The sequence below is a fragment of the Exiguobacterium sp. S22-S28 genome, from assembly GCF_043359615.1.
Classification (GTDB): Bacteria; Bacillota; Bacilli; order Exiguobacteriales; family Exiguobacteriaceae; genus Exiguobacterium_A.
The window spans coordinates 57,194-114,864 of record NZ_JBHFFC010000030.1 but is presented as its reverse complement, the minus strand read 5'-3'; the positions used below and the strand labels follow the sequence as shown (position 1 = coordinate 114,864).

The 57,671-nt window shown below is 46.7% G+C and carries 57 protein-coding genes, 1 other RNA gene, 1 pseudogene and 1 riboswitch (2 of these 60 running past the window's edge); of the genes and pseudogenes, 55 read left to right on the top strand and 4 right to left on the bottom strand.

Annotated features, from left to right (window positions below; genetic code table 11):
• The 5 genes from tpiA to ACHA8N_RS13470 all read left to right on the top strand — a co-directional run.
• Positions 1–389 carry the 3' portion of a triose-phosphate isomerase gene (gene tpiA, locus ACHA8N_RS13490; protein ID WP_393966005.1) on the top strand. It extends 364 nt beyond the left edge of the window, so 389 of the gene's 753 nt are visible here — the last part of the coding sequence; its start codon lies beyond the left edge, outside the window; it ends in the stop codon at positions 387–389.
• Positions 390–1,937 (top strand): 2,3-bisphosphoglycerate-independent phosphoglycerate mutase, encoded by a 1,548-nt coding sequence (gene gpmI, locus ACHA8N_RS13485; protein ID WP_147510493.1) that lies wholly within the window; start codon positions 390–392, stop codon positions 1,935–1,937.
• 73 nt (positions 1,938–2,010) lie between these two features.
• Positions 2,011–3,303: a phosphopyruvate hydratase gene (gene eno, locus ACHA8N_RS13480; RefSeq protein WP_026827587.1), complete on the top strand. Its 1,293-nt coding sequence runs from the start codon at positions 2,011–2,013 to the stop codon at positions 3,301–3,303.
• A gap of 323 nt (positions 3,304–3,626) precedes the next feature.
• Positions 3,627–4,529 carry an acyl-ACP desaturase gene (locus ACHA8N_RS13475; protein ID WP_026832176.1) on the top strand — a complete coding sequence of 301 codons (903 nt, stop codon included), beginning with the start codon at positions 3,627–3,629 and terminating at the stop codon, positions 4,527–4,529.
• A gap of 18 nt (positions 4,530–4,547) precedes the next feature.
• Complete coding sequence (locus tag ACHA8N_RS13470; RefSeq protein ID WP_147510494.1) at positions 4,548–4,799, top strand: hypothetical protein; 252 nt, start codon at positions 4,548–4,550, stop codon at positions 4,797–4,799.
• A gap of 498 nt (positions 4,800–5,297) precedes the next feature.
• Here the strand turns inward: ACHA8N_RS13470 and ACHA8N_RS13465 are convergent, their stop codons facing one another.
• Positions 5,298–5,618 carry a hypothetical protein gene (locus ACHA8N_RS13465; protein WP_026832178.1) on the bottom strand — a complete coding sequence of 107 codons (321 nt, stop codon included), beginning with the start codon at positions 5,616–5,618 and terminating at the stop codon, positions 5,298–5,300.
• Between the two features lie 553 nt (positions 5,619–6,171).
• Here ACHA8N_RS13465 and ACHA8N_RS13460 point away from each other — a divergent pair.
• The 22 genes from ACHA8N_RS13460 (at position 6,172) to ACHA8N_RS13355 (ending at position 30,780) form a co-directional block, all read left to right on the top strand.
• Positions 6,172–6,504 (top strand): hypothetical protein, encoded by a 333-nt coding sequence (locus ACHA8N_RS13460; RefSeq protein ID WP_393966004.1) that lies wholly within the window; start codon positions 6,172–6,174, stop codon positions 6,502–6,504.
• A 159-nt stretch (positions 6,505–6,663) separates the two neighbouring features.
• Complete coding sequence (locus tag ACHA8N_RS13455) at positions 6,664–7,644, top strand: LacI family DNA-binding transcriptional regulator (RefSeq protein WP_214766224.1); 981 nt, start codon at positions 6,664–6,666, stop codon at positions 7,642–7,644.
• Positions 7,641–8,519, top strand: a complete 879-nt coding sequence (rbsK, locus tag ACHA8N_RS13450) for a ribokinase (RefSeq protein ID WP_393966003.1) — start codon at positions 7,641–7,643, stop codon at positions 8,517–8,519. The genes ACHA8N_RS13455 and rbsK overlap by 4 nt, the downstream gene beginning before the upstream one ends.
• A complete protein-coding gene (gene rbsD / locus ACHA8N_RS13445) occupies positions 8,516–8,905 on the top strand; it encodes a D-ribose pyranase (protein WP_393966002.1) in 390 nt (129 codons plus the stop codon). The genes rbsK and rbsD overlap by 4 nt, the downstream gene beginning before the upstream one ends.
• 14 nt (positions 8,906–8,919) lie before the next feature.
• Positions 8,920–10,398, top strand: a complete 1,479-nt coding sequence (locus ACHA8N_RS13440) for a sugar ABC transporter ATP-binding protein (RefSeq protein ID WP_393966001.1) — start codon at positions 8,920–8,922, stop codon at positions 10,396–10,398.
• A gap of 1 nt (position 10,399) precedes the next feature.
• Positions 10,400–11,368 (top strand): ribose ABC transporter permease, encoded by a 969-nt coding sequence (gene rbsC, locus ACHA8N_RS13435; protein ID WP_051523880.1) that lies wholly within the window; start codon positions 10,400–10,402, stop codon positions 11,366–11,368.
• 27 nt (positions 11,369–11,395) lie between these two features.
• On the top strand, positions 11,396–12,310 hold the full coding sequence (gene rbsB, locus ACHA8N_RS13430) for a ribose ABC transporter substrate-binding protein RbsB (RefSeq protein ID WP_014971150.1): 915 nt from the start codon (positions 11,396–11,398) through the stop codon (positions 12,308–12,310).
• A gap of 141 nt (positions 12,311–12,451) precedes the next feature.
• The gene (gene secG, locus ACHA8N_RS13425; protein ID WP_012371248.1) at positions 12,452–12,685 is read left to right on the top strand and encodes a preprotein translocase subunit SecG; all 234 of its coding nucleotides are present in this window, start codon (positions 12,452–12,454) and stop codon (positions 12,683–12,685) included.
• Positions 12,686–12,785: 100 nt separating this feature from the next.
• Positions 12,786–13,526, top strand: coding sequence for an alpha/beta hydrolase (locus tag ACHA8N_RS13420; protein WP_026832186.1), 741 nt, complete (start codon positions 12,786–12,788; stop codon positions 13,524–13,526).
• Between the two features lie 14 nt (positions 13,527–13,540).
• Positions 13,541–15,898: a ribonuclease R gene (gene rnr / locus ACHA8N_RS13415; RefSeq protein WP_147510499.1), complete on the top strand. Its 2,358-nt coding sequence runs from the start codon at positions 13,541–13,543 to the stop codon at positions 15,896–15,898.
• Positions 15,899–15,928: 30 nt separating this feature from the next.
• Entirely contained in the window at positions 15,929–16,399 is a 471-nt protein-coding gene (gene smpB / locus ACHA8N_RS13410; RefSeq protein ID WP_014971147.1) for an SsrA-binding protein SmpB, read from the top strand.
• 58 nt (positions 16,400–16,457) lie between these two features.
• Positions 16,458–16,816, top strand: a transfer-messenger RNA (tmRNA) gene (ssrA, locus tag ACHA8N_RS13405).
• 1,409 nt (positions 16,817–18,225) lie between these two features.
• A complete protein-coding gene (locus ACHA8N_RS13400; RefSeq protein ID WP_393966000.1) occupies positions 18,226–18,474 on the top strand; it encodes a hypothetical protein in 249 nt (82 codons plus the stop codon).
• Positions 18,475–18,698: 224 nt separating this feature from the next.
• On the top strand, positions 18,699–18,917 hold the full coding sequence (locus ACHA8N_RS17580; RefSeq protein WP_483867445.1) for a hypothetical protein: 219 nt from the start codon (positions 18,699–18,701) through the stop codon (positions 18,915–18,917).
• Between the two features lie 125 nt (positions 18,918–19,042).
• Positions 19,043–21,328 carry a dynamin family protein gene (locus tag ACHA8N_RS13390; RefSeq protein ID WP_393965999.1) on the top strand — a complete coding sequence of 762 codons (2,286 nt, stop codon included), beginning with the start codon at positions 19,043–19,045 and terminating at the stop codon, positions 21,326–21,328.
• A 12-nt stretch (positions 21,329–21,340) separates the two neighbouring features.
• Complete coding sequence (locus ACHA8N_RS13385) at positions 21,341–23,698, top strand: dynamin family protein (RefSeq protein WP_393965998.1); 2,358 nt, start codon at positions 21,341–21,343, stop codon at positions 23,696–23,698.
• 15 nt (positions 23,699–23,713) lie between these two features.
• The gene (locus tag ACHA8N_RS13380) at positions 23,714–26,092 is read left to right on the top strand and encodes a dynamin family protein (RefSeq protein ID WP_393965997.1); all 2,379 of its coding nucleotides are present in this window, start codon (positions 23,714–23,716) and stop codon (positions 26,090–26,092) included.
• Between the two features lie 12 nt (positions 26,093–26,104).
• A complete protein-coding gene (locus tag ACHA8N_RS13375; RefSeq protein ID WP_393965996.1) occupies positions 26,105–27,274 on the top strand; it encodes a hypothetical protein in 1,170 nt (389 codons plus the stop codon).
• A 15-nt stretch (positions 27,275–27,289) separates the two neighbouring features.
• The gene (locus ACHA8N_RS13370; protein WP_393965995.1) at positions 27,290–29,035 is read left to right on the top strand and encodes a coiled-coil domain-containing protein; all 1,746 of its coding nucleotides are present in this window, start codon (positions 27,290–27,292) and stop codon (positions 29,033–29,035) included.
• A gap of 4 nt (positions 29,036–29,039) precedes the next feature.
• Positions 29,040–29,309, top strand: coding sequence for a hypothetical protein (locus ACHA8N_RS13365; RefSeq protein WP_393965994.1), 270 nt, complete (start codon positions 29,040–29,042; stop codon positions 29,307–29,309).
• A gap of 289 nt (positions 29,310–29,598) precedes the next feature.
• The gene (locus ACHA8N_RS13360; RefSeq protein ID WP_393965993.1) at positions 29,599–30,096 is read left to right on the top strand and encodes an AAA family ATPase; all 498 of its coding nucleotides are present in this window, start codon (positions 29,599–29,601) and stop codon (positions 30,094–30,096) included.
• 174 nt (positions 30,097–30,270) lie between these two features.
• Positions 30,271–30,780, top strand: a complete 510-nt coding sequence (locus tag ACHA8N_RS13355) for a GNAT family N-acetyltransferase (protein ID WP_393965992.1) — start codon at positions 30,271–30,273, stop codon at positions 30,778–30,780.
• 56 nt (positions 30,781–30,836) lie between these two features.
• Here the strand turns inward: ACHA8N_RS13355 and ACHA8N_RS13350 are convergent, their stop codons facing one another.
• Positions 30,837–31,202 (bottom strand): winged helix-turn-helix transcriptional regulator, encoded by a 366-nt coding sequence (locus tag ACHA8N_RS13350; protein WP_026827604.1) that lies wholly within the window; start codon positions 31,200–31,202, stop codon positions 30,837–30,839.
• Between the two features lie 204 nt (positions 31,203–31,406).
• Between ACHA8N_RS13350 and hxlA the strand changes: the two genes are divergently transcribed.
• The 3 genes from hxlA (at position 31,407) to ACHA8N_RS13335 (ending at position 33,521) form a co-directional block, all read left to right on the top strand.
• A complete protein-coding gene (hxlA, locus tag ACHA8N_RS13345) occupies positions 31,407–32,042 on the top strand; it encodes a 3-hexulose-6-phosphate synthase (RefSeq protein WP_026827605.1) in 636 nt (211 codons plus the stop codon).
• Complete coding sequence (hxlB, locus tag ACHA8N_RS13340; RefSeq protein WP_393965991.1) at positions 32,043–32,591, top strand: 6-phospho-3-hexuloisomerase; 549 nt, start codon at positions 32,043–32,045, stop codon at positions 32,589–32,591. It begins immediately after the preceding gene.
• Positions 32,592–32,753: 162 nt separating this feature from the next.
• Positions 32,754–33,521, top strand: coding sequence for a hypothetical protein (locus ACHA8N_RS13335; protein ID WP_393965990.1), 768 nt, complete (start codon positions 32,754–32,756; stop codon positions 33,519–33,521).
• A gap of 75 nt (positions 33,522–33,596) precedes the next feature.
• Here ACHA8N_RS13335 and hisJ read toward each other — a convergent pair whose 3' ends face one another.
• Positions 33,597–34,391 carry a histidinol-phosphatase HisJ gene (gene hisJ / locus ACHA8N_RS13330; protein WP_393965989.1) on the bottom strand — a complete coding sequence of 265 codons (795 nt, stop codon included), beginning with the start codon at positions 34,389–34,391 and terminating at the stop codon, positions 33,597–33,599.
• Positions 34,392–34,523: 132 nt separating this feature from the next.
• On the opposite strand from hisJ, the gene ACHA8N_RS13325 reads away from it, so the two are divergent.
• From ACHA8N_RS13325 to ACHA8N_RS13265, 13 genes and pseudogenes are all read left to right on the top strand, one after another.
• On the top strand, positions 34,524–35,345 hold the full coding sequence (locus tag ACHA8N_RS13325) for an ATP phosphoribosyltransferase regulatory subunit (RefSeq protein ID WP_393965988.1): 822 nt from the start codon (positions 34,524–34,526) through the stop codon (positions 35,343–35,345).
• Positions 35,346–35,954, top strand: a complete 609-nt coding sequence (gene hisG / locus ACHA8N_RS13320; protein ID WP_012371233.1) for an ATP phosphoribosyltransferase — start codon at positions 35,346–35,348, stop codon at positions 35,952–35,954. It abuts the gene before it with no gap.
• On the top strand, positions 35,954–37,171 hold the full coding sequence (hisD, locus tag ACHA8N_RS13315) for a histidinol dehydrogenase (RefSeq protein WP_393965987.1): 1,218 nt from the start codon (positions 35,954–35,956) through the stop codon (positions 37,169–37,171). The genes hisG and hisD overlap by 1 nt, the downstream gene beginning before the upstream one ends.
• Positions 37,171–38,142 carry a pyridoxal phosphate-dependent aminotransferase gene (locus ACHA8N_RS13310; RefSeq protein WP_393965986.1) on the top strand — a complete coding sequence of 324 codons (972 nt, stop codon included), beginning with the start codon at positions 37,171–37,173 and terminating at the stop codon, positions 38,140–38,142. The genes hisD and ACHA8N_RS13310 overlap by 1 nt, the downstream gene beginning before the upstream one ends.
• Positions 38,115–38,696, top strand: a complete 582-nt coding sequence (gene hisB / locus ACHA8N_RS13305; RefSeq protein ID WP_214853042.1) for an imidazoleglycerol-phosphate dehydratase HisB — start codon at positions 38,115–38,117, stop codon at positions 38,694–38,696. The genes ACHA8N_RS13310 and hisB overlap by 28 nt, the downstream gene beginning before the upstream one ends.
• Positions 38,693–39,280: an imidazole glycerol phosphate synthase subunit HisH gene (gene hisH / locus ACHA8N_RS13300; protein WP_028105794.1), complete on the top strand. Its 588-nt coding sequence runs from the start codon at positions 38,693–38,695 to the stop codon at positions 39,278–39,280. The genes hisB and hisH overlap by 4 nt, the downstream gene beginning before the upstream one ends.
• Entirely contained in the window at positions 39,253–39,957 is a 705-nt protein-coding gene (gene hisA / locus ACHA8N_RS13295) for a 1-(5-phosphoribosyl)-5-[(5-phosphoribosylamino)methylideneamino]imidazole-4-carboxamide isomerase (RefSeq protein WP_214722093.1), read from the top strand. The genes hisH and hisA overlap by 28 nt, the downstream gene beginning before the upstream one ends.
• On the top strand, positions 39,951–40,700 hold the full coding sequence (hisF, locus tag ACHA8N_RS13290) for an imidazole glycerol phosphate synthase subunit HisF (RefSeq protein WP_393965985.1): 750 nt from the start codon (positions 39,951–39,953) through the stop codon (positions 40,698–40,700). Before hisA ends, hisF begins: the two co-directional genes overlap by 7 nt.
• Positions 40,697–41,312, top strand: a pseudogene (gene hisIE / locus ACHA8N_RS13285) (bifunctional phosphoribosyl-AMP cyclohydrolase/phosphoribosyl-ATP diphosphatase HisIE). The gene hisF and the pseudogene hisIE overlap by 4 nt, the downstream one beginning before the upstream one ends.
• Before the next feature lie 223 nt (positions 41,313–41,535).
• On the top strand, positions 41,536–42,201 hold the full coding sequence (gene trhA / locus ACHA8N_RS13280) for a PAQR family membrane homeostasis protein TrhA (protein WP_393966128.1): 666 nt from the start codon (positions 41,536–41,538) through the stop codon (positions 42,199–42,201).
• A complete protein-coding gene (locus ACHA8N_RS13275) occupies positions 42,198–42,872 on the top strand; it encodes a TVP38/TMEM64 family protein (RefSeq protein WP_026827615.1) in 675 nt (224 codons plus the stop codon). The genes trhA and ACHA8N_RS13275 overlap by 4 nt, the downstream gene beginning before the upstream one ends.
• Before the next feature lie 84 nt (positions 42,873–42,956).
• Positions 42,957–43,874: a proline dehydrogenase family protein gene (locus ACHA8N_RS13270; RefSeq protein WP_026832202.1), complete on the top strand. Its 918-nt coding sequence runs from the start codon at positions 42,957–42,959 to the stop codon at positions 43,872–43,874.
• 247 nt (positions 43,875–44,121) lie between these two features.
• Entirely contained in the window at positions 44,122–44,943 is an 822-nt protein-coding gene (locus ACHA8N_RS13265; RefSeq protein ID WP_393965984.1) for a DUF2785 domain-containing protein, read from the top strand.
• Between the two features lie 178 nt (positions 44,944–45,121).
• On the opposite strand, the gene ACHA8N_RS13260 is transcribed toward ACHA8N_RS13265, so the two are convergent.
• Positions 45,122–45,754, bottom strand: a complete 633-nt coding sequence (locus ACHA8N_RS13260) for a class I SAM-dependent methyltransferase (RefSeq protein WP_393965983.1) — start codon at positions 45,752–45,754, stop codon at positions 45,122–45,124.
• Positions 45,755–45,938: 184 nt separating this feature from the next.
• Between ACHA8N_RS13260 and ACHA8N_RS13255 the strand changes: the two genes are divergently transcribed.
• From ACHA8N_RS13255 to ACHA8N_RS13200, 12 genes are all read left to right on the top strand, one after another.
• On the top strand, positions 45,939–48,356 hold the full coding sequence (locus tag ACHA8N_RS13255; RefSeq protein WP_393965982.1) for a 3-hydroxyacyl-CoA dehydrogenase/enoyl-CoA hydratase family protein: 2,418 nt from the start codon (positions 45,939–45,941) through the stop codon (positions 48,354–48,356).
• 17 nt (positions 48,357–48,373) lie between these two features.
• Positions 48,374–49,564, top strand: coding sequence for an acetyl-CoA C-acetyltransferase (locus ACHA8N_RS13250; protein ID WP_393965981.1), 1,191 nt, complete (start codon positions 48,374–48,376; stop codon positions 49,562–49,564).
• Positions 49,561–51,345 (top strand): acyl-CoA dehydrogenase family protein, encoded by a 1,785-nt coding sequence (locus ACHA8N_RS13245; RefSeq protein WP_119923357.1) that lies wholly within the window; start codon positions 49,561–49,563, stop codon positions 51,343–51,345. The genes ACHA8N_RS13250 and ACHA8N_RS13245 overlap by 4 nt, the downstream gene beginning before the upstream one ends.
• 77 nt (positions 51,346–51,422) lie before the next feature.
• Positions 51,423–51,878, top strand: coding sequence for a DinB family protein (locus ACHA8N_RS13240; protein WP_393965980.1), 456 nt, complete (start codon positions 51,423–51,425; stop codon positions 51,876–51,878).
• Between the two features lie 36 nt (positions 51,879–51,914).
• Positions 51,915–52,268 (top strand): arsenate reductase family protein, encoded by a 354-nt coding sequence (locus ACHA8N_RS13235; protein ID WP_026832216.1) that lies wholly within the window; start codon positions 51,915–51,917, stop codon positions 52,266–52,268.
• Positions 52,269–52,332: 64 nt separating this feature from the next.
• Positions 52,333–52,716: a glycine cleavage system protein GcvH gene (gene gcvH / locus ACHA8N_RS13230; protein ID WP_012371215.1), complete on the top strand. Its 384-nt coding sequence runs from the start codon at positions 52,333–52,335 to the stop codon at positions 52,714–52,716.
• A gap of 100 nt (positions 52,717–52,816) precedes the next feature.
• The gene (locus ACHA8N_RS13225; RefSeq protein ID WP_119923355.1) at positions 52,817–53,095 is read left to right on the top strand and encodes a thioredoxin family protein; all 279 of its coding nucleotides are present in this window, start codon (positions 52,817–52,819) and stop codon (positions 53,093–53,095) included.
• 546 nt (positions 53,096–53,641) lie between these two features.
• A complete protein-coding gene (locus ACHA8N_RS13220) occupies positions 53,642–54,280 on the top strand; it encodes a class I SAM-dependent methyltransferase (protein WP_393965979.1) in 639 nt (212 codons plus the stop codon).
• 3 nt (positions 54,281–54,283) lie between these two features.
• Complete coding sequence (locus ACHA8N_RS13215) at positions 54,284–54,748, top strand: S-ribosylhomocysteine lyase (protein WP_012371211.1); 465 nt, start codon at positions 54,284–54,286, stop codon at positions 54,746–54,748.
• Entirely contained in the window at positions 54,745–55,668 is a 924-nt protein-coding gene (locus ACHA8N_RS13210) for a PLP-dependent cysteine synthase family protein (RefSeq protein ID WP_026832218.1), read from the top strand. The genes ACHA8N_RS13215 and ACHA8N_RS13210 overlap by 4 nt, the downstream gene beginning before the upstream one ends.
• Positions 55,661–56,827 carry a bifunctional cystathionine gamma-lyase/homocysteine desulfhydrase gene (locus ACHA8N_RS13205; RefSeq protein ID WP_028105805.1) on the top strand — a complete coding sequence of 389 codons (1,167 nt, stop codon included), beginning with the start codon at positions 55,661–55,663 and terminating at the stop codon, positions 56,825–56,827. The genes ACHA8N_RS13210 and ACHA8N_RS13205 overlap by 8 nt, the downstream gene beginning before the upstream one ends.
• Before the next feature lie 59 nt (positions 56,828–56,886).
• Positions 56,887–56,992, top strand: a riboswitch (SAM riboswitch).
• 80 nt (positions 56,993–57,072) lie between these two features.
• Positions 57,073–57,671 carry the 5' portion of a methionine ABC transporter ATP-binding protein gene (locus tag ACHA8N_RS13200; protein WP_026832220.1) on the top strand. Its footprint extends 424 nt past the window's final position, so the window shows 599 of its 1,023 coding nt (coding positions 1–599); it begins with the start codon at positions 57,073–57,075; its stop codon lies beyond the right edge, outside the window.

Sequence of the window (57,671 nt, the reverse complement as noted above, 5' to 3'; positions counted from 1 at the left end):
TGCCAATCGTTTGTGTCGGTGAAACACTCGAAGAACGCGAAGGCGGAAAATTCGAATCAGTGATCCGTGAGCAAACAACAAACAGCTTGAAAGGCTTAACAGTTGATCAAGTCAAAAACCTTGTTGTCGCGTATGAGCCTGTCTGGGCAATCGGAACAGGAAAATCAGCAACAGAACAAGATGCACAAGATTCTTGTAAATTCGTTCGCGATGTCATCGCAGCTGAATTCGGTACGGAAGCTGCAGAAGCAGTCCGCATCCAGTACGGCGGCAGTGTCAAACCGGACAACATCAAAGAATACATGGCTCAACCTGACATCGACGGTGCTTTAGTTGGTGGCGCAAGTCTTGAGACAGGATCGTTCCTCAAACTGTTGGAGGCGATTTAAATGAAAAAACGTCCAGTCGCACTGATCATCCTTGATGGTTTCGGTATGCGTGACGAGGAGTTCGGAAATGCTGTCACGGCAGCAAACAAACCGAACTTCGACCGTTACTGGGGACACTACCCCCATACATTGTTGAATGCGCAAGGAGAATACGTTGGTTTGCCTGAAGGACAAATGGGGAACTCAGAAGTGGGTCATTTGAACATCGGAGCAGGTCGCGTCGTCTATCAATCGCTATCCCGAATCAACAATGCCATTAAGGATCGCTCGTTCTTCTCGCGTCAAGCGATGAACGATGCGGCAGGTCACGTGAAGAAATACGGTTCAGCCCTTCATATCTTCGGTTTGGTCTCTGACGGTGGGATCCACAGTCACATCAACCACTTGTATGCGGTGCTTGAATTCGCGAAACTTCACGAAATCGAAAAAGTCTATCTCCATGCCTTCACGGATGGCCGCGATTGTGATCCACAATCAGGAGCCGGTTTCCTCCGTGATGCACAAGCGAAGATGGACGAGTTAAACGTCGGTCAATTCGCAAGTGTCTCTGGTCGTTATTATGCGATGGACCGCGACAACCGCTGGGAACGCGTCAAGAAAGTCTATGACGTCATCACGTTCGCAGACGGTCCGACAACAAAAGACCCAATCGCGATGGTCGAAGCTTCGTACAAAACAGACGTTACAGATGAGTTCATTGAACCAACGGTAGTCGTGCAGGAAGACGGTACTCCAGTAGCACCGATCCACGATAACGATGCGATCATGTTCTTCAACTATCGTCCGGACCGTGCGATTCAGCTCGCCAAGACGTATAAAGAAAAAACAGGCTTCACCGGTTTTGAATTGCCGGACAACGCACCGAAGAACCTGCTGCTCGTCTCCATGACGAAGTACTCGGATGCGATTGATACGGACATCGTCTTCCCACCGGAAGATATCAAAAACACACTCGGTGAAACGTTATCAAAACAAGGCCTTAAACAATTACGGATTGCGGAAACTGAAAAGTACCCGCACGTCACGTTCTTCTTTAACGGTCAACGTGAAGAGCCGTACGAAGGAGAAGATCGGATTCTGATCCCATCTCCGAAAGTCGCGACATACGACTTGAAACCGGAAATGAGTGTCTATGAAGTAACAGAAGCACTCGTTGACGCAATCAACTCGGACAAACATGACGCGATCATCCTCAACTTCGCAAATCCCGATATGGTCGGTCACTCGGGTATGCTCGAGCCGACGAAGAAGGCAATCGAAGCGGTGGATAAATGTCTCGGTCAAGTCGTTGACTTGATTCTCAGTAAAGGTGGCGCAGCCATCATCACAGCCGACCACGGAAACGCGGACAAAGTCCTCAATGCCGATGGCAGCAAGATGACGGCGCACACGACAGAACCTGTTCCATGTATCGTCACGGTCGAGGACGTCGAACTCCTTGAGCCATTGACTGGCGTACTGGCAGACTTGGCACCAACTGTTCTCGATTTACTCGGAGCAGATCAACCGGCAGAAATGACCGGAAAATCGATTGTAGTAAAGAAATAATCCCGTCAATCGATGGACTTGTCATTGTCTCATTAAAAACTAATCTTTCTCAAACAAAAAGGAGCGAATTTAAATGTCAATGATTACAGAGATTTATGCACGCGAGATTCTTGATTCACGCGGTAACCCAACAGTAGAAGTAGAAGTTTATACAGAAGACGGCGGTTTTGGTCGCGCACTCGTCCCATCAGGCGCATCAACTGGTGAGCACGAAGCAGTTGAGCTTCGCGATGGCGACAAATCACGTTACCTCGGTAAAGGTGTCTTAAAAGCTGTTGACAACGTCAACGAAAAAATCGCACCTGAAATCATCGGCTACGATGTCTTCGACCAAGCAGGAATCGACAAAAAGATGATCGACCTCGACGGTACGAAAAACAAAGGTAACTTCGGCGCTAACGCAATCCTTGGTGTTTCTATGGCTGCTGCACGTGCTGCTGCAGATGAGCTTGGTCTTCCACTTTACACGTACCTCGGTGGATTCAACGCGAAAACACTTCCAACTCCAATGATGAACATCATCAACGGTGGATCACACGCTGACAACAACGTTGACTTCCAAGAGTTCATGATCATGCCTGTTGGAGCTCCAACATTCAAAGAAGCACTTCGTATGGGTGCTGAAATCTTCCACGCGTTGAAATCAGTTCTTAGCGGAATGGGTCTTAACACAGCAGTTGGTGACGAGGGTGGATTCGCTCCAAACTTGAAATCAAACGAAGAAGCAATCACAGTTATCCTTGAAGCAATCGAAAAAGCTGGCTACAAAGCAGGCGAAGATGTTTACCTTGCAATGGACGTCGCTTCTTCTGAGTTCTACGACAAAGCAGCTGGAACATACAACCTCGCTGGCGAAGGCAAAGTCCTCACAACAGCTGAGCTTGTTGAATTCTACGCACAACTCGTTGACAAATACCCAATCATCTCAATCGAAGATGGCTGTGACGAAAACGACTGGGATGGCCACAAACTCCTTACAGATCGTATCGGACACAAAGTCCAACTCGTCGGTGATGACTTGTTCGTAACGAACACAGAGAAACTTGCTGAAGGTATCGAAAAAGGCATCGCGAACTCGATCCTCATCAAAGTTAACCAAATCGGTACGTTGACTGAAACATTCGACGCAATCGAAATGGCGAAAAAAGCTGGTTACACAGCAGTCGTTTCTCACCGTTCTGGTGAAACAGAAGATTCAACAATCGCTGACATCGCTGTTGCGACAAATGCTGGTCAAATCAAAACGGGTTCACTTTCACGTACAGACCGTATCGCGAAATACAACCAACTTCTCCGCATCGAAGACATGCTTTCAGATGTTGCTGTCTACGACGGAATCAAATCATTCTACAACCTCAAGAAGTAATTCCAGGTTGATGATTTAAAGTGTGTTGTACACTCGCTGTACAGCCAACGCCTCCTATTCATACGAATAGGAGGTTTTTTGTATTGATGATGGATTCAGTAATAGAAGACGAGTTCACTCCAAAATGCAAAACGCCGGTTTCGATTGATCACAATTAGCCGACTTAGTTCTCACCGTTAAAAAAATCAAATTTACAGGACCTTTCTTTTACTACCTGGTCATTAAAATGTTATAGTTATAAATAAGTTTAAGCACAATCATTATAGGGCTTAACTACATTTGAACGAGTGAAGGTTCAAAAAACATCTAAAGGAGAAATGATCATGTTAAATTCAGATTTAGATATACGTTTAGAACCACGCATTAAAGAATTGTACCGACTACATAAGGAGCGTTCAGCCAATATTGATTGGAGCTATCACGAATTCATTCCATGGGACAAGGCGATGTCGTTTAAACGGGTGCCTTGGGAGGAGAGTCAAGTCACGCTTCCGGAAGGTGTCATCGTTGCAGTCGAAACGGCATTACTGACAGAAGTGAACTTACCTTGGTATACGTCGCATTTGGATTACACATTCAAAAACTCGATGGAAGTCATCAATGATTTCGTCCGCACGTGGACGGCGGAAGAAGACCAGCACTCGAGCTTACTGGAAACGTATTTACTCGTGACACGAAACGTCAATCCGACACGCTTGCATCAATTAAGAAGACGCGTCGTTGAAAGCGGCTGGTTCCCGGACTTCACGAATCCTTTAGCAACCATGGCCTACACGTCGTTGCAAGAGCTTGCGACACTCGTTTTCTATAACAACGTAGCGAGAGTGGCAGGAGCGCATGACAAAGACTTGGCGACACTGCTCCGCCGTTTGGCAAAAGATGAAGCCCTTCACTATGCGTTCTACCGCGACACGGTGAAAGCGCACCTTGAGCTCGATCCGAACTTTATCGTGTTCTTTGAAGATGTCATCATCAATTTCTCGATGCCGGGTGCGATCATGCCGGACTTTACCGAGCGTATGAAGACCATCGCAGTGGATACGAATTACGGACCCCTCCAATACTTTGACCAGGTATTAGATGTCGTGGTGAAATACTGGGATATTGAGAACTTGCAACCTACGAGCGAAGAGGCCAAACAATCACAAGCGAACATTATGAAATATCACGGGCGTTTGAAACGCATCAAGGACCGTCAATCAGCAAAAACAAAGATTGATGCATAAAGAAGGGAGCACTAAAAAATGACGTGTGAAATATGCGGAAAAGAAACGAATAACCAAGTCAGTTATTTGGAACTGAACACGTGGGAATTCAATTCGTTGAAGACAGAAGAAAAAGACTTTTATCCGATTTGTTACAGCTGTTTTGACAAGCATACGAACGAGTTCATCGATCAGGAAATGGATCTTGAATTAAGAAAAAAACGTTCGCAGATGGTGAATAAAGAAGTCGAGGCAGAAATCGAAGCTATTCTTGAAGTTGAAATTAAGTAAGCAATCTACGGACTAAGTCGACAGTCTTCCGCTTGGCGGGAGGCTGTTTTTTTGCGTTAAGTGTGGCTTGATAAAACTAGCCGTTCGCTCGTTTCGCTCGGTATTAGATCATGTAGTTTTTTAGGAATCACGCTTTTTTTCACGCGCTTTCCTCAGGCGAGACACAAGCCAGTTTGTCTGCCTCATTGAGGCAGACAATCGGGTCTTGTTTGTCTCTGACAGCGCAAGCAGGCTTGCGCTTTTTCCTGTAGGAGTCGCGTGAAACGCGTGATAACAGTTTCATTGGAAAGCAGTAAAACATCCATCGCTCGACTTCTAAGGGAAAAGGAAGCAATGCTTCCGTCAGGAACAGGCGAGACCCGGAGATCTGAAAGAAATCCGCGGCTCGCGTTCCGCCCTAGAAAAGCGAGCGAATGAATGTTTTTTACAGACACAAAAAACGAGACCCGACGTCTTGTCGAATCCCGTAGTATCAAAATGGAATTGTACTCCTTAAAATCAATCCTCGATAAACGTGACGAGGTAATGATGGGCAGAATAGAGCGGAGCACGCGTGACAAAGAACTCGGGTAAGTCGACATCGATATCGAGTTCACGTAAAGTTTGCGGATCGAGACACTCCTGGACGAGACGTTTGATATCGCTGAGTAATTCATCGTGCAAGTTCGCTTCCGCTGCGAAGGAACGTTTGGCTTCATCTTTTAACAATAAAACGACTGGAGGAAGACCGCGTAGTAAGTCGACCTGAAGTGGTTGTTCGTTGCGTTGAAAAAAGTCGTTTAAGCAACTGACGACCTTCATCGAATGTTCTTCTTTCATCGGTCGGACCCCCAACTTTCTTTAAGTAGCTGTTACAGATTTTACGAACGGGAAAGCCCATATCGGGCATAGCCCGCCTTTAGGCATGGAATGAAAGTGAGTTCGGATGTTTTCACATCCGACGTTCGGGTATATCTATCCCACAGACAAGTACAAGTCTCTAAAACGCCTGTGTCCATCGCCCCTTGAAAATCGTATACGGTTCGGTCACGAAAACATGTGACCGGTAAAACGATGCCTGTCGTCACGCAAAAGACGCTAAAACATCAGGTGGACACACCTGCAACGACCTGTGGTGGATGGTAACAGTCCATCAGCCTGAGAACCTATACGGTCTGTCTCAGGAGGGGTGATGGCACACCCTCATCTGAAGGCTTGAGCCAAACAGAAATGGACTGCGCTCGCACAAGCACTTCAGAATCCCACGGTTTTAATCGTGGTAGTGTCAATATCAAGCTATTCCCTAAAGTCAGATAGGATATGCAGATAAACTGGAATCCGTGCATTAAGAGTAGCGCGATCGGGGTAGAGAATGAAAGAAGGGGGGAGTGACATGCTGTTTCGTTATCTATTTCTCGGTATGGACCCCGCGATCGACGAGATTCAACTACGGATCATTTATTTTACGGAATTGATTTTCTTTATCGGTCTGTATCAGATTACGAGTCGCTTTTCACGTCAAAGCATGATTCTCGGAACGGTCCTTGGCATCACAGGTCTAATTGCGCTCCTACCGGGAGCCATCTATATTCTGCGGTATAACCCGGAAGATGCGGTCATCGACATTACGTTCCTGTTGATTTACTTACTAGAGCCGCTCGCAATTTTAGCATTTCTCGTTTCCTTGTTTCGCCGGTTGTATCAAAAACGCCATCCCAATCGCTAAAGAAGTCCGCACAAACGTTGTCGTCACACGTTTGATCGGACTTTTTCGTCTGTCTGAAAAAAATAAATAAAATATATTTTCGTAAAAAGGATTGATGTGTAACCGGTTACACAATATGATACATATTGTAAGCGTTATCAAAAGAAAGAGGTGGCGAACATGTCGACCATCCGGGAAGTAGCGAAAGTGGCCAATGTCTCCGTTGCGACCGTCTCACGTGTCATGAATGAGAAGGGATATGTCAGCGAAAAAGCAAGAACGGCAGTCCTGCAAGCAATTAAGCAGCTCGACTACCGACCGAACCGGGTCGCCCGGTCGTTGTTCCAAAAACGATCTGGTCTGATTGGTTTGATCGTCCCTGACATCACCAATCCTTTTTTCCCGCAACTCGCACGGGCTGTGGAAGATATGGCACATCAGCACGGATTTCAGGTGATTTTGTGTAACACAGACGAACAGTTTCAGAAAGAACAAGAATATATTCAGTCACTCGAAGCGATGCATGTCGACGGGTTGATCATTACGACGAACTATTCGAACAATCCGAACTACGAAAAACTCGAAGTGCCGGTTGTCGCCCTCGACCGTGTCCTGCAAGGAGCAATCCCGACGGTCACATCAAATGGTCATGACGGCGGAAAAAAAGCAGCGCAGTTCTTACTCGATCACGGGGCAACCGAACTCGTCGTCATCAGCGGTCCTTCAAAATTACCGACCATCCGCAAGCGGCGTGACGGATTCGAAGAAATCGCAGGTAAACATTTGGTCGCAAGCATCGAGTCGCCGTTTCATTTCCAAGGTGCACTCGGGGCGGCGAACTACTTATTTGACCATTACGACTGTAACGGGATTTTTGCGGCAAACGATGTCATCGCCGCAGCGACGATTCAAGTCGCAGCTGAGCGGGGAATCGCGATTCCAGACCAGTTACAGATCATCGGCTATGACGGAATTGAACTCGGGCAGATGATTTCACCACCACTTACGACAATTGCCCAGCCGATTTATCAGATGGGCGAACTGGCAGCAAAGTTATTGATTCAACGAATTGAAGGAAAAGAGATTGCGGCCGTCCATCATGAATTGATGGTCGAAGTCATCGAACGAGAAACGACGAAGCGGAAGGGTGAACAGTCATGAAACAAATCAGTGTAGTCGGAAGTATCTCGATGGACTTGGTCGTCGAAAGCGATCGTCGTCCGTCAGCAGGGGAAACGGTCATCGGATCCGCCTTCCATACGGTACCGGGAGGCAAAGGTGCCAACCAAGCAGTCGCGATCGCCCGGCTCGGCGGCAACGTCGAAATGGTCGGCTGTGTCGGCGACGATGCAAACGGCGTCGCGATCCGCCAGAACTTCGAAACGGAGCAGGTCGGAACGACGCATCTACAGACGATCGCGAACGAACGGACGGGGACGGCGCACATTACGCTGGCAGAAGGCGATAATTCAATCGTCGTCGTCCAGTCGGCGAACTTAGCCGTCGTCTATGACGAGGCACAGCTCGACAGTTTGCTCGGTCAGACGGACATGATTTTGTTACAACTCGAAATTCCACTGGAAACGGTCAAACAGGTGGCGCGTTACGGCAAGACACATGGTATTCCTGTCGTCTTGAATCCGGCGCCAGCCATCGTTCTTGACGACGAGTTGCTGGAAGACGTGACGTACCTGACACCAAACGAACATGAATGCAGCTTGATTTTCGGACAACAGCAGTCACTGGAACATTGGTTAAGCCAGTATCCGAATAAATTGATTGTGACAGAAGGCAGTCGCGGGGCCCGTTTCTACGACGGGGATGCGATTGTGACGGTTCCAGCCATCAAGACGGACGTCATCGATACGACAGGTGCCGGTGATACATTCAACGGGGCACTCGCGGTCAGCTTGACGGAAGGAACATCATTGACGGAAGCGATTCGCTTTGCCAACAAGGCAGCCGGCATGTCCGTCCGCGCCCTCGGAGCACAAGGCGGAATGCCGACACGGGAACAGATGGAGGTCGAAGCATGAAACGACACGGGATTTTAAACAGCCACATCAGTAAGGTCTTAACGGATCTTGGTCATACAGACATGATCGTCATCGCCGATTGCGGTCTGCCGATTCCGGCAGGCGTAGAGCGGATCGATTTGGCAATTGAACTCGGGACACCATCGTTCGTGGATGTCGTCCGGATCGTTGCAGACGACATGGCGGTTGAACAGGTAACACTGGCGTCGGAAATCAAAGAGGCCAATCCGGTTGCGCTCGAGGCTGTGACGAAGCTCGACGTACCGCAAGACTATGTGTCGCACGAAGCATTCAAGGAATTGACGAAGCAGGCGAAAGTCATCATCCGGACGGGTGAAGCGACACCGTATGCGAACGTCATCTTACACGCCGGCGTCATTTTTTAAGGGGAGGAAGTACGATGCAAATTGAGATGACAGGTATCACAAAAGCGTTTGGTCCCGTTCCCGTCTTGAAGGGAGTCGACTTCACTCTCGCGACCGGTGAGATTCATGCCTTGATGGGTGAAAACGGAGCCGGAAAATCGACCTTGATGAAGATTCTGACCGGTGTCCATAAAGCCGATGAAGGAACGATTCAAATTGACGGCGTGGAACAACAGTATAAAAATCCGAAACTGGCGGAAGAAGCGGGAATCGCTTTTATCCACCAGGAGCTGAACATCTTACCGGACTTAACGGTCACGGAAAATCTGTTTCTCGGACGGGAACTGAAATCCCGCTTCGGCATTTTGAAGCAAGCAGAGATGAAACGGCTCGCCGAACGTGAACTGGCGGAACTGAACGTCTTCATGGACGTCAATCAGCTCGCCCGGACGTTATCGGTCGGACAACAGCAGATGATTGAAATTGCGAAAGCGTTGATGACGGACGCGAAGGTCATCATCATGGATGAACCGACGGCCGCTTTAACGGAACGTGAAATCCGCGCCTTGTTCAGTGTCGCGACGGCACTGCGGGCGCAGGGGGTCTCGATCGTCTATATCTCGCACCGGATGGAAGAAATCTTTGAACTGTGCGACCGGATCACCGTTTTACGCGATGGTGTCTCGGTCTCGACCCACCGGATTGCTGAGACTTCGTTTGAACAGATTGTCCGCGAAATGGTCGGACGCGAGATGGGCGAACGGTATCCGGAGCGTCAAGTGACACTCGGTCAGACGGTCCTTGAAGTCACCGGAGCAACCGGCAAACGGTTTGAAGATGTCTCGTTCTCGGTCCGGGCCGGGGAAATCGTCGGCTTTTCCGGCTTGATGGGCGCCGGACGAACGGAAGTCATGCGTGGCTTGTTCGGAGTCGACCGGCTGAAAGCAGGGACGATCAGCTTAAACGGCAACGTCATCAAAATCAAATCACCGCACGATGCGATCAAACAGGGACTTGGCTTCTTGACGGAAGACCGGAAAGGTGAAGGCTTGTTCCTCGACTTTTCACTCCGGGAAAACATCTCCTTGCCGACAATCCGGTCGTTATCGAAGTCCGGTGTCATCTCCGATCAATCGGAGCGGCAGTTCGCGGAAGGCTATCTCAAGTCGTTATCTGTCCGGCACAGCTCGATGGATCAACCGGCGAAGTCATTGTCCGGCGGGAACCAGCAAAAGGTCGTCCTCGCGAAATGGCTCGGAACAAAACCGGATGTCCTGATTCTCGACGAACCGACACGCGGTGTCGACGTCGGGGCGAAAAAAGAGATTTATATGATTATGAACGAACTGGCCGCATCGGGTGTCGCAATCATCATGATCAGTTCTGATCTGCCGGAAATCCTCGGCATGAGCGACCGCGTCTATGTAATGCGTGAAGGGCAAATGAGCGGCATGCTCAATCAAGAAGAGGCAACGCAAGAGAGTATCATGATGCTTGCGACAGGAGGACAATGACATGGAATTGATGCAAGGGAAACTGACAGAAAAGAAACCGAGACGACTCGGGATTGGTCAAAAGCTTGGTCCGCTCGCCGGACTGTTCGCGATCATTCTCGTCGTCTCGATCATGGAACCGGACTTTTTAACACTTAATAACTTATTCAACATCTTACGCCAAGTTTCGATCAATGCCTTGATTGCCTTCGGGATGACGTTCGTCATCTTAACAGGTGGAATCGACTTATCGGTCGGTTCGATTCTTGCGTTGTCATCGGCGTTCGTCGCCGGTCTGATGACCGACGGAACGTCCGCGATTCTCGCCGTGCTTGCCGGATTGATCGTCGGGGCAATCATGGGTGCGTTAAACGGAATGGTCATCTCTCTCGGGAAAGTCGCACCGTTCATTGCGACACTTGCGACGATGACGATCTTCCGCGGTCTGACACTCGTCTATACGGACGGGAAGCCGATTACCGGACTCAGCCAAGGTGGCTGGTTCGAATTGTTCGGTCGCGGCTACTTCTGGATCTTCCCGGTCCCGGTCGTGACGATGTTGATTGCCTTTGGCGTGTTGTACTTCATCCTGAAGAAAACGACGTTCGGCCGTTACACGTATGCGATCGGCGGTAACGAAGAAGCAGCAAAACTGATGGGGATTCAAGTCAATAAAGTGAAGATTTTGATCTACTCGCTGTCTGGTTTAATGGCAGCACTGGCTGGAATCATCCTGACGTCGCGTCTCAACTCGGCGCAACCGACAGCCGGAACATCGTATGAGCTCGATGCGATTGCAGCGGTCGTCCTTGGTGGAACGAGCTTAGCCGGTGGACGCGGTTGGATTGTCGGAACGTTGATCGGTGCCTTGATCATCGGAACACTTAACAACGGACTGAACTTACTTGGTGTCTCGTCCTTCTTCCAGCTTGTCGTCAAAGGGCTCGTCATCCTGTTCGCGGTACTCGCGGACCGGAAACAAACTACGTGATTTACCATCCAAAAGGAGGATATTGATATGAAAAAACTACTCGCACTCGTCATGATGGCGTTAATGGTCTTCGCAGCGGCTTGTTCGACGGAACAACCGGGCAGTGACACGGAAAAAGAGAAGAAAACAAAAGACTTCAAGATTGGTCTGTCGATTTCGACACTCAACAACCCGTTCTTCGTCTCGCTCAAAGAAGGCGCAGAAAAAGAAGCAAAAGCACAAGGCGCAACACTGCAAGTCGCGGATGCACAAGATGATGCCGCAAAACAAGCAAGCGACATCGAAGACATGATTCAAAAGAACGTCGATCTTATCTTGATCAACCCAACGGATTCAGCAGCAGTCGGTGCCGCAGTTCAAACAGCAAACGATGCGGACATCCCGGTCATCACAGTGGACCGCAATGCAGAAGCCGGTGACGTCATCGCGCACATCGCGTCGGATAACGTAGCAGGCGGGAAACAAGCGGGTGAGTACATGATCGAACTCGTTGGCGACAAAGCGAAAGTCGTTGAACTCGAAGGAATTCCGGGCGCATCGGCAACACGCGACCGTGGCGAAGGGTTCCACGCGGCAGTCGACAGCAAGCTTGACGTCGTCGCGAAACAATCCGCCAACTTTGACCGGGCAAAAGGTCTGTCGGTCATGGAAAACATCCTTCAAAACAACAAAGACATCAAAGCCGTCTTCGCGCACAACGATGAAATGGCTCTTGGTGCCGTCGAAGCGTTGAAAGCAGCGGGCATGGAAGACGTCAAAGTCATCGGTTTTGACGCAACAGACGATGCCGTCAAAGCAGTCGAAGACGGTAAGATGGCGGGAACAGTCGCTCAGAAACCAGCTGAGATCGGTAAAACGGGAATCGACACAGCAATCAAACACCTCAAAGGTGAGACAGTCGAGAAGAACATTCCAGTCGAACTAGATCTCATCAAACAATAATTTTCCTCACCAGCCGGGCTGATTTTGTCAGCCGGCTGGTGTTTTTTGGAGGTAAGCTGAACTTCGTGAATCTATACCTTGTTCCCGTAGTTGTTTTTCTCTATAATGAAAGAAGCGTATATTACTGAAGGAGGATCATCGATGATCATTCATAACGTGGCTCTTGTCGGCCTCATCGTCGTTTCCGTTCTTCTCATCATCGTCGTTCTCTTGATGTCAGGCCGTACGGCTGGACTCGGAGCATTGACAGGTGGAGCAGAACAATTATTTGGTCGCCAAAAAGCCCGTGGCTTGGATGCGGTCCTAAATCGTGTAGCGTCTATTTTAGGGGCATTATTCTTTATCTTGGCGTTACTCGTCGCTTTTTATAAGTGAGTATTGAAACGACAGCCGTCCGATCGCGCTGTCGTTTTTTCTTATTTCTCGATTTCTAAATTTTCATTTTGGGGTATAGAGTTAGAGGGGGAATCATTTTATGAAAATCACATTACCAAAACCATTCTTTTTTGAAGGCGGCAACCGGGCAGTCCTGTTGTTGCACGGCTTCACCGGCTCAAGCGCCGATGTCCGGATGCTCGGACGTTACCTGCAAAAACATGGTTATACATCACTGGCACCACAATATAAAGGGCACGCTGCCCCACCCGAAGAGCTGACGAAGACCGGGCCAGCCGACTGGTGGCAGGATGTCCTCGACGGTTACGAAGCGTTAAAAGCGAAAGGATACGACGAGATTGCGGTCTGCGGACTGTCGCTCGGCGGTGTCATGTCGCTTCGACTGTCGATGCACCGTCCGGTCAAAGCCGTCATTCCGATGTGTGCGCCGGCTTACATCAAAAGTGAAGACGTCATGTATGCAGGAGTCACGGAGTATGCCAGAGAATTTAAGAAGCGAGAAGGAAAATCGGTCGAGGAAATCGAGCAGGAGATGGCTGTGTTCGAACCGATGCCGACCTTAAAGGATCTGCAAGCCTTGCTGAAAGATACACGCGATTCACTCGAAGATGTCTATGCACCGACACTCGTCATCCAAGCCCGCAATGATCATATGATCAACACGGATTCAGCCAACATCATTCACGATGGTGTCAGTGCCTTACAAAAAGATCTGATCTGGTATGAGAACTCAGGTCATGTCATTACGCTTGACAAAGAAAAAGAAACGCTCCACCAAGACATCCATGAATTTTTGGACGGCTTGAACTGGAGCCATTAACTGGAGGTGTCACGTTGGAATTACGTGAACGCATATTAGAGGTCATCGCCGCGGACGAACGTCCGTTGTCGATTGATCAATTAACGAAAAAACTGGAACTAACGGATACGGCACAGTTCAAGGAACTGATCCGGACGTTAAATGAACTCGAAGAAGAAGCGCTTGTCGCGCGGACCCGTTCAAACAAATACGGAACCCTCGCTCAAATCGGACAAGTCGCCGGAAAAATCTCGGTCCACCAACGTGGATTCGGATTCGTTTCACCGGAAGACGGTTCTGCAGGCGATATCTTCCTGCCGGCACCGGAGCTCGGCAATGTCTACAACGGGGACCGTGTCCTCGTCAAAGTTTTTGCGGAATCAAACGGCGGGGACCGTCGCGAAGGCAAGTTACTCAAGATTCTCTCACGCGGACCGGCTGATTTCGTCGGAACGTTTGTCAGTCCAAAAGGACGGATTGAGTCGATCGCCTACATCGAGCCGGATGATTCGAAGCTGACGTTCTTACCGGTCGTCGCGAACGAAGATACGCTCGGTGCCGTCGACGGACATAAAGTTCTCGCACGGATTACGAAGTATCCGGACGGCCGTTACGCCGGAACCGCAAAAGTCTTACAAATCATCGGCCATAAAAACGACCCTGGTGTCGATATCCTGTCGATTGTCCACAAGCACGGCATCAATGTTGACTTCTCGGACGCAGCGATTGCGGAAGCAAATGATATTCCGGATCAAATCGATGAGAAAGATCTTGTCGGTCGCGTCGACCTACGCAAGGAAGTCACCGTCACGATTGACGGCGCTGACGCAAAAGACTTGGATGACGCCGTCCACGTCAAGAAACTTGCGAACGGGAACTACGAGCTCGGGGTCCACATCGCCGATGTCTCACATTACGTCAAGGAAGATTCACCGCTCGACGAAGAAGCACGCGAACGCGGAACCAGTGTCTATCTCGTTGACCGGGTAATTCCGATGATTCCGCACCGTCTGTCAAACGGGATCTGTTCACTGAACCCGCACGTTGATCGGTTGACGCTCAGCTGCATCATGGAAATCGATCAAAACGGTGCGGTCGTCAATCATGAGATTTTACAGAGTGTCATCAAGACGACGGAACGGATGACGTATACCGATGTCCGGAAAATCATCGAACGCGAAGACGAAGAAGTGGTCGCGAAATACCACGATCTCGTCGCGAACTTCGATCAGATGGCGGAACTGGCTGCGATTCTCCGCGAACGCCGCTCGCGCCGTGGTGCGATCAACTTCGACTTCCCGGAAGCAAAAGTCCTCGTCAACGAAGAAGGCAAGACAAGTGAAATCATCCTGCGCGAACGGTCAGTTGCTGAAAAACTGATCGAAGAGTTCATGCTTGCTGCAAACGAAACGGTGGCGGAGCACGTCCAGCACCAAAAACTGCCGTTCATGTACCGGATTCACGATGAGCCGAAAGCAGAACGTCTCGATACGTTCTTCAAGTTCATCGCCAACTTCGGCATCAATGTCGAGCGCAAAGGCGAGTCGGTCGCACCGAAGACGTTGCAATCGATCCTGAACGCCGTTGAAGGCGAGCCGGAAGAAGCCGTCGTCAGTACGGTCATGTTACGGTCGCTCCAACAAGCGAAATATGACGTCGAACCGATTGGTCACTTTGGTCTGTCGACCGATTTCTATACGCACTTCACGTCACCGATCCGCCGGTATCCGGACTTGATGGTCCACCGTCTCCTGCGCGAGTACATCATCTTTAATGATAAATCGCAAAAGACACAGGACCGTTACTCTGCGATTCTGCCGGAAATCGCCGATCACGCCTCGAAACGGGAACGTCGTGCCGTCGATGCGGAACGCGAAACGAATGCCCTCAAGAAAGCCGAGTATATGGAACAACACATCGGTGAAACGTTTGAAGGGGTCGTCAGCGGCGTGACCAACTTCGGTATGTTCGTCGAGTTACCGAACACGATCGAAGGACTTGTTCATATCCAGGCGATGACGGATGACTTCTACCGCTACGACGAAGCGAACTATCAATTGATGGGCGAACGGACGAAACAACAGTTCCGGATCGGCGACGTCGTTGAGATTAAAGTCACCGGTGTCAACATCGATGAGAAGACGATTGACTTCGCGGTCGTCGGGATGCCGGAACGCCAACCGAAAAAACGCTTTGAGTCGAAGACGATCCGTTCAACGGGCGGTCGTCCGGGACAAAAACGCGACGATAAGAAAGATGACCGTCGCGGGAAGTCGAAGCGTCCGAGTAAGCCGAAGGACCAGTCGAAAGGCAAAGGGTTCGCGCTGAAGGACAAGAAGGATAAACCGCCGTTCCATAAAGCGGTCTCGAATAAAAAACGGAAGCGCAAATAAGCGCTTCTGTTTAGAAATGTGGTGGAAGAGATGCCAAAAGGTACAAGTTCAAAAGTATTAGCTAACAACAAACGGGCGTCGTTTGATTATGCGATTGAAGATACGATCGAAGCGGGTCTCGTCTTGACGGGAACCGAAATCAAATCGGTCCGTAAAGGAAAAATCAGTATCGGCGACGCGTTCGTCCGGTTCGACGGCGGGGAAGCGATTCTCTGGAACTCGAACATCGCGCACTTCGAACAAGGGAACCGGTACAACCACGAACAGCTCCGTCCGCGGAAACTGTTGCTGCACAAAAAACAGATCGCCAACTTAATGGGACTCGTCTCCCGCGACGGCTACACGATCGTGCCGCTGAAGGTCTACATCAAGAACGGCTACGCAAAATGTCTGATCGGACTCGGACGCGGGAAGAAGAAATTCGACAAACGCGATGATCTGAAGAAGAAGGACGCGAAGCGCGATATCGACCGCGCATTACGCGACAAGCAAAAGTATTGAACCCGTAACACTTTTCTGCTATTATAATAGTATTCGGAAAGCCCCAATTTTATATCTTGGGGACGTTACGGATTCGACGGGGGTAGTTCGGTCTTCTGTGGCGTGTCGAGGGGTCGGCCTCGTTAAAACGCATCAGCCATAACTGGCAAAACTAACACACAACTCGCAGCAGCTTAATAGCTACTACGGATCCTAGCAGCCGTCGCCTGGTCGGCTGATTTCTAGGGTCTCACTTTAAACAGGCTACGCTTGGACCCTTCCGTCTGGAGGGAAAGAGAAGAGATGGAATCAGACTGGTCGGACGGACGCCTGTCAATTGGCAGCCTGACGACGAGATCCCAATAAATTGACTACACACGTAGAAGCTTAAGTATACGATGCCTTCGGACGTGGGTTCGACTCCCACCGTCTCCATACCTTGAAATCTTAGGATTTCTAAAGTGTCATAAACGTTGATTTGTCAACGGTTATGGCACTTTTTTTAATGCATTTGACTTGTCCTGAATTGGACTGAAACTTTATGAACCTTTGTTAATCCTTTGTGGAATTGCTCATGAAGTTCGTAAACTTATCTATTATTTCGGACTTCGCTTTTTTTGTAACGTGTGCATAAACATCTAATGTTGTCTTCGCATCGCGGTGTCCCAACCGATATTGTACTTCTTTGATTTAAGGACCTGCTTCAAACAGCAAGGAACAATGTGTATAGCGTAATTCATGTGTTAAGATTATGATTTTTTAGAAAAGTAGCTAGCCACTGGCAGTTTTGTTGGGATCTTGAAGTTCATTTTTCGTCAATTTTAATTGTACGGGGATCTCCGTTTTTAGTAGGTCTTATAGACACATTTTTTCCTCGCTTAACCGCTTTACTAATACGAATTTCGCTGTCTTCAAAATTAATATCTCTCCATCGAAGAGCAAACGTTTCTCCTTTTTATGTTCCTAAAAATGCTAGTAGATAGAATATTGAAATTCGCTTTAAATCATTATCCTTTTCTAAACAATCAAGAAATTTGGTAAGCTATTCGCGCGTATAAAAGTTTTTGACTTCATCGTCTAAATTGATTTTTTTCTTAAGTACAGGCATTTTAATAAGTTCAAAAGGATTTTTCTATTCTTTCGTCTAAAGCGACGTAAGCGTTTGGATATTTTTCCTTGAGCCAATTATAAATCGCTAATTTACCCCCAAGATGCTCTTACGTTTCAGGCTCCGGTACAAAACTTCATTCGATATGGCACTCATGATAATAGTGATGAGTCCACTTTTTTCATCCACCTAATAAAACATTTTTGTGTCAGTTAGGACAATATAATTTCTTCGCTTTTGCTAATGAATAAAGAATGTCATTGCTGACATAAAAGGCAATGACATTCTTGTCATTTTTCTTGATGGATATGAAAATTGTTCCACCTACTCTCTATTTAGATTATTTTATTCTCTATTTTTGCATACATGAGTATAATTATGTTAAATAAGCTTTGAGAAGTAGCAAAAAATGGTATGATTTAATTATATAGAATTGTTAAATATGAGTTTTAAGTGGACCTTAATATCTATGCAATTTCGTAAAAAACGACTTAAGAGATGCTGGTATGAGCAATGAAAAATAATCACAAATTTATCGCATTTTATCAATGTATGATCGTTTTAAAAATGGCGAAATGCTTATAAAAAAGGAAGAAACTATTCGCTTTAATACAAGTGGAAATTTTATTTAGCGCGATATTCGGAGTATAAGAGCGATTTTAGAAATAAAAAATTTAAATGAATATCTTGACTATGATCGTTCGAATAAAGCCTACTTTTTGAATATGCAATCATCGAAGTGGCTAATAATGAAGAGATTTTTGCAATTTTGAAAGTATTAATCGAATCAACGGCATTTCCTAAAATGGAAATGAGTCGCTTAATTGATAAATTGATTTCTTTAGAGAAAAAAGAAGACCGAAGCTTGATACAAAGAATGATGTCAAATGAAAAGAATCTATATGTGCAGATACATCATAATAACGAATTGCTAGAGCTACTATGGCAAATATATTTATCTATCCAAAGTAAAAAATCAATTACATAAACTACAAACGATACTTAGATACGGAAGGAAAAAGGCGTGTATTACGACCAATAGGAATTATGTTTTCGTAATTCTATTTTTACTTAATTGCTTATTCGGCTTTAGTTACAAAGGATTATCCAATTATTTATCGTGTAGATTGTATTGAGGGATTTGAACAAACAGGTTTACAATTCAAAGTTCCTTACGAAGAACAATTTCAAGAAGGCGAGTTTCGAGAGCGGGTGCAATTCATGTATCCCGGTGAACTTATAACAGTCAAGTTCAAATTCACTGGAACCTCATCGCAAGCTGTCATGGACAGACTTCCAACGGTTAGAGTTATTGAAAGGCTTGATGATGGCATCATTTTTGAAGCTGAGATGTTTGGTAAGGAGATTAATATGTGGTTGATGAGCCAAGAAGAGTTTGTTGAGGTGTTGGAGCTAAAGAGTTTTAATTAAAAATTCCAATAGGTTTATATGTGTTGTCGAAACGGATAACTTTTATGGTAAAGATAAACAACTAATTCCGATAATTTGTAATTTATTTTCCGGATACTTATTACAAAATTTTAATGGAGGTAAAGATGGTAACAAAAAATTTAGAAGTAGAGAAAAAAATAAATAAAATTTTAACATTACCACAATTGGATAAGGAATTTTATCAAAACTTTATTCAACGTGCAAAAGATTTACAAACTCAAATGAATGACGAATCGTTTCGCATTACGGTCGTTGGCGAATTCAGTGCAGGAAAATCAACTTTTTTAAATGCGCTGATTGGAAAAGACATTTTACCTCATTCAGTAAATGAAACAACAGCAACAGTAACGTATATAAAAAATATAAAGGCAACAGATCCATTATGTAATAAAGTATTGGTCGAGTTTTCTAAAAACAAAGATCCTATTATTATTGATATGCCGAAGGATTCAAAGGGCCTAACAGAATATGTAACAACGATGGCAAAGGAATTTAATGTCGTACAAGAAGTATCGGCTGTCACAATACATATCGATTTTCCATACACGGATGAGCCAATTGAGTTTATTGATACACCCGGATTAAATGGTGTTGCTGAGGGTCACTATGAGCGAACACGTTATGAAATCCAACGCGCACATACAAGTATATATTTATTACCGACCCGTGGTTTATCTCAGTCTAACGTACAAATGTATGAACTGTTAAAGCAGTATCAGTCTTCTTTTATTTTTATTATTAATGCAATCGACACCTTAAAGGAATCAGAGGGGGAAACGGTACAACAAAAAATCACAGAATTACGTAAGCAATTGGCGAATATTGGGCTCGAAAACAATTCAATGATTTTAGGCGTTTCTTCTTTGCTTGCATTAACGGCAAAGGACAAAGAGATTACACGTCTTTCACAACATGATACGTTAGAGATGACGGATACTAGGAGACAAATGCTATTAGAGAAGTCGAATTTTAAAATGGTAGAAGATGAAATTTGGCAACGTCTAACTAATAGTGAAAAAGAAAAACTAAAGCAACAAAATATTGAGTATAAATTAAAAGCGTTAGTTCAAGACATTACAACTGAATTTGAAGAGCAAGTCGCGATTCATGAGGTAAAGATTGATGAACGACAATTAAAGGAAATTGAGTATCGAATTAATGTAGCTCTTCAATCAAAAGATGAAAATTTGATAAATTTGCATAACTTTACGAGCGCGAAAAAAATAGATATTCGTAGCATGCTTATGAATCGTATCAAATCGGATTTAGGTGAGTTTTATAAAAAGCAAGAGACCAAAATTGCGAATGAAATTACTGGATATACAAAATTACAGAACAATCCAGAAGAAAATTTAAAGAAATTACAAGAAAATCTAAAGCGTGAACTTCAACATACAGAAGGTAGCTTAACTTCCGAATATATTAAGATAATCACAGGATTTTTAAATGAAGTTTACGAGAGTGCTGTTTTACGAATAGAAAGTCATTATCCCAAAATATCAATTTCGAAAAAGAAGGTTGAGTTTACCATTGCGTTGAAAAAAGAAAATTTAGAAAATTTGAGTACGGTGAAAAAGATTGAAAAAACATCGGCGACAATTAAGGACCTACGTTTACAAGAGAGAACGGTCTTAGCAAAGTACACGGAAGAGAATGCAAATTATTCAAAAGAGAAATCGGGTATGCAGTCGTTACGCAAACAAAAGATTTCATTGCAATCGGAGCATCAGCGAGAAATTCAACATTTAGGGAGAAGGCCAGAAATTGAGCACTGGACGGAAAGTTATAAAGTAGAGAAGAGTGGTGTTTTTAGTTGGGTAGGTAGAAAAATTGGCTTAGGTGGTTATGAAACACGTACGAGAACAATCACTGATGATTCAAGAAGAAAAACTTGGGACGAACAAGAGCGACGTGTTAAATCACAATATAGTAATAAAGAAGCAGAAGTGAAACGTATGATTATAGCTGCGGAGCAACGAGTACGTCGTTATGAAGAAAGTTCAGCTGAAGCAGATGCCCGTTTACAGCAACTGAAATTTAAGCTGCAATCACTACAAAGTGAATTAAGTAGCTTAGAGCGCGAGAAAAAAGAAATCTTCGACCGTAATAAGCAATTATATTATTCTAATCAGAAAAAAGAGATCTTATATGCACTAGAGCAGTATCTAACAGGGGATTTAGCAAAGTTTTATCGACAAGAAATTGAAACAATTCTCAATAAAGAATTACCGAAGATGAATAATGCGATTGATGAGCATTATATGCAGACATGTAAGATGTATATTGGGAAGTTACAGCGTCTGAAAGAGCAAGTTGAACAAAAGGCAACACCACAGCAATTAATAGAGGCACAGCAAAACTTACATAAAGTATTGAAGACATTAGCATAGGAGGATTTCAAGATGGATTTACATTTACAGCAGCATCAAAAGAGAAATTATGCATTATTAAAGTTATTAAATCGTTCGATTGAGTATTTTAAAGGTATTGGTGAGGAAGAAAAAGTGGCAAGTTTTAATCAGTTTTCAACTGACCTTCAAAATGGCGATTTTTCTATCGTAATTGTAGGTGAATTTAGCGCCGGGAAATCGACATTTTTGAATGCGGTAATGGGTGATCGTTATTTACCTTCATTTACAAGTGAAACAACGGCAACAATTAACTATTTAAAGCATACATCGAAATCGCCGAACGATCATACGTTGCAAATCGATTATAAAAATCCATCTATGTCAACAAAGTATGGGGAAGCTACGAAGGAATCGATTGCGAAAAATGTTTCAACATTAGGCGGCGAACAAGTTGTGCAAGATATTGAATCAGTTACGCTTTATTTAAATTCACCTCTTTTAGAGCAAGGTATCACACTTGTGGATAGTCCAGGTTTAAATGGAGTAGCAAAAGGTCATGCCGAAGTAACAGAGCGTCAAATTGAACGATCACATGCATGTATTTACATGTTTGCTGCTTCTCAGCCAGGCTCAAAATCGGACTTTGAAGTATTAGCGAAGTTATCAGAGCGCTTTGATAATATTTTCTTGGTTTTAAATCAAATTGATAAAATCAAGCAATCTGAGGAAACTGTTGAATCAGTAATGAATCGTCTGCGAGAAAACTATTTAACATTCTTCCCGAATCATAAAATGCCAGAAATTTATCCGATTGCGGCCTACCCTGCACTTGTTTCACGTACGAAGGAACAATTAGAGTATCCAGATAACTCTATGCAAAAGAACCATGATGTGGAAGCACGAAAACGATTTTTAGAGCTATCCCGTATCGAATTATTTGAGAAGCGTTTATGGAAGTTTGTTACTGACGGTGAGAAGGCAGTTCAGGAGTTACGCGCACCCGCTGAAATGATTCAACACGAATTAGTTAAGCGCAACGCTGTAGTTAATGAAACACTAGAGTCTCTTCAAAATGTAAAAGACGCAGATGAAATTAACGCACGTATTCAAGAAGTTGAAGGAGACCTACAAATAATTCGTGAGAATTTAGAACAGCAAAAAGGTTCAATTCAACTAGAAATTAAAGAGCTTATATCGGACATTGAAAACAGCGCGAAGGCTCAAGTTGAAGTGTTACGTGCAAGTCTAGGTGCTAAAATTAACGGTTTTACCGATTTAGAATCAATCCAAATTCAAATTGAGCATATCAACCGTCAAGTTAATCGTGAATGTGAGCAAATTGTCGAACAGTTAGATGATGAGTTTTCAGGGGCGCTTCGCAAAAAAATGAATAATAAATTTAAAGAAATTGCAGTCGTTGCAAACGAAAAGATTGCACAAACAGCTTCAGAGCTGAACTCAATTCGAACAATTGCATTTGAAACAAACACTGATGTGTTCATTAACATGGAAGCTTACGATAAAAAGACAAAAGAAATTGAACAGGAAATGGAAGAGTTGCGAAAAAAGACAGATGATACGAGTATGAAAAAGCTTGAGGCAATCAAAGTAAAACGTAAAATGGACGCACTTGAAAATCAAATGTTGCAGATTCAACAGGAAGAGCAAATTAAATTAAGTTTCTTAGGCGAACGTCCAAGTGTTGAACGTTATACGACTCAGACGGAACATAAAGAGGGTCGTGGAGGTCTTTTGGGTATTATTGGTAACATTTTTTTAGGTAAAAAAACTGTTTCAGGAACATCTTATGAAGTTGATGATAGTTCACAAAGAAAATATGACGAAGAGCGTGAGAAGCTACGTAACGAAATTAATGAAAATCGTAAAAACCTAGAGCAAGCCAAGAGCCAATTATACAGCCAAGAGGCACTTGATCCAGAAGTGTACGATTTAGAGCAACAGCGTATTCAACAGCAACAATTTTATTTACAGAAACAACGTGAAAAATATATTACTGAATACAGTGAAAAGCTACAACAAGAGCAGCAAAAAGTATTAACAACTATTCGCTATGAATTCGAAGATTACTTAACGTCGATTGGCCGTACAATTTCGAAAATGGTGCGTGCAAACCTTCGAGGCAAAGAAGAGCAAATTGCAAAAATAATGCTTGAGACACTTGAAATCCAGTTTGAAAAACAGTCTCAAGAAAAGCAAGAGAAGTTGAAGGAACTTGTGGAGATTTTACAATCGGGTGAGACAGAGCGCGCAGAAAAACGTAAACAGCTAGAGCAAGAAAAGAAACAATTAAAGGAGTTTGGCAAAGAAGTGGTTGAATTTATTTCTGAAATTGATTCGATTCAAATTGATGTTATCGAGCAAGTATCAAAGCAATCGACTTTAATATAGTCAGGAGAATATATAATGCAAAAAAATGTAGAAAGATATATTGAAATAGGGGAATTTTTACAAGATGGAATCGCATTAGAGCAGCTTGCTACAATGGAGCGCAAATTGCATGATAAGTATTTTTATTTACCGATTGTTGGTCAGTTTTCAACGGGAAAATCTAGTTTAATAAATAATTTAATTGGACGTCGTATTCTACCGACAATGTTAAGTGAAACGACAGCGTTTACGACATTTATTTATTATGGCGAGACAGAGTATGCTGAAATTATTACAGAGCATAAAGCGATTAAGTTTGAACTGGAGCAATTGATGGCGCTAAGTCAACGTAATTTACAATCCCCAACGTCTGTAAGTGAATTATTAAATACTGAAATGTTTAATAACTCAGATATTGTATGTATTAATGTGTATATAAAGCATGAGCTGTTTGAAACAGGAATCGTTTTAATTGATACGCCAGGGTTAAATACGATTATTTCAAATCACGAAAATCGTACAATCGACATAATTCCCAAAGCGCATGCAGTTGTATACATTATCGGGAAAGCATTAACAGCAGCTGATGTGCAATTAATCTCGATGATTGATCAACTTGGTATTGAGATACTATTTGTTCGTACGAAATTAGATGAACTACGTAAGGATGAAAATGATACGCCGAAAAAGATTGTGCAACAAGACCAGATGTTGTTAGAAGAAGCCATTAGTCGCAAAGCTATTTATTTTGGTGTAACAAACGAAACCGATTTACTAATGTTCCCTCAATGGAAGGAACTGATGGATGATTTTGTGAAATATTTAAAGATACAGTTTGTTCGAAGTATTGATGACAAGAAAAGTAAAAGCATAGAACGACAGCTTGAGTTTGTCAAAGTTGAATTTGAGCGTAATTTATCTGAGCGAAAACATCAACTAGAAGCAAGTAAGTTGATTACCGATCAGGATATACAGCGAAAAGTAGCCGATTTGAAAGAAGAAATCGAGTATGTACAAGAACGTATGCAAAAGCAAGAACAAAATTTTAATGCCATGTTTGATGCGACGAAGGCTTCGATTTTATCGGCATATGAAATTCAATTTAAAGAAGCTGTCAGTGAATTTGAAAAATCTATGCGCCAATATTCGACAACAGAAGCATTACAAAATGGTTCAGAACTGCATGCAAATCAGCATATACAAAAGTTGACGCATTCTGTAAAGGAGTATACAAACGAGAAACTAGAAACATTTTTAAAGCATTATGCTGCGGATACGAATGAAGCACTTCAACAAAAAGTCGGTCAGTTTACATTAAGCACAGTGCCGAACATCCAATTGCAGGTAGACGTGCCATCTGTTGACGATATTTTCGCGCAAGGTGAAATGATTCGTGGAAAATTAGAAGGTTCATCTAGTTACGATCAACGTCTACAAGAAATTGAATCGAAGCGGCAACATATGGAGGAACAAGCTGTTACCATCTCAGCGCAGATGCAAATAGCCAATGAAGAAATGCATCAATTAGGTCATTATCAAGCAAAGTATATTGAAAAGCGTGATACATCGTCACAGGAAACGTTAAGTGCGTTTGGTAATATTGTTGATTTAGGAATGATTTTCATTCCAGGTAAGGCGTTTGCAACTGGTGCGGGTAAAGTAGCAGGGGTTATTAGCAATGTTGCGAAAGGCACAAAGTATGTTGATCAAGCTGCCAAAATTGCATCGGGTGTACAAAAGGCAGGAAATGTAATTGCGAAAACGGATAAAATTAAAGATGCGACGAAGTTATTAGAAACAGCGCAAAATTCACAGCAAGCAGCAGGAAAAGAAAGTAAGTTTAATATATTAAATGTACTATCGCTCGAATATTGGTTCGGTCAAGTTGGTAAAGTGATTGACGGTCCACCACAAATTGTAGAGGATGAGCAATATCGAGAAGCATATTTACGTGGAAAATCGAAAGTTGAAGCGAAAATAGAGCATGCGAGACAATTAGAGTTATCTCGTTTACAACAACTGAATTTACTAGAATCACAAGAAGAAAGATTGTGTGAGGAAAGACGTTTACAAGAGAAATATGAGCAACAATTAAAACAGGAAATTTATGAGATGGGGCAAAAGAAAACTCTGCAATTAAAAGAGCATCAAGTGACGGCGTATCGTCAGCAAATTGTGAAGCAGTTTGAGATGCAATTACAGGATTTATTGGTAAGCTATCGTGAAAATATGCAGAAATATTTATCTCGGTTTATTGCGTATTTACCAACGGTGATTTCGTTAAAGCTTCAGCAACAGATCCATTTACAAAAGCAGCAGTTAGAAGAATTGACAGCTTTACGTCTAAAAAACAAAGATGAACAAGTAGATTACGAGCAACAACTATTTAAGTGTATTCATCTATTAAATAGTTAGGAGCATGTTGAAATGGATATGAAAAAGCTACTGCCACATCAGCGCTCATTATTTGTATTAGGAGATGTAGGTTCGGAGCGATATGCATTGTTCCGTTCTTACACTTCAAGTCATGCAAATTTAGAGCGATATTGGCGTCCAGAAGACAGTAAGTTTAAGCAATGTACGTGGGTTTTGTTTTCATCGGATGAGGCGCTTTGTTACGAATGGACAGAGGATGGCTTGAGCGATTTAAATTGCTATAAAGCAGGAGGAACTTATTTTGTTTCGGTAAGTCCAGGGCAAATCCCATTAAATGTGAAACTTGTATTCCCTCCATATTTTACGAGTGAAAACAGCTTTACAAGCTATTTTGAGCAAAGCCCTTATGTGAATAGTGCAAGTTCTTTTATTTGGCTTGAAGGATTTCCATATGGTAAGGCTGATACGGTGAAGCAACTACGCTATTTGCAGGGTGTAGGTATTACGAAAAAGCAAATTTCAGTTGCCATTACACAAATTGAGCGAGAATTTGTCCTAAGTGATATCGGCAATGTGGAAGTAGGTATTCGAAATGCAGAAAACTACTTTTTACATAAAGGTTACCGTATTGTAAAGGACTACGCGCTAATTCCATTACAGCGTTCAATTTTGTTGGAGGCATTAATCCTTGAAAGTAGCTATGTAGAAACAATCATCGCTGATAAACAAGAGGTACTGAAAAATATTCAAGCGAGCCTAATGTTCCTCAAGGATGATCTTCAGTTTGCACTTGAACGAGAGCAATGGGTCGTCAAACTCGAACAATGTTTCGCCTACGCGAATATTAAAAGTAGCAGTATATATACAGCTTGGTTGAAGCAATTGAAGGGATTGTTGGAAGAAATGCTTGTTTATGTTGTGAAGGAAGAATTAGTTATGTCACATAGATTTGATCAAATCCAGCATGAGCAAAATATTGAAAAAGATTTGCAAAGCATTATACAACTTCTATGGAATGAACTTGAGCGAAAATTAAAAACTTTACAACACCAAAAGTTCTTGTCGATTAAATATGTGAATCAAATCGACTATGAATTGCAAACTAGGGAGTTAAAGGTCCAGTTTTATGATTGTATAAATGACACAGTTCAAAGACGTCTCCCGACAGAAATTCACGGCTATATTGAAAATATGATTAAAAAATATTTAGTCACATTATAGAAAGAGGAAAAGTATATGAATTTATTTCCATCATTTGCTGCATTTATAGTCGTAACGGCAATTACATATCCGTTGTATGAAGGAGCCATAGCTATCGCTGTTTCAGTCATTGCAGGTATATTAACCGCTGTATTTGTTGCATTAGGCAAACAACAGCAAATGAAGCAATTAACAAGCGAACAATATAAATTAGTACAAGCTTTAGAAAAGTCAACTGAAATGGCTGTAAAGAGTTTGGAAGGATATCAAGAAAAGCTTGAAAATACAGTATCAGATTTAGCAAAACAAACAACAAGTGAACACCAAAAATTAGTGGGAGTAACAGAACAATCAACTGATACGATTGTAAAAGGACTCCAAACATATCAAAATCAATTAACAAAAACAGTATCAGATTTAGCAAAACAAACAAACGATTCATTAATGGTTGTTTGGAAAAATACACAGCAACAGCTTTTAACAGAAAATAAAGAAATGAAAGAAACGACTACTAAATTAGTAACAGAAATTTCTTTATTGCAACAGCAACAAAAGCAATTAGCGGATGAAACAGGGGCAGGTTTACAGCAGTGGTTAGTGGAGCAAAAACAAGTATCACAAGAAACGTTTTCTGCTGTACAAGATTCGCACAAATCATTATTAGAAAACGCTAATACAGCAAATGATAAAATCGAACAATTATGGCGCATACATCATGAAGAAGAATTACTTATTCGTCAACAAGAGCAACAAGCATTTAATGCGATGCTTGCAGCATTGGAAGCAAAAGAAGTTGCTTATAGTAATCATTTAGATGAGCAACGCGAAATTTTTGAGGCAGCACAAAAACAATTGAAGGATACGCTGAAACAGCAAGCGCAACTATCGCACAATAATTTATTGACTGCTTGGAAAGAAATAGCGGAGCAACAGTTAGCATTGCGCCAACAAGAGCATACGCACATTATGGTTACGCAAAAAACAGTGACAGCGCTGATTGACCAAAATACAGCAGCACTAAGCGAAAAAATTATCGACGGATGGAATGTGACACGTAAATCATTAGAAACGTTACGTAAAGCGGAAAATGAGCATTCAGTTGCCTTATTGCAAACCGTTGAGCAGACGAATGAAAAAATGTTAGACACACTTAATCAACAGCAGCAAACGTTTGATACGGCTCAGTCGTTTTATGGAAATACGTATGAGCAAATTAAAACCTATACAGGCGAGTTAAATAATCATGAGCATGCATTGTCAGTCTATCATCAACAATTGATAGATACACAAGTATCGATTAAAGAAACGATCGCGAAAACATTACACGATACGTTAACGCAGTATACTGATGTCCTGTCTGCTTCAAAAGAGACGATAGCTTCGAGTATTGAAGAATTAAAAGAACAGCGAGCAGTATCGGAAGAAACGTTCGGTGGGTTCTTAGAAGCATTCTTGGAAGGTACGGAAAAACAAGAGCAGGAAATAAAAAATCTTGTTAATCATTTAAAAACGGAAGTGGATAATTTACTGGAAAATTCATCAACTCAATTAGAACGTGCAATTACTCAAATGACACGATCAGGAGAATCCCAAAGTGAATCAGTGAAAAAAATTGTGATTGGGTCAAAAGAAGTACTGGAGCGAAACCAGCAAGTACTTCTATCATTACAAGCTCAAACTGAAGAAACGAAAGCTACTGCAAAGTTATTAGAACGAGCATTTAAAGAAGTAACAGCTTTAAATAAAAACGATATGGATATTTTACAACGTCTAATGAGGTAAGTAGATGAAAATAGATAGCATAGAAATGTATCAAGCGGCTTGTGTTGAATTGTTATTAAATAAAAGAGTAGAAGAATTTTTTGCTGATTCAACTGTGAAAATAATGGTTTTACATGCAAGTTCAGATGAGAAATCTAACAATTTGGAGGATTTCTATTTAATCGAGCATTTAATTATGCTGATTCGTGAAACTATTTCAGTCAGTCAATTGAAAAGGGCTTTAAAGTTAATGATTGTACTTGACGTATTAATGATTAAGTATAGTGGAACGTAACTTAAGCTTCTAAATTGAAGAAATTTATACTTTACTAAAAGCATAATATATACAAGTACACTAATACTAGTTATGGTTTATTCTGATGTCCTAATTTTTAAATGAAAGCAGTCATTAGGTTGAAATTAAATCAAATATAGCAAAATAAAGCTTACTTTTTTATCAAAGGTATAGTTTATTGACAAACCCTCACTTCAGAAACGAAATGAGGGTTTGTTGTCGAAGTTCAATTAAAGAATTTTAAAAACTTAAATTTTATTTTGGAGGTCTGATCAAAATCGAAACGAAATTGATTATTTTACGTGGTAATTCTGGAAGCGGGAAAACAACAATTGCAAAAATACTTCAAAAAAGTTTAGGGGAAGAAACACTGCTGGTTTCACAGGATATTGTGCGTCGCGAGATGTTGATGGTACCAGACTTGCAAGGGAATATGTCAATCGAGTTAATCAAAATAATTACATATTTTGGTAAAAGTACATGCAAAGTGGTTATTTTAGAGGGGATATTGAAAAAACAAGTTTATGAAGAACTACTACTTGATCTCGTTGACTACTTTGATTATCACGTCTATGCCTATTACTTTGATTTACCCTTTACAGAAACGGTCGAGCGACATAAATTACGTTCTTCTGCAAAAGAGTTTGGGGAAGCACGTTTAAATACCTGGTGGATTCCGCATGATCAGTTAGGAATAAACGGAGAAATGATGCTCACCAGCGATATGAGTCAACAAGACATCATAGACTTAATTCTTCATCAAATCAATGAATCACCCTGTTCATAAAAAGGGGAATGTACCGGATTACGCGTATAATACCTAAACGACATCTTTGTTGATTAGAAATGTAGCGCAGAGCAATCCAAGATGTCAAAAAGGGTTACGTGTTACGTTTTAATCAAGTACACTAAAAGAACTAATTTTTTCATATTATGTTTTATGGAAATGGAGCTGACATCTATGATACGACGTGCCACCTTGATGGACGGAAAGGCCTTATCGGATTTGATGCGACGGATTGATCGGGAAACGAAATATATGTTGTATGAACCGGAAGAACGCAGCATGTCGACGGAGCAGGCGGAAGCGTTCATCGAACGGTTCGGTCAGGCGGCGAACTCCGAAATCTTCGTCGTCGATGTCGATGAGCAACTTGTCGGCTATGTACTGGTCGTCGGTGGAAAACCAAGTCGAATCCGTCACCGGGCGAACCTTGTCATCGGTTTGCTCGATGCCTATACGGGTCGCGGGCTTGGTGCGGGATTACTCGAAGCAGTCGATGCCTTTGCCGTTGAAGCGGGACTCGTCCGGCTCGAACTGACGGTCCGGAAAGATAACCTGCGGGCGATTGAGCTTTATCATAAGTTCGGCTTTAACATCGAAGGGACACGGATTGCCTCGCTGTTCATTGACGGCGAGTACGTCGACGAACTGGCGATGTCGAAAATATTTACAGCAGAAGAAGTCTAAAAAAAGATGCTCGGTTGCCTCCTCTCAGATTGAGATGGGACAGACGAGCATCTTTTTTATTGCGATAATTTTTGTTGTTCGAACTCGACTTCGAGGACATTTTTGGCATAATCCTTACCCCAATCGTACATCGCATCCAGAATCGGCATCAGACTGTGGCCGTGTGGCGTCAATGAATATTCGACTTTCGGCGGAACGACCGGATAGACTTCCCGGTGGATGATATGGTGATCTTCGAGCTCCCGTAATTGATTAACGAGCATCCGTTGCGTAATGCCGGGCATCAGACTTTTCAGCTCTCCAAAGCGTTTGGTGCCTTCTTTCCCGAGGTGCCAAAGAATCAGCATCTTCCATTTGCCCCCGATGATCGAGAGGGTCAATTCCTTTTCACAATTAAACTGCCGGTCTTCAAAATGTGGCATCATCCCACCTCCTTTTTTAGTATAGCCCTCTTGTCATCGACAGTATACTTTTCCGCACTATGTATGAAAAACCGCACTATGTAAATTAAAAGTGCGTACTTCCCAAGTTCGTCTATCAGGATTATATTTAGTCATGTTCCTTCACGAACGTCAGAAGGAAGTGCCAGGATCCATAAATAGAGAGAAGAATGGGAGAGATCAATTATGAAATTACAATTAGCAATCGATTTAGTAGATACAGCAGGTGCTATCGCTTTAGTCAAAGAAATTGGCGAAGAAAACTTAGATATCGTTGAGATCGGAACACCGGTCGTCATCAACGAAGGGCTTCGCGCCGTTAAAGAAATGAAAGCGGCTTTCCCGAACTTAACGGTTCTCGCCGACTTAAAAATCATGGATGCTGCCGGCTATGAAGTCAGCCAAGCCGTCGCACACGGTGCCGACATCGTGACAATTCTTGGAGCAGCCGAAGATATGTCAATCCAAGGTGCCGTTGAAGAAGCGAAAAAATCAGGCAAGAAGATTTTGGTGGATATGATCGCTGTCAAAGATATCGCGACACGTGCGAAAGAGCTTGATGAACTCGGTGTTGACTACATCTGTGTCCACACAGGTTACGATCTTCAAGCCGTCGGTCAAAACTCGTTCGAGGATCTCGCGACAATCAAGTCCGTTGTTAAAAACGCCAAAACAGCAGTTGCGGGCGGCATCAAGATGGAGACATTACCGGAAGTCATCGCAGCACGCCCAGACCTCATCATCGTCGGTGGCGGGATTACCGGACAAGACGACAAACAAGGAACAGCGTCAACGATGCGTCGGATGCTGCAAGAGGCGTAAATGACACATATTCAAACGATTTTACAAGAGCTGACGTCGACGGTCGAAGCGATTGATCAAGCCGAGACGACGCAACTCGCCGAAGCCGTTCTGAAGGCAGACCGGATCTTTCTCGCTGGAGCCGGTCGCTCCGGCTTGATGGGCAAAGCGTTTGTCATGCGCCTGATGCACATGAACTTCGATGCGTATGTCGTCGGTGAGACGGTCACCGCGAACTTGCGTGAAGGAGACTTGTTGATCATCGGATCAGGATCCGGTGAGACGAAAACACTTGTCCCGATCGTCGAAAAAGCGAAACAGATCGGTGGAACCGTCGCGGTCGTAACGATTGAGCTGACGTCGACACTGGCGAAGTTAGCAGACTTAACCGTCAAGCTGCCGGGCGTGCCGAAAGAGCGGACAGCCACGGCAGACGAAACGGTTCAGCCGATGGGATCATTGTTTGAACAAACGATGTTGCTGTTCTATGAGGCGTTGATTCTCCATATCATGGCGGCGAAACAACTTGATTCAAAAACGATGTACGGCAAACATGCCAACTTAGAATAGAAGAAATCATAAGACCGGTAGACGTGTTTAATGCGTTTGCCGGTCTTTTTTTTGGTATAATTTTCAAAAAGGTTTTGCCCATTTGTGTGAGTTTATTCGGATAATAGAAAGAATCGACCTGTGATAATGAGAGAAACGAAGGGGTAGAAAGGAGGACGGGGAATGCGTTTTGTAAAGCCGATGACAACCATCGTATTGATCAGCAGTTGCCTGCTGTCGGGATGCATGACTGAGACGGAAGAACCTGCCGTGAAACCGCCTGCTGACGTTAAGACAGTAAAACCAGTTGAAGAAAAAAATGAGGTGGAGGAATTTTTAATCAAAGAGCCATCGAAAGATGCGGATACACCGGGAAAAGCGGCTGTTGAACAAATTCAGCTGACATTTAAAAATGGACAAACGGCTGTCCCGACCGAAGACGATGTCTTGTCGGAAGCAATTCTCGGTCAAAAAGCGGTGGTCAGTCTGCATGCACCGGAAGGACAGAATGATTACATGGTTTTGTTCTATGAAAAGGTTAATCGTTGGACATTAACCGGGATTCTTCCTGTGACGGGGCCGAATACATCCAGGCGTTCGGAATCACGTGGATTGAAGCTTCCGTTTCAAACGTTTAGGTCAGACGAAATGACCTGGAGTGATGCGAAAAACGCACCGACCACATGGACGTTTGCCGGGAAACAGGCAATCATCACGGTCTCAAAGCTGTCGCAGCAAACGATGGACGATAATCAATCAGCGGTCGTGACATTATCAAACGGAATTGAAGCATATATCCATGAGACGAAGCGGGAAGCCAGTTTGTCTTATCAGGACAGCGAACAGACGGTTCTCTTAGCCGGAAACGTCTCGGTGGCTAGTCTTAAAACACTTGCTGAATCACTGCCATCTGTCACCTCACTGTCGTTTCCGTATGCTGAAACAGAATGAAAAAATCGCCCGTTTCACGCAACTCCTGACAGAGTAAGTGAAAACGAGCGATTCTTTTTTTACATATTTAATTTCTCACCACTTCAAATCAAAATCAGCCCCGACATCTTTCGCCAAATGCGCATCCGATCCGTAAACGAGCGGAATGCCTAAAGACTGCGTGAGTTGTAGGAGTTCCGGGTAAGGATAGGAAAGACCGCATAACGGTTTCCGCAGTCCAGCCGTATTGAGATCGAGCGTAAAGTCCGCCTGACGGATTTTCCGGACCGTCTCGTCGAGGTTCGCCGGCGCCTGTTCGAGCGGATAGGCTTGAATGAATTTGGTCGGCAACGTCAGGTGACCGAGGCGTTTTGGCTGATGTGTGCCGAGGTTCGTCATGACGAGTGCCTGGATGCCTTCGTAATAGCGTTCATGAGCCGCCGTGACACTGCCCGTCGCCGTGACGATCTCACCAAAACTTTCCTTGCTGAAGTCGACCATGTAATACCGGTCCTCAATCCAGAGGTAATGCAGCGACAGGATGCCGTCCGTCAGCTCGGGACCATAACGGGCGATGATGTCCCGCGTTCCGTCGACGTCATGTTCCCAGTAATCAAACTCCATTCCGATCCGGATGTCGATATCGTTTTTGTATGTGTCGCGTAACGTCTTCAGTTCTTCAATGTAGCGTTCGGCTGTCGCAAACGACATCCCGGAATCGTTGTCGGGTGCCGGATCGACGAGTCCTTCCGGCAGCGGGGCGTGCTCGGTGAAGCTGATCCGTTCGAGACCTTGTAACAGGGCGCGTTCGATATACGCTTCGAGTGGATCCTGTGTTCCGTGCGGACAGTACGGGCTGTGGACGTGACCGTCCCATTTGATCAATTGCATGACAAAACCTCCAATATGTTTTTTTTCGGTGCGAAAACAGGCAAAAGGATTGACAATCGAACCACAAAAAAGGTATCTTATCGTTAAATAATTTAGCGTGGTACAGTGATAACAAGATAAAGGAGTGGCGACATGCAATCATTTTCTACGATTCGACTCAAAGACGGGGCGACGGACTACGTCGGGCAATCAGCTGAACGCCTGCAACGTGTCATCCGCCAACTCGAGGATGGGCTCGAACAATCTAACTATACCCGATTAATCACCCCTTTAATTGAAGAAGTCGGTGGCCGGGAACAAATTCGGATGGATTTTACGACAAGTGTCGCGCGGGCGCTCAGTGAGCGGGGCCGCGAACAATATAAACGCGTCTTTTACAGTGGTTCGGTCTTCCAGCCGGAAGAAAAGTTCCAAGTCGGTTTTGAAGAACGGGGCGTCATTGCCGAGGTTGAAGCAATCCAACTCGGTGTCCGGTTGATCGAAGAATTGACCGGTAAAGAAGTGACGTTGTCGATCGGCGACGCCGGACTGATTGAACACTTGATTGAAACGCGGGTCGGTGATCACCACCTGCGGGATCAAGTGACCCAGATGTTGCGGTTACGGAACGTCATCGAACTGAAACGGATTGCCCGGGAACTCGATGATGCCTTGCTCGCCAAACTCCCGCTCTTGTTTGGTCGCGAAGGGGCGGAACAGATCTTGCCATATGTCGACGAAACCCGCTTAAATGCCGTCATTGATTTAGCAGACGCCGTCAATGCCGATCTCGACTTCGGACAGATGGGGCTGCAGACATACTATGATGGCGTGACGATTCACGGTTTCATCGAAGGTGTGACCGAGCCGGTATTGGTCGGAGGACGATACGACCGGCTGTACGAACAATTTGGTCAGGAACAACAATCGTTCGGGATCGGATTTTCCGTCGAACGACTCGCGGAGGTGCTCTAAATGCGGATTGGGATTACGAAAGGCCGGCTGTCGAAAACGACGGAACGGTATTTAAAAGAAGCAGGCGTCGAAACGTGGGGGGCGATCGAACGGGAATTGATCGTCAAACGCGGCGAACATGAATTCGTCTTCATGAAAGGATCGGATTTGATTCCGTACGTTGCCCAAGGTGTCCTCGACGTCGCGATCACCGGCAGCGACATCCTGCTCGAATCGGATCAGGAATTGTCGGAACTGGCAGAGCTTCCATTCGGGATTTGCCGGATGTCGGTTTGTGCGAAAGAGCCGTTGCAGTTCGAAGGCGGACGGCGGGTCCGAATTGCGACCAAATATCCGGTCATCGCAAAACGTTACTTCAGTGAACTGGGTGTCGATGTCGATATCGTGCCGCTGAACGGTTCGGTTGAACTGGCACCATTGCTCGGACTTGCCGATGCGATCGTCGATATCGTCGAAACGGGTGAGACACTTCGGGCAAACGGTCTTAATGAATATGAAAAAATCATCGATATCAACGCCCGATTCTTTACAAGCGAGTGGACGTTGAAACGCAAACGCGTTGAAGTGATTCAATTACTCGAACAGCTGACAGAAGGAGTGACTCGGTAATGGCAACGACAAAAAACTTCAGTGTCGACCGTGAGACGGAGCAAGCCGTCCGGTCGATTCTGGAACAAGTGGCAAACGACGGCGATGCAGCCGTCCGTCGCTATACAAGTGAATTTGACCGCGTTGATCTGACAGACTTCCGCTTGGATGAAACCAAAATCCAAGAAGCATTTGATCAAGCCGATCCGAATCTGGTCGACTCGTTAAAACTGATGGCGACTCGACTCGTCGAGTGGCACGAACAAGAATTGCCGTCCGACATCGAACTCGTTGAAGCGGACGTCACCCGTCGCCAACGGTTTGTTCCGGTTGACTCGGTCGGGATTTATGTCCCGGGTGGAGCAGCAAGTTATCCGTCGACCGTCCTGATGAACGCGATTCCGGCTAAAGTCGCCGGTGTCGAGCGAGTCGTCATGGTGACACCGGTCACCGGTCTCAGCACGGAAGTATTGGTCGCGGCGAAAATCGCTGGTGTGACAGAAATCTATACGATCGGCGGCGCCCAAGCCGTCGCTGCCTTGACGTTCGGTACGGAATCGATTCAAGCAGTTGATTTGATCGTCGGACCGGGTAACCGGTTTGTTGCCGAAGCGAAACGTCAAGTCTACGGTATCGTCGGTATCGACTCAGTCGCCGGACCGTCAGAAGTCGTCGTCATCGCTGATGAGACGGCGCATCCGGACCGGATTGCCGCTGATCTCCTCGCACAAGCGGAACACGACCGTGACGCCGTTGCGATTGCCTTTGTCCCGACAGAAGCGATGAAAGCGGACGTCGATGCGGAACTCGAACGCCGGCTGCAACAATTACCGCGCGAGGAGATTGCACGCCGGGCAATGGAAAACGGTGGTGTCTTCGTCGCTTCACTCGATGATGCGATTGAAGAAGCAAACCGTTTGGCCGCCGAACACTTGGAGCTCGCTGTCGCGAACCCGCAAGAGGTCGTCAAGTTGATCCGTCACGCCGGGATGATTTTCCTCGGACACGAAACACCGGAAACACTGGGCGATTATGTCGCCGGGACGAACCACGTCTTACCGACATCGGGGACGGCACGCTTTGCGTCCGGCTTATCGGCACGAACGTTCTTACGTCACCAGACGATGCTCGAAGCGACGCGGGAAGGTGTCGCCCGACTAGCAAATGCCGCGAAAACGGTCGCCCGGGTCGAAGGACTCGAAGCACACGCACAAGCGATAGAAGTGAGGGAGAACTGATGCGATTACACCAAAACGAACGATTTACGGCACACAGCCCGGTTGGCATTGAGACGATCAAACAACTCGTCGAGACGTTTCCGATCAATGAATATCCGGTCGAAGTCATCGACCAAGCGAAAGCATCGTACAGCGCCTATGCCGGTGTCCGTCCGACGCAACTCGTGGCCGGGAACGGCTCCGACGAACTGATTGGTTACCTCTGTGCCCGCTACGCCGGTCCAGAGTCACCGGTCATCGCCTCGCAACCGGATTTCGTCATGTATCAGTTTTATGCCGACCGCGCACGGGCTGACTTCAGTAAAGTCCCGTTGCTCGACGGGATGGCACTTGATATCGATGGACTGCTCGCTGCGCCGGGCAACATCATCTTCCTCAGTCATCCGCACAATCCGTCGGGAATCTTGCGGAAAGAGGCGGATGTCCGCCGATTGCTCGACAGCGGAAAATATGTCGTGATTGATGAAGCTTACATCGACTTTGCCTTTGAGCAATCGATGGTCGCTCTGCTCGACGAGTATCCGAACGCGATCATTCTCCGGACGTTGTCGAAAGCGTTTGGTCTCGCCTCCCTACGACTCGGTTTCCTGATTGCCAGTGAACAGGTCGTCGCGGAAGTCGAATCAATCAAGTCGCCGTATAACGTCTCCGGACTCTCGGCTGCCGTCGGAATCGCCATCATGGCCGAGCCGGAACTGGATCTTGTATTAGAAGAAACGTTCGCGAGCCGGGACACGATTGCCCGTCTGGTCGAACCGCTTGGCAGAACGTATCCGAGTGCTGCGAATTTTGTTTACGTTGAATATGAGGAAGCTGAACGCTTCACCGAACGTTGTGCCAACGCCGGACTGCGGATCCGTTTGTTTGACGGAGCCTTCCGTGTCAGTTGCGGCTCGGCGGAAGCGATGGAAATCTTAGAGAAATGTGTAGAGGAGGAACTGCAATGCGTCGTGGGACAAGTGAACGAGTAAGTTCAGAATCAGAAATCAAGGTGGCGGTCGACCTCAGTGGTGGACCCGTTGAAATCAAGACAGGCGTCGGTTTCTTTGACCACATGTTGACCTTGTTTGCCTTTCAGGCCCAGATTGGTCTTGTGATCGAAGCGAAGGGCGATCTCTGGATCGATGCCCACCATACGGTCGAAGATACGGCGATCGTTCTCGGAGCTGCCTTGACGGAAGCGTTAGGCGACAAAGCCGGCATCGAACGGTACGGCGAATCACGTGTGCCGATGGATGAGACCCTTGCCTCGGTCGTCCTCGACTTCAGCGGTCGTCCGTATACGGTCTTCCTCGCCGAATTCAAAAATCCGAAGCTCGGTGATTTTGATACGGAACTGGCGGAAGAGTTTTTCCAAGGCTTGTCCCGCAGTGCGCGGATGACGATTCATGCCCAAGTCCTCTACGGTTCGAACACGCACCACATGATCGAAGGACTATTTAAGGCACTGGGTCGGGCTGTCCGTCAAGCAGTTGCCGTAACCGGTGACGGTGTCCCGTCGACGAAAGGACTGATTGACCAATGATCGCAATCGTAGATTATGGTGTCGGCAATATCGCCAACATCGAACGGGCGTTAAAAGAGCTCGGAGAAGCCGTCATCGTTACAAGTGACCTCGAGTTACTTGGACAGGCGGAAGCACTCGTCTTACCGGGTGTCGGTGCCTATGCCCCGGCAATGGCCCGGTTAGAAGAGACGGGATTGATTGAGTTCTTACAGGAACAAGCGACGAAAAAACCATTCCTCGGGATTTGTCTCGGGATGCAATTGTTGTTTGAATCAAGTGATGAAGACGGACAGACACAAGGGCTCGGTATTTTACCGGGAACGGTCGAAAAGTTACCAAGTGACGTCCGCTTGCCGCATATGGGCTGGCACCAGTTGACGAACCATGGCGAAGCCGTTTATTTCGTCCATTCGTACGGCGCCGTCTGTGAACCGGACTGGATCGTCGACTCGGTCGAATACGGACGACTCGTCCCGGCCATCGTCCAAAAGGACTTGGTGACAGGGATGCAGTTCCATCCGGAGAAGAGTGGCGAAGTCGGATTGAAATTACTTAAGGAATGGAGAGAGACGACATGCAACTCTACCCAGCAATCGATTTAATGAGCGGACAGGCCGTCCGGCTCAAACAAGGTGATTTTCAGCAGCAGACCTTTTTCGGGGATGCGTTGACAATCGCGAGACGGTTTAAAGAAGACGGTGCGACAGCGATTCACTTGATTGATCTCGATGGCGCCAAAGCCGGTGAACCCCTTCACTTGAGCCTGATCGCAGACATCAAAAAAGAAACCGGTTTGTTCGTTGAAGCCGGCGGCGGCGTCCGGAACATCGAAACGGTCGAAGCCTACGTTGGCGCCGGGATTGATCGGATTTTGATCGGCACCGTTGCGCTCGAAGACGAAGCGTTGCTTGAACAGATGATTGAGCGGGCCGGTGATAAGTTGGCTGTGGCACTTGATGCCAAAGACGGCATCGTCCAGACACGCGGCTGGCTCGAAGCGAGTGACTGGACGCTCGAACGGGCAATCGAACACTTGATTCAAAAAGGCATCAAGACCTTTTTATATACGGACATTTCCCGCGACGGGATGATGCAGGGACCAGATGTTGACGGACTCGACCGCTTAAAACGGGACGGCGTTGAACTGATTGCGTCCGGTGGTGTGACGACGGTCGAAGACGTCGCCCGCTTAAAAGAGATCGGGATGGACGGTGCCGTCATCGGTCGTGCCTTGCTCGACGGTTCGTTGTCGTTGAAAGAGGTGCTTCGCGTATGTTGATGAAACGGATCATTCCTTGCCTCGATGTCAAGGAGGGGCGCGTCGTCAAAGGCGTGAAGTTTCAAAATCTGCGCGACCTCGGCGACCCGGTCGCCGTCGCGAAATACTATTACGAACAAGGTGCCGATGAGCTGGTGTTACTTGATATCTCGGCAACGCAAGAAGGACGCGACACGATGCTCGATATCGTCGAGCGGGTGGCGGAAGTCATCTACATGCCGTTTACGGTCGGCGGCGGCATCAAGACGCTGGAAGACGCGAAACGATTGATTCGCGCCGGTGCCGATAAAGTCTCACTCAATTCATCGGCGTTACAGAACCCGCAACTGATTCAAGACATCAGCCGCTTGTTTGGTGTTCAGGCGACGGTCGTCGCGATCGATGCCAAGCGGGCTGGTGATTCGTGGGGCGTCTTCTCGCACGGCGGCACACAAGCCGTCGGACGGGATGCAATCGAATGGGCGAAGGAAGCGGTATCGCTTGGAGCCGGTGAATTGCTCGTCACATCGATGGATGCAGACGGAACAAAGGACGGCTACGATCTGGAATTGATTCAACGTTTACGCGAAGTCGTCAATGTGCCGTTGATTGCCTCCGGTGGGGTAGGGACACTCGAACACTTGGCGGAAGGGCTTGAAGCGGGAGCCGATGCGGCGCTAGCGGCATCGATTTTCCACGAAGCGACCTATACGATGCCGGAGACAAAAGATTACTTGAAGGCGAGAGGAGTCGACGTCCGATGATTGAATTGAATTTTTCGAAAGGACTCGTCGCAGCCGTAATTTTAGATGAGACGACAAACGATGTCCTAATGGTCGGCTTTATGGATCAGGCGGCTTACGACAAAACGCTTGCAACCGGACTCGTCACGTTTTTCTCGCGGACGAAAAACCGGCTTTGGACGAAGGGCGAGACGAGCGGGCATACGCTTGAACTGCGCCGTATGTGGATCGACTGCGATCAGGACAGTCTGTTGATCACTGTCAAAGCAAACGGACCGACGTGCCATACCGGCAATCGGACATGTTTCTATACAGAAGTGGAGGTGCCGCATGCTACATGAACTTGAACGCACGGTAAAGGAAAAAATCGCGTCACAAGATGAGGCGTCTTATACGAACTACCTGGTCAAAGCCGGGCGGGAAAAAATCGCCAAGAAGTTTGGTGAAGAAGCCTTTGAAGTCGTCCTCGCGGGCGACGACACACTCGCGGAAGAGACAGCAGATTTGCTGTATCATCTGACGGTGTTGCTTGCTGATCGGGGTGTTTCGTTCACCGACGTCGAAGCTGTCTTGAACGAACGTCACGGGACGAAGTCGACGTTCAAGGATCGACCGGATATCGAACAGTGGTAATCCACGGCTCTGCATTCCTCAAACGGGATGCAGAGTTTTTTTGCTGAAAAAAATGGGAAAACAACAAAAGAATTGTCATCAAATCGTCAGAACATTTTGATAGGCGTTTAATAGAAAGCGAGCGTATAATCAAGAGCATAGTCTGTTTGTCCAGAAAGTAGGTGTCATCTTGATCACGAAAAAAGAAATTACGAAAACGATCAAAGAACAATCAAAAGAAACAATCGAAGAGTTGCTTGCGAAAGGCGACTCGTTAAAAGAAGAAGTGGCTAGTGCGATTACGCACGGACTGGGTGTCATCTTCAGTATCGTCGCTTTAGTATTGCTAGTCCTGCAAGCCTCGAAGTCGGGCAGTGCCTGGAACATCACCGCCGTCAGTATTTTTGGCGCGACGATGATTTTACTCTACCTGTTCTCGACGTTGATGCACTCACTCATGCATACGCGTGCCAATAAAGTCTTACAGATCCTCGATCACGCGGGAATCTACTTATTGATTGCCGGGAGTTATACACCATTTGCCTTGATCACGTTGCGCGGACCACTCGGTTGGACGTTGCTCGGCATCGCCTGGGGTGTCGGGATACTCGGGATCATCTGGAAACTGTATTCGACCGGAAAACATGTTTGGATTTCGAACGCCTCGTATTTGATTCTCGGCTGGTGTTGTATATTCGCCATCAAACCGATGTATGAAGCCCTTGGTTTACAAGGATTCCTTCTCCTGCTGGGCGGCGGACTCGCCTATTCACTTGGTGTCATCTTTTACGTCTGGGCACGCTTGCCTTACAATCATGCGATTTGGCATCTGTTTGTCCTCGCCGGCAGTATCTTAATTTTCTTATCGATTTTCTATTACGTGGCGCCGGCATCGGCACCGTTGTCTTGAAAAACTTAAAGTTACGGGACTGGCTCCCGTTTACACTCTACATGCTGATGGGTGTTGGACTGCTCCTGTATTTCCGTTTTTCGGGAATGATGGAGCAGTTTGATATCCAGGCACTATCGGACTGGATTCGCCAGCAGGGTGCTTTCGGCATGTTGCTGTACATATTGGCTTATACGATCCGTCCGCTCGTCTTTTTCCCGGCGAGCTTGTTGACGGTCTTTGGCGGTTATACCTATGGTCCGTGGATCGGGACGATTCTCGATGTCGTCGGTGCCGGAACCGGCAGCCTGCTCAGCTTTTGGATTGCCCGCCTGCTCGGTCGGCGCGGGATTGAAAAAATCATCGGTACCGGTAAATTAACAGCGCTCGATGAACGGATCGCGACGAATGGATTTGTCGTCGTTTTGATCGTCCGTCTGATTCCGCTGTTTCCGTTTGACGCGATCAGTTACGCGTCGGGCTTGTCGAAGATTAAATTCCGGCAGTTTGCACTCGCCAGTTATCTCGGCATCATTCCCGGTGCCTTTGTCTACAACAATATCGGTGCGAGTCTCCGGGATCCGTTTTCCTGGCAGTTTTTCTTTGCCATCTTCTTATATCTCTTATTTTTTACCGTCGGTTTTTTTGCACAACGGATGTTACGGAAAAAACAAAACAATGAGCATATGTAAGCGCTTTATGTCATAATATGAATGCAGAGATGTGAACCGACATGGTAAAACAGCCTAGCATTTATTTAGGGGGAGTAATGAGTGATGGAACGAGTATTACGGGATGGTTTTATCTTTTTATCGCAAAACAAGACATTGAATGGTCTGGCGAAACGGTATGGTCTGAAATTCGGTGCGGGTCGCTTCGTCGCGGGGGATTCACTGGAAGCCTCAAAACGTGCGATCCAGGATTTGAACTCAAAAGGATTGTGCGTCACGATGGATCACCTCGGTGAGTTCATCTCGACGGTCGCTGAAGCGGAAATGATGACGCAGGAATGTATTCGTGCGGTGGAAATGATTGCGGAAGAGAAATTAGACTCGCAACTTTCCCTGAAATTGACGTCGCTCGGTCTCGATATCTCGGATGAATTGATTCGCTCGAACATGGAACGGATTTTGACACGGGCGAAGGAAGTCGGCGTTTTCGTCACAATCGACATGGAGGACGAGCCGCGTTGTGAAAAGACGATTCAACTGTTCGAAGAATTACGTCAATCGTTTGATAACATCGGGACGGTCATTCAGTCGTACTTGTACCGGTCGGAAGACGACATCAAACGTGTCGGACGATTCGAGACGAACTTACGGATTGTCAAAGGGGCATACAAAGAGCCGGCAACGGTCGCCTTCCCGGAAAAAGAAGATGTTGACCATAACTACATCAAGCTCGTCAAACTGCAACTCTCACTCGGTAATTATGCCGCAGTCGCGACGCATGACGATGCGATGATCGAACAGATCATCCGCTATGCCAAAGACAACGGCATCGGCAACGACAAGTTCGAATTCCAGATGCTGTACGGCATCCGTGTCGAGCGTCAGCTTGAACTCGTGAAGCTCGGCTATAAAGTCCGCGTCTACGTCCCGTACGGTCGTGACTGGTACGGCTACTTCATGCGCCGTTTGGCAGAACGTCCGGCGAACGTGGCGTTTGTCCTTAAAGGCATGGTTAAAGGATAATAACGAATAATAGAGAAAGGAAAGATGGAGCTGTCATGGCTTCATCTTTTTTTATCATTTCTTAATAATTGTTCGAAAGATTTTTACGTCCCGTGCTTTCCTCGGGCGAGACGCAAGTCGCGGCTCCTTGACCTATGGGGTCAATGAGCCGGGTCTCGCCTGTCTCGGCAGCGCCAAAACCGCGCTTTTTCCCGTAGGAGTCACGGGAAGCAAATCTTTCTTCACTTACTACATAGGAGGCGTGGTCATGGATGTAACGGAACAGCAGTTGAAAGTGCAGCTGCAACAAGAGGATACTATTATTTCGGAGGAACTGCTTGATCAGATGCTGCATCACATCGGCAGTTTGGATCCAGCTTTACGGGACGGACTTATTTATCCGCAATTAGTTGAATGGATCATGTCGGAAGAGTTTTCCGAAACATCAGCTGAACGGATTGTATCGTTCGTTTTGAGTCAGGATGGCTTATTTTATCAATTGACGGAGCCGGATGACACCGCCGTCTTCACCCGTTCATTTTCGGCTTTGCTTTTGGCGGCAGTATTGGAAAAGGATATCGCGAAGCCACAATTGGACGAGAAGAGATACGAACAGCTCTCCGAACGATTGTTGACGTATCTCAAAAACGAAACAGATTTTCGAGGATTTGTTCCTGACTATGGTTGGGCGCATAGTATTGCACATATTGCCGACGTCTATGATGCTTGGTTCAAGCATCCCCAGTGTCAGATCAGAAATGAGCAAGCGGCGATTGCCCGGTTCATCGAGATTTTGATGACACCGGACTATGTTTTTATTGATGAAGAACAGGAACGTGTCATCACTGCTTGGTTAGCGGCACGAGAACAAGGAATGACAGACGAAATCTTGTTTACGACGATTGAGACATCAGTCCAAGCCTTGCTTGATCTACCGGTGAATTGGAGCGACGAACGATTTACTGTGCTCCGCAATACAAAACAATTACTACGGACACTGTACTTTCGGGTGAAATGGCAAGACAAGACATCCATGCTCCCGGAACAGATCGAACACTTGCTGTTTCAAATCCATCAACGGTATCAGTAAACAAAAAACAGACGTGTCCACTCGACTTCTACGGGAAAAGGAAGCTTGCTTCCGTCAGGGACAGGCAAGACCCGGTCATTGCTAGATGGGCGCGGCTTGCGTCCCGCCCGAGAAAAGCGGGTGGACATACGTCTGTTTTAGAACTTATGATTTTTTGGTTCTTCAGCACTCAATCCATTTACCGCGTCCGAAAAGCAAACAAACAAGAAAAAGCATGGGCCTGATCGAGCAACCGTTGTCCGGTCATGACGGCACCTTCTTTTTGAATGACGGCTTCGTCAAGCAACGTCCAGCCGAGTTCATCTGCCAGTTGGACGAGTTCCCACGGCATCATCGTATTGCCCATCGGTGCGTCTTCTCCATGCAGGCGACGGTACGATAACGCTCGTGGTGCCGCCGTTGGTCCGAGCAGACTGATGACGACGAGCGGGGAAACACGGCTGATCTCTTTAAGTACCGTGACGGGGCGCGTCGACCATTCGAGTGAATTGACGGCGAGGACGACGTCAAACGTATCATCCGCAAACGGTAACGCTTCACCGGTTCCGACGACGAAGTCGAGTTCCGGTGATTTGGCACGGGCGATCCGGATCATCTCTTCCGACAAATCCAGTCCTGTGACCTGAAATGCGTCCGCGAGCAACCGGCAAGCCGCGCCGTCGCCGCATCCTAAGTCGAGTAAGTTACCGGACGTGATGACGGACTTCAGAAACGGAATGATCGTTTTCCGGCTGCCTGTCGTCCACATCATCTCCGATCGTTCCGCCCAATCGGTCGCTTTTTGATCCCATAATTGTTCCGTCGGTTTCATGAGAATTCCCCCTTTGCTTTCAGTCTAACAGGAAAATTTGACCAATAGCTGATTTTTTATTGCTACTGAATGATAATTCATTTATGATGGAGAGGTAGAAGGAAGCAGTGGAAAAACGGACGGCTTCTTTTTTTGTCAGAATAATGAATGGTTGTTCATTCAATTACGAATCAGGGGGTCTATCATGGCGAGTCAAATCGGTCAGCCGACCACAGTACACACGACGAAACATATTCAATTCGCCGTCATTATCGGTTCAGGGGTCATGGGTGCAGGGATTGCCGCACACCTCGCGAACGCGGGAATCCGGACATTGATGCTTGATATCGTACCAAAAGAATTAACCGCGCAAGAGACGAAACAAGGATTGACGCTGGATGATGCAGCAGTTCGTTCACGGATTGCCCGCGACAACCGGCAGAAGTTACTCAAACAAAATCCGGCACCACTGGCTTCGAAGCAATTACTCGATTTAATTGGAGTCGGAAACCTCGAAGACGACTTGGAACGCCTCAAAGAAGCGGACTGGGTGATTGAAGTCATCGTTGAACGGCTTGACGTCAAACAACAGTTGTTTGCGACAATCGAACCGTTCTTGCGCGAAGATGCGATCGTCAGTTCCAACACGTCAGGGATTTCCATCGAAGCGATGCGTCAAGGACGTTCGGATTCCTTTAACGCCCGGTTCCTCGGGACCCACTTCTTTAATCCGCCGCGTTACTTGAAGTTACTTGAACTGATTCCGACAAGTGACACGGATCCGGAAGTCGTCCGGTTCATGAAACAGTTTGCGGAAGAACGTCTCGGTAAAGGGGTCGTCATCGCAAAAGATACACCAAACTTCATCGGCAACCGGATCGGCACATACGGTCTGCTCGTCACACTGGATGAGATGAAAAAGGGCGGCTATTCGATCGGGGAGGTCGATTCCGTCACCGGACCAGTACTCGGTCGTCCAAGCTCAGCGACGTTCCGGACGCTTGATGTCGTGGGGATCGACACATTCGTTCACGTTGCGAACAACGTCTACGACCTGTTACCGGATGGAGCGGAAAAAGACACGTTCGCCGTGCCGGCAGAAATGAAACGGTTGGTCGACGAAGGATCACTCGGAGCGAAGTCGGGACAAGGCTTCTATAAAAAAGTCGGCAAACAGATCCTGGAACTCGATCTTGCAACGTTTGAATACGTCGAAAAGAAAGCGCTTACTGAACCATCGATCGGTCAAGCAAAAGCTCTTCCGGGCGCCAAAAATAAACTGAAAGCCGTTGTCTTTGCGAAGGACCGTGTCGGTGCCCTGCTGTGGCCGATCCATGCGAAGACGTTGCTGTACTCGGCTCAACTGACACACGAAATCGCGGATGACATCAAAGCGATTGACGAAGCGATGAAATGGGGCTTCGGGTGGAAAATGGGACCGTTCGAGACATGGGATGCGCTCGGCGTCGAGAAGACGGTCGCGAAGATGAAACAGGACGGCTATGACGTACCGGCTTGGGTCGACGAGATGCTTGCGTCAGGCGTCACCAGCTTCTACAACGAAGAGGGTCAGTTCTATGATGCGCAGACACAAACGTATGTCGGCAGTGCCGTCAATCCGAAAGAAATCCGCTTACGCGACGTCCGCAAATCAAACGGCGTCTTGCTTGAAAACAACGGTGCCCGTCTGCTTGATCTCGGAGACGATGTCGCAGTCCTTGAATTCACGTCGAAGAGTAACGCGATCGGCGTCGACATCATGCAGATGATCGAACAGTCGATTGATCTCGTTGAAAAAAATCACCGGGGTCTTGTCATCGCCAACGACGGCAAAAACTTCTGTGTCGGGGCGAATCTGGCGATGATGTTGATGGAAGCAGAAGATGAAAACTGGTTCGAACTCGACTGGATCATCAACAAGTTCCAGCAGTCGATTCAAAAAATCCGTTACGCGTCGCGTCCGATCGTCGTTGCCCCACAAGGGATGACGCTTGGCGGCGGAACGGAAATCTCGCTTCCGGCAGCCCGTTTGCAGGCCGGTCTTGAAACGTATATGGGACTCGTCGAAGTTGGTGTTGGTCTGATTCCGGGAGGCGGCGGGAACGTCAACACGTATCGTCGTCTGCTTGAGAATACACCGGACGGACTCGTCAACATCGAAAAAGCCGCGCAGAAGACGTTTGAGAACGTCGCGATGGCGAAAGTCTCGAAATCAGCCTTTGAAGCACGGGAACTCGGCTATGTCCGGACCGTCGATCAAATTTCAATGAACCGGGATCACCTGACGCATGATGCGAAACAACTGGTGCTTGAGCTCGACCGGACCGGTTATACGGCTCCAGCCCGTTCCCGGATTCCAGTCGTCGGTCGTGCCGGGAAAGCGACGCTTGAACTCGCAACCCGCGAGATGTTCTACGGCGGCTATATCTCGGAACATGATTTAAAAATCGCTAGTAAACTCGCACACGTCATTGCCGGTGGGAACGTCTCGTTCGGCACACAGGTCGATGAGCAGTACATGCTCGATATCGAACGGGAAGCCTTCTTGAGCTTGATCGGTGAGATGAAAACACAACAACGGATGCAGCATATGCTTGTCAAAGGCAAGCCGCTCCGTAACTGATGACTGGGGGGATTCGAATGAAGGAAGCAGTAATCGTCGCTGGTGCACGGACACCAGTCGGCAAAGCCAAAAAAGGATCGTTTAAGTCGATGCGTTCTGATGAACTCGCAGGAATCGCCATCAAGGAAACATTGAAACGCGCGAACTACACCGGAGCAATCGATGACGTCATTCTCGGTTGTGCCTTACCGGAAGCCGAACAAGGGATGAACATCGCCCGGTATGCATCGGTCCTCGGAGGACTGTCGCATGAAGTGCCGGCGATCACGATCAACCGGTATTGCTCGTCCGGTCTCCAATCGATTGCCGATGCCTCGATGAAGATCATGACCGGCCAAGCGACAGCTGTCATCGCCGGCGGACTCGAATCGATGAGCCAGATCCCGATGCCGGGACACGTCGTCCGCCCGAATCCATCGATCGTCGAAACGGCACCGGAATATTATATGAGCATGGGACATACGGCAGAACAAGTCGCTGCGACCTATCAGGTCTCACGCGAAGATCAAGATGCCTTTGCCCTGAAAAGCCATCAAAAAGCAGCCGCTGCGATTGCGTCCGGCAAATTCGTCGACGAAATCGTCCCGGTGACGGTCATGGAACAGTACGTCAACGATGAGTTGAAGATTGAAGAAAAGACGTGGGTCGTCGAACACGACGAAGGTGTCCGCGCCGATTCATCACCGGAAGGTCTCGCCAAGCTCCGTCCGGCATTCCGCCTCGGCGGCAGTGTCACAGCGGGGAACTCGTCACAGACATCAGACGGTGCAGCTGCCGTCTTGATTATGGAACGGGAAGAAGCGGAACGCCAAGGACTGCCGATTCTCGGGAAGTTCAAATCGTTTGCCGTCGGCGGTGTCCGTCCGGAAGTCATGGGAATCGGACCGGTCGTCGCGATTCCAAAGGCACTTGAACTCGCCGGCATCACGCTCGAAGACGTCGGATTGATTGAATTGAACGAAGCCTTCGCGTCCCAATCGCTCGGTGTCATTCGGGAACTCGGTCTGAACGAAGATATCGTCAACGTCAACGGCGGCGCGATTGCGCTTGGTCATCCGCTCGGTTGTACAGGAACGAAACTGACGTTGACACTGTTGCATGAAATGAAACGACGGAACGTCCAATACGGCGTCGTCTCGATGTGTATTGGCGGCGGCATGGGTGCTGCCGGTGTATTCGAACTAGTTGAAGGAGGAACAGGACAATGAGCCAAACAACAAACGAATTGATTAAAGGTGGAAGTTTTGTACTGGATGAGTTGCAAGCGGATCGTCTCTTTACACCGGAAGATTTTTCGGAAGAACACAAAATGGTTGGTGACATGACGGCGAAGTTCGTCGAAGACCGTGTCGTTCCAGTCCTCGACCGGATCGAAAAACACGAGTTCGAATTGTCGGTCGGTCTCCTGCGCGAAGCAGGCGAGCTCGGTTTGCTCGGTGCTGATGTCCCGGAAGCATACGGCGGCTATCAGATGGATAAAATTTCGTCTTCGATCATCACGGAGAAGTTTGCCCGCGGTCGCTCGTTTGCCCTCAGTTATGGTGCTCACGTCGGGATCGGTTCGTTGCCAATCGTCTTCTTCGGGAACGAAGAGCAAAAACAAAAATATCTTCCGAAACTGTCGTCTGGTGAATGGATTGCGTCTTACGCGTTGACAGAACCGGGCTCAGGCTCGGATGCCCTCGGTGCGAAGACAACGGCAGTCTTGAATGAAGCTGGAACGCACTATATCTTGAACGGGGAAAAACAATGGATCACGAACGCCGGCTTCGCCAGTCTGTTCGTCGTCTATGCAAAAATCGACGGTGATAAATTCACGGCGTTCCTCGTCGAAGGTGAGTACCCGGGTGTCTCAACCGGACTCGAAGAACAAAAGATGGGGATCAAAGGATCGTCAACACGGACGCTGATTTTACAAGATGCGGAAGTACCGGTCGAAAACGTTCTTGGTGAAATCGGGCGTGGACACGTCATCGCCTTCAACATCTTGAACGTCGGTCGTTACAAATTAGCGGTCGGTGCGGTCGGTTCATCAAAACGTGCGATTGATCTTGCGGTCCAGTATGCGAACGAACGCAAACAATTCAAAACACCAATCAGCTCGTTCCCGTTGATTCAGGAAAAGCTGGCGACGATGTCGGCGCAGACTTATGCGATGGAAAGTTCAGTCTACCGGACAGGCGGATTGTTCCAGGACAGTCTCGATCAGTTATCGGAAGAAGAGAGCAAGGACGGCAAGAAAATCGCCGATGCGATTGCCGAATATGCGATTGAATGCTCAATGAACAAAGTCTTTGCTTCGGAAACGTTTGATTATGTCATCGACGAAGCGGTCCAGATTCACGGTGGTTACGGCTTCATGGCCGAATACGAAGTCGAGAACATGTACCGCGATTCACGGATCAACCGGATCTTCGAAGGAACAAACGAAATCAACCGTCTGCTCGTACCGGGCACGTTGCTGAAAAAAGCAATGAAAGGCGACCTACCGCTCCTCGCAGAAGCGCAACGTCTGCAACAGGAAGTCATGAGCTTCATGCCGACGGAAGTCGGATCAGAACCTCTTGACCGTGAACGTCATCTGCTCGCGATGATGAAAAAGATCTTCCTGCTGACTGCCGGGACGGCCGTTCAGAAGTATCAGGACAAGCTCCAAGGCGAGCAGGAAATCCTCGCGAACACGGCTGACATCATGAGTGCGATCTATGCGCTGGAGTCTGCGATCGTCCGGACGGAAAAAGCGATTGCTGCCAAAGGCGTCGAGAAGAACGAACTGAAAATCCGTTATACGGAAGTCTTTGCACAACAAGCCTTTGAAGGCGTCGAGCGGGACGCGAAAGAAACGTTGTACGCGGCAGCGAGCGGCGATGAGTTACGGATGCTGCTGTCGGCACTGAAGAAGTTCAGCCGGTATCAGCCAATCAACTCGATCGGCACAAAACGTCAGATTGCGAAACGTTTGATCGAAGCGAATAAATATACTGTCTAAGTCAGGTTTACCGATTCGCCTTTGCAGGGAAAATCTCTGTAAGGGCGAATTTTTTTACATTGAAGGAGGGAGCAGGCATGCGACAAGACGTAACAGAACTTCAATTTGCCGTCGATTACTATAAATCGTTGGAGCGGCTTTCGGATGAAGAATGGCGGTTGCCGCTCGCAATCGATAAATGGACGGTCCAAGAATGTGTCAGTCATCTGTTTTTATGGGATCGGTATTACCTCGATCATGCGGTGTCGAAATTGCCGGATGAACCGTTGACGCTGGTTGAAACCGACTACGATGAGTTCAATCGTCTGGCGGTCGAGTATGCCCATCATATCGATGCACTCGCCTTGTTGAGAAAAGCGATTGCCGTGCGGCAGGAATTGATTGCGCAGCTCGATCGGTTGACGGACGAGCAATATGAGCGGACGTATGAAGGCACATTCCAGCCGAAATCGTTTGTTGCCTCCTTCGTTGCACACGATCACCATCATCAAGATCAAATCGATGCCGCGCTTGCCCGCTTGAAACGGGGCTGACCAATCTGCTAGTCTGAAGACAGAGGTGAGGAAAAGATGGTAACTATGTATGGCTATCCGAAATGCAGTACGTGTGTCAAAGCAAAAAAGGCACTTGAGGCAAATGGCGTCGAGGTCGATTACAAACACATCGTCGAGGAGACACCAAGTGCCGAGACGATTCAGGCACTTCATCAAAAGAGCGGCGAGCCGTTGAAGAAGTTTTTTAACACGAGTGGTCAATCGTACCGTTCGCAAGGCATCAAGGACCGCCTGCCGAATCTGTCGGAACAGGAGCAATATGAACTGCTCGCAAGTGACGGCATGTTGCTCAAACGACCGATCGTAACAGACGGGCAAGACGTGACAATCGGATTCAAAGAAGAACTCTATCAAGGAAAATGGTATTAAGAAGGCTAGTTCATTTGGTATACTGAATGCGTTAGTCCACTATCGAACACAGGGGGAATCGCAAATGAGTCAAGTCAAAGACAATCTACGTTATTCGGAAGAGCATGAATGGGTCGAAGTAACAGGAAACAAGGCACGAATCGGAATCACGGATTTCGCGCAACATGAACTTGGCGATATCGTCTTCGTCGAACTGCCGGAAGTCGGAGATACGATTTCGGCAAACGAGCCGTTTGGTTCAGTCGAATCCGTGAAAACGGTATCCGAATTGTACGCACCGATTTCAGGGAAAGTCGTTGCCATCAATGAATCACTGTCTGATTCCCCGGAACTCGTCAACGAATCACCATTCGAAGGTGCTTGGATGGTTGATATCGAGATCGCAGACGAAGCACAAGTTGAAGCATTGATGGACGCTGCTGCTTACAAATCGATGATCAACGAGTAATACTTAACGAAAAGATGACAAGGAAACGATTTCGTTTCCTCGTCGTCTTTTTTTCTGTATACTGGCACAAGATAAGAAAGAGGAAGGGAGAACGGGATTAATGAAGGAAGTCACAGCAGCACCAGAAAACGGTTTTTTGTATGTCTATGCACCGATGTGTGGGACGTGTGCCATCGCTAGTCGGATGCTTGAGATCGTCGAAGCGACAAAAGATGGGGAATGGATTCAACAAGCGAACGGAAACTTCATTCCGGAGTTTTTGGAACAAGCTCAAGTCATGAGTGTTCCCGCCTTGTTAAAAATTGAGGATAATCAAGTCGTATCAAGGCTTTATGCGTTTCAGTCGGTTCAAAATGTCTTTGCGTTTTGTGCAGAATAAGAAGAGGAATCCCCAAAAGATTTCTCTTTACGCTAAATTGTCGGAATATTTACAATAATGCGTTGACAATGACAAATTATGAATGGTATATTCATATCAACTTCTAGAAATACTTTATAGGAAGTCTGGCAGAGATGTAAATCGGCTGTTTCTTTTCACGACAGAACCGCTCAACAAAATCCTAGGTTGTTTGTTTGTCTCCCCTTAAGTCGTCCCCCAAAGACGAAGCGGCCCAAAAAGACAATCCTGGATTGGAGCAGGTGATCTGAATGCGAGGACAGTTTGGTTTATATGTCGAAAGGGCGCCGTCCTCTGGTACGACGAACGAAGAAGTTCGTGTCAGAGCTGGGTTTTCCTTCGTAGTGTTTCTAACCACATTATTCGTGTTGCCGGTTCACCGGCAGCGCCTTTTTTTTGTTTTCGAAAGATTTTCGAGCAGTCACCTTGCCAAGCCGAATTCTCCCTGCTACAATGCGATTAAGGTAAATTACTTTAATTCATATCCGATTAGTCGGAATTAAAAAGAGATACGGAGGACGAACAGGCATGACAGTACGTTTTATGGATGTATTTACAGAGTGGGCGTCAACATACGACGACACGGTTACGGGGCACGATCCGGAGTACAAAGAAGTCTTTCGTCGTTATGAAGAAATATTAGATACGGTGGCAACAAAAGCGATCTCACCGGTCGTCGAGTTCGGGGCTGGAACAGGGAACCTGACCCAACGGTTGCTCGATCGGCATCAAGACGTTTTGGCGGTGGAACCGAGTCCGGAGATGCGGGAAATTCTCATCGATAAGATTCCAGCGTTACCTGTACAGGACGGACACTTCCTCTCCTTTACGGCAGACCATGCGAAAAGTTTTGTTTCGACCTATGCGTTTCATCATCTGACGGATGAGGAAAAGGGAGAAGCAGTTGATCTGATGGCGAAGATTTTGCCGCAAGACGGAAAAATCGTCTACGCCGACACGATGTTCGTATCGGAAGAAGCGCGTCTGCAGACGATCACTGAAGCGAAAGCACAAGGATTCGACGGTTTGGCAGAAGACTTGGAACGTGAGTTTTATCCACTGATTCCGGTCATGGAACAAATTTTTGCGTCACGTGGATTTGACGTGACATTCACACAATACAATCACTTCGTCTGGCTCGTAGAAGCCGAGAAAATGGGGGAATAAATCATGACAATCAAAAAAATGAACGTAGAAAGCTTTAACTTGGACCATACGAAAGTCAAAGCACCATATATTCGCGTTGCCGGTTACAAAGACGGAAAAGTCGACCAAGTCGTCAAATACGACATTCGTTTCACACAACCAAACGTCGAGCAAATGCCGATGCGTGCGATGCACACACTGGAACATTTACTCGCAGAAAACATCCGTAACTATTCGGATGATGTCATCGATGTCTCGCCAATGGGTTGCCAAACAGGTTTCTACATGGCGATGATGAACTTTGATTCCGTCGAAAAAATGAGCGAACTCGTTGAGAAGACATTAAAAGATGTCTTAGCAGCAGAAGAAATTCCAGCGCAAAACGAAGTCCAATGTGGATTTGCGAGCGCACACGACCTTAAAGGAGCGAAGCACTATGCCGAGAAAATGCTTGCCGGTCGTGATGAATGGGACATCGTCTTCGGATGATCGCGAAGTCAGTCCGGGACCTCGTCGGAAATACGCCGCTTTACGAGATTACTTCATTCGATTTGCCTGCTGGTACGCGGATTTTGGCGAAGCTCGAATGGATGAACCCTGGGGGCAGCGTCAAAGACCGCCTGGGCATTCAACTCGTTGATGCAGCTATCGAACAAGGATATGTGACACGAGGCGGAACGATCATCGAACCGACTGCCGGCAACACCGGCATCGGTTTGGCGCTCGCCGCTAAAAAATACGACTTACAAGTCATCTGTGTCGTTCCTGAAAAATTCAGTCAGGAGAAACAGACGTTGATGCGGGCACTCGGCGCGACTGTCGTCAACACACCGACTGAACTCGATATGCAAGGCGCGATTGATAAAGCAAAAGAACTGGGACAAACGATTCCGAATAGCTACGTCCCGCTTCAATTCGAAAACGAAGAAAATCCGGTCACATATCAGCGGACACTTGGTCCTGAGCTGATGGCGGAACTCGATCACATCGATTGGTTCGTCGCCGGATGCGGGTCAGGCGGAACGTTTGCAGGAACCGCTGCCTACTTGAAAGAGCGGCTTGGAACAAAAGGCGCGATCGTCGAACCGGAAGGCTCTGTCCTCAACGGAGGACCAGCCGGACCGCATAAGACGGAAGGCATCGGGACGGCTAAATGGCCGAGCCTTGTTTCCCGCGATCTGGTCGATGAGATTCATACGATTTCGGACCACGACGCGTTCACGAAAGTTCATGAATTAGCGGCACGTGAAGGTCTGCTCGTCGGCAGTTCAGCCGGCGCGGCACTCGCGGCAGCACTTGATATTGCAGAACGTTTTCCCGGCAGTACCATCGTCACCGTCTTCGCCGACAGTGCCGAACGGTATTTGAGCCAACAAATCTTTGAAAAGGTGGACGAGACACATGCGTAAAAAGACAGCATTGATTCATGGAGGAACAGGCGTCGATCGAGCAACTGGTGCCGTGACACCTCCGATTTATCAAACGAGTACGTACAAACAAGAGAAAATCGGTCAATTAAAAGAAGGTTACGAATACTCGCGGACAGCCAACCCGACACGGACAAGCATCGAACGATTGATCGCGGACCTTGAAGGCGGCGCACGTGGCTTCGCCTTCGGATCAGGAATGGCTGCGATTCATGCTGTCTTTAACCTGCTGGAGTCAGGTGACCATATCGTCATGACCGATGATGTCTACGGCGGAACGTTCCGTTTGATGCAACGTGTCTTGCCGAAGTTCAACATCCAAGTGACGTTCGTCGACACGACGGATCTCGCCGCGACGGAAGCTGCGGTTCAAGACAACACGAAGATGCTGTATGTCGAAACACCGACGAACCCCTTGTTAAAAGTCACGGATATCGCTGCTGTCGCTGACATCGCGAAACGCAATAATCTGAAACTCGTCGTCGACAACACGTTTGCGACACCATACTTGCAACAACCACTTGCACTCGGTGCAGACATCGTCTTGCACAGTGCAACAAAATACATCGGCGGACATTCAGACGTCGTCGCCGGACTCGTCGTCGTCAACAGCGATGCACTCGGTGAAGATCTTCACTTCATTCAAAACTCGACAGGTGGTATTCTTGGACCGCAGGACAGCTTCCTGCTCGTCCGTGGTTTACGGACACTTGGTATCCGAATGGATGCAATCGAAGAAACGTCACACGATCTTGTTCAGTTCTTACAGGAACAAGATGTCGTCTCGAACATCTTCTATCCCGGACTTCCAACACATCCGGGTCACGCGACACAACAAAAACAGGCGACTGGATTTGGCGGCATGATCAGCTTTGATGTCGGATCAGCGGAAAACGCGGAGAAACTCGTCGAAGCGACACATTTCTTCACGCTGGCTGAGAGTCTTGGAGCTGTTGAAAGCTTAATTTCTGTTCCGGCACGCATGACACATGCCTCGATTCCGGCAGAACGTCGCGCTGAGCTCGGCATCACGGATGGTCTTGTCCGGATTTCGGTTGGACTTGAGGATGCAGAAGACTTAAAAGAAGATTTAGCACGTGCGTTCAGCCTGCTTCAGCCGGTTTCAGAAAAAACTGTTTGACAAGCAAAATAAGCCCTGCTAATATTCAGATTATATTAAAAATAACTAAATACCGATAACTCTTATCGAGAGTGGTGGAGGGACTGGCCCGATGAAACCCGGCAACCGCGGAATTTATTCCGAAGTGGTGCTAATTCCAGCAGACGAACGTCTGCAAGATGAGAGCAAATGGTTTTGTGTACTGAAAAAGTGCGCGCGTTTGCTCTAAAACGTGCGCACTTTTTTTACGTTTAGGAGGGACAGTATTGATTCGCTTACAGGATGTAGGAAAGATTTATCGCTCGAAGCGCGGATCGGTTGAAGCCGTCGTCAATGTCGACTTAACAATCGAGCGCGGTGAAATTTTTGGAATAATCGGTTATTCGGGAGCAGGGAAATCCACCTTGATCCGATTGCTGAATATGTTAGAAGCTCCGACAAGTGGCTCAATCCAAATCGACGGGGTCGAAATGACGACGTTACGTCCAAAAGAATTACGCGGTGTTCGCAAAAACGTCTCGATGGTCTTCCAGCACTTTAACCTGCTGTGGTCGCGGACGGTTGAAGAAAACATCATGTTCCCGCTCGAACTCGGCGGTTATCCGAAAGCACGCCGTAAAGAGCGGGTCGCCGAGCTGATTCAACTCGTTGGACTCGACGGACGTGAAGGTGCTTACCCGTCTCAACTTTCGGGTGGACAAAAACAACGGGTCGGGATTGCCCGGGCACTGGCGTCGAACCCGGACGTCTTATTATGTGACGAAGCGACAAGTGCGCTTGATCCGAAAACGACGGACTCGATTTTAGAGTTGCTTGTCGACATCAACAAAAAACTGAAACTGACCATCGTCTTGATCACGCATGA

Excerpts from the sequence above, each read along its gene's own strand:
- hisD (WP_393965987.1), top strand. The coding sequence starts at position 35,954 with ATGGCAACGACAAAAAACTTCAGTGTCGACCGTGAGACGGAGCAAGCC.
- ACHA8N_RS13375 (WP_393965996.1), top strand. The coding sequence starts at position 26,105 with ATGGATATGAAAAAGCTACTGCCACATCAGCGCTCATTATTTGTATTA.
- ACHA8N_RS13440 (WP_393966001.1), top strand. The coding sequence starts at position 8,920 with ATGCAAATTGAGATGACAGGTATCACAAAAGCGTTTGGTCCCGTTCCC.
- hxlB (WP_393965991.1), top strand. The coding sequence starts at position 32,043 with ATGACACATATTCAAACGATTTTACAAGAGCTGACGTCGACGGTCGAA.
- ACHA8N_RS13245 (WP_119923357.1), top strand. The coding sequence starts at position 49,561 with ATGAGCCAAACAACAAACGAATTGATTAAAGGTGGAAGTTTTGTACTG.
- ACHA8N_RS13465 (WP_026832178.1), bottom strand. The coding sequence starts at position 5,618 with ATGAAAGAAGAACATTCGATGAAGGTCGTCAGTTGCTTAAACGACTTT.
- secG (WP_012371248.1), top strand. The coding sequence starts at position 12,452 with ATGATCATTCATAACGTGGCTCTTGTCGGCCTCATCGTCGTTTCCGTT.
- rbsC (WP_051523880.1), top strand. The coding sequence starts at position 10,400 with ATGGAATTGATGCAAGGGAAACTGACAGAAAAGAAACCGAGACGACTC.
- hisJ (WP_393965989.1), bottom strand. The coding sequence starts at position 34,391 with ATGCAATTGATCAAATGGGACGGTCACGTCCACAGCCCGTACTGTCCG.
- ACHA8N_RS13365 (WP_393965994.1), top strand. The coding sequence starts at position 29,040 with ATGAAAATAGATAGCATAGAAATGTATCAAGCGGCTTGTGTTGAATTG.
- ACHA8N_RS13380 (WP_393965997.1), top strand. The coding sequence starts at position 23,714 with ATGCAAAAAAATGTAGAAAGATATATTGAAATAGGGGAATTTTTACAA.
- hisF (WP_393965985.1), top strand. The coding sequence starts at position 39,951 with ATGTTGATGAAACGGATCATTCCTTGCCTCGATGTCAAGGAGGGGCGC.
- hisH (WP_028105794.1), top strand. The coding sequence starts at position 38,693 with ATGATCGCAATCGTAGATTATGGTGTCGGCAATATCGCCAACATCGAA.
- rbsB (WP_014971150.1), top strand. The coding sequence starts at position 11,396 with ATGAAAAAACTACTCGCACTCGTCATGATGGCGTTAATGGTCTTCGCA.
- ACHA8N_RS13220 (WP_393965979.1), top strand. The coding sequence starts at position 53,642 with ATGACAGTACGTTTTATGGATGTATTTACAGAGTGGGCGTCAACATAC.
- ACHA8N_RS13420 (WP_026832186.1), top strand. The coding sequence starts at position 12,786 with ATGAAAATCACATTACCAAAACCATTCTTTTTTGAAGGCGGCAACCGG.
- ACHA8N_RS13250 (WP_393965981.1), top strand. The coding sequence starts at position 48,374 with ATGAAGGAAGCAGTAATCGTCGCTGGTGCACGGACACCAGTCGGCAAA.
- hisB (WP_214853042.1), top strand. The coding sequence starts at position 38,115 with ATGCGTCGTGGGACAAGTGAACGAGTAAGTTCAGAATCAGAAATCAAG.
- ACHA8N_RS13390 (WP_393965999.1), top strand. The coding sequence starts at position 19,043 with ATGGTAACAAAAAATTTAGAAGTAGAGAAAAAAATAAATAAAATTTTA.
- hisG (WP_012371233.1), top strand. The coding sequence starts at position 35,346 with ATGCGGATTGGGATTACGAAAGGCCGGCTGTCGAAAACGACGGAACGG.
- ACHA8N_RS13460 (WP_393966004.1), top strand. The coding sequence starts at position 6,172 with ATGCTGTTTCGTTATCTATTTCTCGGTATGGACCCCGCGATCGACGAG.
- ACHA8N_RS13335 (WP_393965990.1), top strand. The coding sequence starts at position 32,754 with ATGCGTTTTGTAAAGCCGATGACAACCATCGTATTGATCAGCAGTTGC.
- ACHA8N_RS13235 (WP_026832216.1), top strand. The coding sequence starts at position 51,915 with ATGGTAACTATGTATGGCTATCCGAAATGCAGTACGTGTGTCAAAGCA.
- ACHA8N_RS13470 (WP_147510494.1), top strand. The coding sequence starts at position 4,548 with ATGACGTGTGAAATATGCGGAAAAGAAACGAATAACCAAGTCAGTTAT.
- eno (WP_026827587.1), top strand. The coding sequence starts at position 2,011 with ATGTCAATGATTACAGAGATTTATGCACGCGAGATTCTTGATTCACGC.
- ACHA8N_RS13210 (WP_026832218.1), top strand. The coding sequence starts at position 54,745 with ATGATCGCGAAGTCAGTCCGGGACCTCGTCGGAAATACGCCGCTTTAC.
- ACHA8N_RS13370 (WP_393965995.1), top strand. The coding sequence starts at position 27,290 with ATGAATTTATTTCCATCATTTGCTGCATTTATAGTCGTAACGGCAATT.
- rbsK (WP_393966003.1), top strand. The coding sequence starts at position 7,641 with ATGAAACAAATCAGTGTAGTCGGAAGTATCTCGATGGACTTGGTCGTC.
- ACHA8N_RS13385 (WP_393965998.1), top strand. The coding sequence starts at position 21,341 with ATGGATTTACATTTACAGCAGCATCAAAAGAGAAATTATGCATTATTA.
- ACHA8N_RS13225 (WP_119923355.1), top strand. The coding sequence starts at position 52,817 with ATGAAGGAAGTCACAGCAGCACCAGAAAACGGTTTTTTGTATGTCTAT.
- hxlA (WP_026827605.1), top strand. The coding sequence starts at position 31,407 with ATGAAATTACAATTAGCAATCGATTTAGTAGATACAGCAGGTGCTATC.
- ACHA8N_RS13205 (WP_028105805.1), top strand. The coding sequence starts at position 55,661 with ATGCGTAAAAAGACAGCATTGATTCATGGAGGAACAGGCGTCGATCGA.
- ACHA8N_RS13350 (WP_026827604.1), bottom strand. The coding sequence starts at position 31,202 with ATGCCACATTTTGAAGACCGGCAGTTTAATTGTGAAAAGGAATTGACC.
- ACHA8N_RS13355 (WP_393965992.1), top strand. The coding sequence starts at position 30,271 with ATGATACGACGTGCCACCTTGATGGACGGAAAGGCCTTATCGGATTTG.
- rbsD (WP_393966002.1), top strand. The coding sequence starts at position 8,516 with ATGAAACGACACGGGATTTTAAACAGCCACATCAGTAAGGTCTTAACG.
- gpmI (WP_147510493.1), top strand. The coding sequence starts at position 390 with ATGAAAAAACGTCCAGTCGCACTGATCATCCTTGATGGTTTCGGTATG.
- ACHA8N_RS13240 (WP_393965980.1), top strand. The coding sequence starts at position 51,423 with ATGCGACAAGACGTAACAGAACTTCAATTTGCCGTCGATTACTATAAA.
- ACHA8N_RS13310 (WP_393965986.1), top strand. The coding sequence starts at position 37,171 with ATGCGATTACACCAAAACGAACGATTTACGGCACACAGCCCGGTTGGC.
- smpB (WP_014971147.1), top strand. The coding sequence starts at position 15,929 with ATGCCAAAAGGTACAAGTTCAAAAGTATTAGCTAACAACAAACGGGCG.
- gcvH (WP_012371215.1), top strand. The coding sequence starts at position 52,333 with ATGAGTCAAGTCAAAGACAATCTACGTTATTCGGAAGAGCATGAATGG.
- ACHA8N_RS13260 (WP_393965983.1), bottom strand. The coding sequence starts at position 45,754 with ATGAAACCGACGGAACAATTATGGGATCAAAAAGCGACCGATTGGGCG.
- ACHA8N_RS13475 (WP_026832176.1), top strand. The coding sequence starts at position 3,627 with ATGTTAAATTCAGATTTAGATATACGTTTAGAACCACGCATTAAAGAA.
- ACHA8N_RS13325 (WP_393965988.1), top strand. The coding sequence starts at position 34,524 with ATGCAATCATTTTCTACGATTCGACTCAAAGACGGGGCGACGGACTAC.
- hisA (WP_214722093.1), top strand. The coding sequence starts at position 39,253 with ATGCAACTCTACCCAGCAATCGATTTAATGAGCGGACAGGCCGTCCGG.
- ACHA8N_RS13455 (WP_214766224.1), top strand. The coding sequence starts at position 6,664 with ATGTCGACCATCCGGGAAGTAGCGAAAGTGGCCAATGTCTCCGTTGCG.
- ACHA8N_RS13215 (WP_012371211.1), top strand. The coding sequence starts at position 54,284 with ATGACAATCAAAAAAATGAACGTAGAAAGCTTTAACTTGGACCATACG.
- ACHA8N_RS13270 (WP_026832202.1), top strand. The coding sequence starts at position 42,957 with ATGGAACGAGTATTACGGGATGGTTTTATCTTTTTATCGCAAAACAAG.
- ACHA8N_RS13255 (WP_393965982.1), top strand. The coding sequence starts at position 45,939 with ATGGCGAGTCAAATCGGTCAGCCGACCACAGTACACACGACGAAACAT.
- ACHA8N_RS13265 (WP_393965984.1), top strand. The coding sequence starts at position 44,122 with ATGGATGTAACGGAACAGCAGTTGAAAGTGCAGCTGCAACAAGAGGAT.